Here is a 57,671-nt window from a genome sequence, read left to right as displayed (position 1 = left end):
ATTAGCAAAAAAACAGTATAATAAGGCGTGATGGAAATCTCAAAAAAAGGAATGAGCCCATGGATACACAGTTGATAAATGAATTGAAAGAAAACTATGGCATCGTCTTTCACGATGTGAACTTATTGGAGCAAGCTTTTACCCACTCATCTTATGTGAATGAACACCGTAACATGAATATTTCAGATAATGAACGGTTAGAATTTTTAGGGGATGCTGTCTTAGAAATTCAAGTATCGGACTACTTGTATCATCATTATCCAACGTTGCCAGAAGGTCGATTGACCCGTTTACGTTCGGCGATCGTAAGAGAAGAAAGTTTATCTAAATTTGCTAAAGAATGTCATTTTGACCAATATATCATGTTAGGTAAAGGAGAAGAAAATTCAGGCGGACGTCATCGCGCAGCGTTATTATGCGATTTGTTTGAATCTTTCTTAGGTGCTCTGTATTTAGATCAAGGATATGAAGCGGCATTAAACTTTATCAAGACCGTTGTTTTCCCTAAAATCGAAGCCGGCGACTTTACCCGTGAGATGGATCATAAGACACGCTTACAAGAAGTGTTACAAAAGAGCGGCGATGTTACGATCGAATACCGTCTAGTTAACGAAGAAGGTCCAGCCCATGAACGTATTTTTACGATCGATGTTTATTCAGACGACCAATTGATCGGTACGGGACAAGGAAAATCTAAAAAATTAGCTGAGCAAGATGCAGCAGAAAAAGCATTACGCAAACTTGCTGCCAAATAGTATGAATTTCCTAGTGGAATTTTAGGAGGAACATTTTGCATTTAAAACGAATTGAGATCGCTGGTTTTAAATCTTTTGCGGATCGAACGAAAATCGAATTCGAAAAAGGTGTTACAGCGGTCATCGGACCAAATGGTAGTGGGAAAAGTAATATTACTGAAGCGATTCGCTGGGTTTTAGGTGAGCAATCAGCTAAAAGTTTGCGTGGCGGTAAGATGCCAGACATTATCTTTGCTGGTTCTGACTCACGCAAACAGTTGAATCTGGCAGAAGTAACGGTTGTTTTAGACAATACCGACCACTACTTACCTTTAGCATTTAGTGAAATCAGTGTTACTCGTCGCTACCGTCGGACGGGTGAGAGTGATTTCTTTATCAATAAAAAAGCTTGCCGTTTAAAAGATATCCAAGATCTTTTTATGGATTCAGGCTTAGGTAAAGAGTCGTTTTCGATTATTTCGCAAGGGAAAGTCGAAGCGATTTTTGCAAGCAAACCAGAAGATCGCCGTGGAATTTTCGAGGAAGCAGCGGGTGTTCTCAAGTACAAGCAACGTAAGCGTAAAGCTGAACAAAAATTATTTGAAACAGAAGATAATTTAAGTCGAGTTCAAGACATTATTTACGAATTGGAAGATCAGCTGACTCCTTTAGCGGCTCAGAGTGAAGCGGCGAAGGAGTTTTTGAAACTTAAAGAAGAATTGACAGCTACCGATATTAGTTTGACAGTCGCTAAGGTCAATGAAACACGTGAAAAATGGGCAACTTCAAAAACTGATTTTGAATCATTATCTAAAACGATCGAAGAAAAAAGTCGTTTTATACAACGAACTGAAAATCAGTTAGGACGTTTGCGTGAACAGCGTGGTGACTTGGATGAGCAATTAGAAACGGGTCAACAACAACTATTACATTTGTCAGAAGCATTGAAACAAGCTGAAGGCCGGATAGAGTTATTGAGTGAGCGTTCTAAAAATACCCAAAAAACGAGTGCTGAATATCGAGAAAATTTAGTTGATCAACAAAATAAACGGACAGAATTAGAAAAAAATCTAAAAGCAGTCCAAGAACAGCAAGTCGAAAAAGAAGCTGAAAAAGTCGCATTGAATGAACGAATCCAACAATTAACACTTGAGGTGAAGAAATACAAAAAATCGCCTAAAGAGTTATTGGAAGATTTACGCGGAACTTATGTTGAGTTGATGCAAGAGTCAGCTAATGTCAGTAATGAATTGAAATATTTGGAGCGTCAGTACACGCAAGAAACAGCGAAAAACCAACAAAGTGTCACTCGTTTTGAAGCACTGCAGACACAGCTAGATGCTTTACTGACTCAAAAAGCCGATGCTGAGATCAAAGCTCAGACATTGGAAGCCCAATTAACAACTGAACAAACACAGTACCGTCAATCAGTAGAAGCTAAAAATAAGACGCAACAGCAATTGCAGAAAGAGCAACAGCTGATGTACGACTTGATGAGTCAGGTACAACAGGCACGTGCGCGCCAAAAAAGTTTGCAAGAAATCCAGGAAAATTATAGTGGATTTTATCAAGGTGTTCGCAGTGTCTTGCAGCATAAAAATCAGTTGAACGGGATCGTTGGTGCTGTAGCAGAGCTGTTGGAAGTACCAGCAGAATATACTTTAGCAATCGAAACTGCTTTGGGGGCTTCGGCGCAACATATTATTGTAGAAAATGAAAAAGATGCCCGCCAAGGGATTACTTTTTTAAAACAACAACGCAGTGGTCGTGGAACTTTTCTACCTTTGACAACGATCAAACCACGTAGTGTAGCTGCCCATCAATACCAAGCAATCAAAGAGATCGAAGGTTTTGTTGGTGTCGCTAGTGAGTTGGTTCAGTTTCCAGAAACCGTTGCACCGGTAATGCAAAACTTATTGGGTGCAATCGTTATTGCCAAAGATTTGAATAGTGCCAACCAACTAGCGCGTCAATTGCGTTACCAAGTTCGGGTCGTTTCCTTAGACGGCGATGTCATGAACGCTGGTGGATCAATGACTGGTGGCGCTACTAAGCAAGGAAATCGTGGCAATTTATTCAATCAAAGCCATGAATTGGCTGAGTGGACTAAGCGTTATGAAGAAATCAATCAAGCATTGCAAACTAAAGAAAAATTAGTACGTGAACTTCAAGCGCAAAATACTGAGCAAAATGAAACGATTGAAAACTTGCGAACACAAGGAGAGCAGACCCGTTTAGCTTATCAAGAAGCAAAAAGCAGTGAGGAACGGATTAGCTCAGAACACGTTCGTTTACAAAAAGAGCAATCATTGTTCTCTTATGAAGCAAAAGAGCTGAAAAGTTTCTTAACGGATTATCAAGTTCAAAAAGAAGCTTTAGAATTTCAGCAAGTTGAGTTGAAAACGCAGCAAGATCAAATCAATCAAGAGATTCGTCAATTGAATGAAGAAAGTGATCAGCTGGAAGCAAAACGCGTAGAAATCGCGACGGCATTAAGTCGTTTGCAAGCAGACGCCGCCGTACTTGAAGAACGTTTAATGTATTTAGCAAGACAAGTGATAACGTTCAATGATCAAATCGATGAAAGCTCGGTTCAAATCACAAGTTTGGAAAATCAGTTGTTAGCTCTTTCTAGTGATTCATCTGATCACGAGGAAACCGAAGAAAGTTTGAACCAGCGAGTAGCAGAATTGGCGACTGCTCGAGAGCACTTGCAAGACCAGTTAGTTATCTGGAAAGAACAACGTCAAGCATTACAGCAAGAAGTCGATCAATCTGATCTGGCATTGACCGAAGCCAATCGAGAACAAAAACAATTACTCTCACAGCAGTCACAAGCGGATGTGCAAAAAAACCGCTATGAGTTGAAATTAGATACTGCCTTGTCCTATTTGCAAGAAGAATACAATGTTACTTTTGAAGGGGCAGAGGCACAAGCAGATCCAGCAATTGATTTGGCAGAAGCAGAACGAGAAGTTGGCCGTCTGAAGCAAGCAATTGAAAAATTAGGCCCTGTTAATCTGAATGCGATCGAGCAGTACCAACAAGTTGAAGAGCGTTACGATTTTCTGACTGCTCAAAGAGATGATCTCGTTTCAGCGAAAGAACAACTATTTGAAACGATGGATGAAATGGATGATGAAGTGAAGACCCGTTTCCATACGACCTTCAAAGCGATTCGAGAACAATTCAATGTTGTTTTCCCGAATATGTTTGGCGGTGGACGCGCAGAACTTGTATTAACGAATCCTGAAGATTTATTGAATACAGGTATTGAGATCGAAGCACAACCACCTGGGAAGAAATTACAAAACTTGTCATTACTTTCAGGTGGAGAACGAGCATTGACTGCTATTGCTTTGCTGTTCTCAATTATCCAAGTTCGTCCAGTACCATTTTGTGTCTTAGATGAAGTGGAAGCTGCGCTAGATGAAGCGAATGTCACGCGTTTTGGTCGCTACTTAAGCTCGTTCCAAAACGGTACCCAGTTTATTGTAGTGACTCACCGTAAAGGAACGATGGAAGCCGCCGACGTTTTATATGGGGTGACCATGCAAGAATCCGGTGTGTCAAAAATCATTTCTGTTCGTCTTGAAGAAGTAAAAGAAGATGGGAAGTTTAAAGTCAAGGAAGGGGAACCTTTATAAATGATCAAATTAGTCGCAATTGATTTAGATGGTACATTGTTAACCGATGCTAAAACAATATCTGATACCAATAAAAAAATCTTAGCCGAAGCCAAAGCGCGTGGAGTCAAAATCGTTATCTGTACAGGACGCCCACTGATCGCGATCAAGAATTATTTGACCGAGTTGAATTTATTAGATGCGAACGATTATTCTATCACGTTTAACGGTGGATTGATCCAAACAAATACTGGAGAAATCTTAGGTAAAACAGCGATGTCTTTAGAAGATGTCCAACACTTACGCCAATTATTAACCAAAATCGATTTACCGATGGATGTGCTTTCAGATGCATTATGTTATCAAATCGCTACGGCACCTGAGCATCCTTCGATCTATCCAACATTGAATAAAGCACTGACTTATGTAGATAAAGATGCTGCTGAACTAGGAGAAACAACTTTGTATAATAAAGTTGTCTCCGCAACCGATGTGGATTACTTGGATCAACAAATCGCGAAGATCCCTGCGGAAGATTATGACCGATTTGAAATTTTCAAAACTCGTGCGAACCTACTAGAATTTATGCCAAAAGGTGTGACAAAAGCATTTGGTTTATCTGTTTTAGGTGAACACCTAGGAATCTTGCCAAATGAAATGATGGCATTAGGCGACGAAGCCAATGATCTTTCAATGATCTCTTATGCAGGCATGGGCGTCGCAATGGAAAATGCTACGGATGGTGTAAAATCAGCTGCTAATTTCGTTACGCGTACGAACCAAGCAGATGGTGTCGCGCATGCGATTCAAAAATTCGTTTTTAATGAAGACAAAGGAGGAATTTAGATGGGATTATTTGACCGCATAAAAAAAGCTTTTACTGGCGAACAAGCAGAAGAACCTGAAAAGAAAAACGATGTGGTAGAAGATACAGATGCCCCCTCAGAACCGGATGTCGAAAGTACGCAAGAAGAAGCTGCTGATTCTGTTGAAAGCTCTGTTGAAGAATCTGTTCCAACAGCTGCTGAATCCGAAGACCTTCCTGCAGTAGATGAAATCGAAGAAAAACATGAAGACATAGAAACAATTGAAGAACCTATTACGGTGGAAGAACCGGTTACTGAAGTAGAAACGAATGAGTTAAGCACACCTGAAGTTCCGGTAACGATTGACGAAACGTTGGAAGAGACAACAGAAGTTGCACAATCAATCGAAACAGATTCCGAAGCGCCCGTGGTCAATCCAATCGAAGCTGCTCCGACTCCAGTTGTAGAAGAAGAGTCAGTACAAGAAAAGTACGATAAAGGATTAGAGAAAACACGTAAATCCTTTGGTGATCGAATGAATGAATTATTTGCTCGTTTCCGTCGTGTGGATGAGGATTTCTTTGAAGAATTGGAAGAAACATTGATTGGTGCAGATGTTGGTTTTGATACAGCTATCAAATTGACTGATTCATTACGACAAGAAGTTAAATTGAAAAATGCTAAAAAACCTGCTCAAATCCAAAATGTCATCATTGAAAAATTAGTTGATATTTATGAAGCCGAAGGTGTAGATGAAAAGAATGAAATCAATTTACAGCCTGATGGATTGAGTGTCATTTTATTTGTAGGAGTCAATGGGACTGGAAAAACAACCAGTATCGGTAAATTAGCCAATCAATATAAAAATGAAGGTAAAAAAGTTTTATTAGCTGCAGCGGATACTTTCCGTGCGGGTGCGATCGATCAATTAGTCGTTTGGGGAGAACGCTCTGGCGTCGAAGTAGTACGCGGAAATGCTGGCGGCGATCCAGCAGCTGTTGTATTTGATGCGGTTGACAAGGCAAAAAATGGGAACTATGACATCTTGTTGATCGATACAGCGGGTCGCTTGCAAAACAAAGTGAACTTGATGAACGAATTGGAAAAAATCAAGCGGGTAATTCAACGCGAGTTTCCAAGCGCCCCGCATGAAGTCTTGTTAGTTGTGGATGCAACAACAGGTCAAAATGCGTTAGTTCAAGCTCGTCAATTTAAAGAAACTACTGATGTGACTGGATTGGTTTTAACGAAATTAGACGGTACAGCGAAGGGCGGAATCGTCTTAGCAATTCGAAATGAATTGCATCTACCGGTAAAATTAGTTGGATTAGGTGAAGGGATCAATGATTTGGAAGCCTTCGATTCAAATGATTTTGCAGTGGGTTTATTCAAAGGTCTGTTAAAAGAAGAATAACCAGCTCAAAAAAACTTATAGCGATGTGTTTACTGTATTTTACAGTGAGCGCATCGCTTTTTTGTATGCTAAAAAATTAGAAATATATTTTTGACGTTTTTTAAGACAATATACAAACGAAACAACTCAAATTCCCATGCTACTATACAAATATACCAATGAGGAAGAGGTGAAGGAGGAATCAAAGGAAGGAAATAAATGAGTTAATTAAAAGGTACATAGCTAGATTATCTAGCCTTGGCATTTTAGTAATACGAACATAAGATGAATCATTACTTTGAGCAATAAAACGCTGATTGAATAAAAATTATAAGAAAAGAAAGAGGATGTGTATAACATGTGTACAAGTATTTTTACAGAAACAAAAGATCGGAAACACGTATTAGCGAGAACAATGGATTATTCTTTCCCACTAGATTTTGATGTCGTTTATTTACCAAGAGCGTATTCTTGGAAGTCATCAGCTGACAATGCTAGCCATGAATCAAACTATGGTTTTTTAGGTGCTGGTCGTTCATTGGGAACTTCTTATTTCGTAGCAGATGGGGTAAACGAACATGGATTGGCGATCGCAGAATTATATTTGCCGCAAAAAGCCGTTTATCAAAAACAAGCTGATGAAAATAAAATCAACTTAGCTCCTCATGAATTTATTACTTGGGCACTAGGTGAGTTCAAATCAATCGCAGATTTGAAAAAGAAATTATCAAAAGTAAATCTAATGGATGTTGCAGCACCGTTGATCGATACGATCACTCCTTTGCATTGGATCATTACAGACACAACAGGGAATTGCATGGTGATTGAACCAACCCAAAAAGTTTTACATTTGAAGGAAAACCCAGTGGGCGTAATGACGAATACGCCGCTTTTAGAATGGCATATCGAAAATTTACGGAACTATTTGAACGTGCGACCAAAACAATATGAACCGCAACAATTTGGAAACTATACCGCAAATCCATTTTCACAAGGAACAGGAACGATGGGCTTGCCGGGCGGATATACGCCACCAGAACGTTTTGTACGAGCTGCATTTTTTAAAGAACACATCGACCAAGCAAAAATCGAAACAGAAGCTGTGACAAATTCAATGAAAATCTTATCAACTGTACAGATTCCTAAAGGTATCGTAGTCACGAGCGACGATCATGAAGATTACTCTCAATATACAGGTATGATGTGTAATGAAAGTAAGACATATTATTATGCGGACTACAATAATACACGAATTTCTAAGGTTGAAATGACAAAAGAACTCTTGGCAAGAACGACTCCTAAAATTTTTGTAGTCAAAAAGGTTGAAGATATGGCAATCTTAAGTGCCGAAAAAGTATCACCTAAAGAAGTAGCAGCCGATTTATCTGACAAAGCCGAAACTGGTTCAACTTTATTAGATATGGTTGGTCAAGAAGTATTAGGTGGGCTGAAGTCAGCAAAACAAGGAACCTTGGATGAAGACACTCAGCAAACTGCAGATCAATTACTAGCAGAACTAGGTCAATTAAAAGACAAATTAGGTAAATAAGGCCTAACTATCCCTAAAACATATCTTTTGTATAGGTTTTTAGGGATAGTTTTTTTTATTTATTCCGAAAATCATTAATCAAAATAGGCGGATTATCAGACAAACTTTAAAATTTTTATCACGGCTATTTTGCTAAAGTTAAAGCATAAAGAAGAGAAGAGGAATCTACAATGAAAAAAATTATTTTAGTAACATTTGATGAAGAAGCAAAAACATATGAAGGATTTTCACAACTCCAAAAAATCTCAAAAAGTAATACTTTCGATCTGAAGCAAGCCATGATTTTACAAAAACATGCGGATAAATCAAAATTTGTTGTTAAAGACAGCGTTGATTATGAAAGCAACTCACGAGTGGCAAAAGGGGGATTCATCGGGATCATCGTAGGAATTCTAGGTGGACCGTTAGGAGTTTTGTGCGGCTGGGTAATTGGAGATGCAGTTGGAGCAAGTGCTAATTATATCAAGAACAAACGGACGCATACTATTTTTGATTCGATCGCTAATAAATTAGACAATGATGAACTAGGTTTATTACTTTATGCTGATGAATCAGATGAAACGTTATTGAATACGATGATTGCAGAAAAATTAAACGGTACGATCGAACGCTTTGACTATGAAGCAGCAAAAGAAGATGTGGAAACAGCAAAAAAACATTTAAAACACAACCAAGACTAAAACAAAGAAAAAGGAGCAGAAACAATGTATAGAAGTAACGGAAATTATGAAGCTTTTGCACGGGCGGCAAAACCGGCAAAAACAGAAGATATCTCAGCAGTTTATTTAATCGGATCAGGCCTGGCTTCTCTTTCAGCCGCAGCATTTTTAATCAGAGATGGTCGTATGGATGGCAGTAAAATTCATATTTTAGAAGAATTACCCCTGGCAGGTGGTTCATTGGATGGACGATACAGAGAAGAATATGGTTTTGTGATTCGCGGCGGGCGTGAAATGGAAAGTCATTTTGAATGTCTGTGGGACCTTTTCCGCTCGATTCCATCACTAGAAGTTGAAGATGCCTCTGTTTTAGATGAATTTTATTGGTTGAATAAGAAAGACCCAAATTCTTCAAAATGTCGTTTAATCCATAACCAAGGTGAACAAGTACCCACAGATGGTCAATTGACGTTGAGCGAGAAAGCAATCAAAGAAATTTTAGCTTTATGTTTGATGAAAGAAGACCAGCTAGATGATAAAAAAATTACGGATGTCTTTACGGACGAATTTTTCAACTCAAATTTTTGGACGTACTGGTGTACGATGTTTGCTTTTGAAAAATGGCATTCAGCGATGGAAATGAGACGCTACTTGATGCGCTTTATTCACCATATTGATGCCTTAGCTGATTTTTCTTCCCTTAAATTTACTAAGTATAATCAGTATGAGTCATTGGTATTACCACTATTAGCATATTTAAAAGATAACGGCGTTCATTTCCAATACGATACTAAGGTTAAAAATGTGATCGTAGCTAATAAAAATGGCAAGAAACTAGCAGATAAATTGATTTTAACGGTCGAAAAACAGGAAACGATCGTGCAATTAGCTGAGAATGATTTAGTCTTTGTTACGAATGGATCGATCACGGAAAGATCAACTTATGGAAATAGTGAAACACCCGCTCCAGTTTCAAAAGAATTGGGCGGTAGTTGGAATTTATGGAAGAGCATGGCTGAACAAGATGCTAGCTTCGGTAAACCAGAGAAATTCTGTGAAAATCTACCTGACTCAAGCTGGTTTGTTTCAGCAACAGTAACGACTTTGGATGAAAAAATTGCACCTTACATCGAAAAAATCAGCCATCGAGATCCTTATGCTGGAAAAGTAGTTACTGGCGGGATCGTTCACGCAACAGATTCCAATTGGAAAATGAGTTATACTCTTAATCGTCAGCCTCATTTCAAAAAACAACCAAAAGATCAATTAGTTGTTTGGGTCTATGCCTTACTTTCAGATACAAAAGGAAATTACATTAAAAAACCGATTACTGAATGTACGGGAAATGAGATTGCTGCTGAATGGTTGTATCAAATGGGCGTACCAGAACATTTGATTGATGGTTTAGCCAAAGAATCATGTAATACGATCCCTTGTTACATGCCTTATATTACGTCTTACTTTATGCCTCGTGCGAAAGGTGATCGTCCAGCGGTGATCCCAGAAGGATATAGTAATTTAGCCTTTATGGGGAATTTTGCAGAAACCGAACGAGATACTGTGTTTACAACAGAATATTCTGTTCGTACGGCAATGGAAGCTGTTTATACCTTGCTAGAAATCGATCGAGGGGTACCAGAAGTTTTTGCTTCTTCTTATGATATTCGAATGTTACTAAATGCTTCATATTATTTGAATGATCAAAAAGGAATCAAAGAAGTGAAAGTTCCCTTATTAGAAGGTTTGATCGAGCGCAAAGGACTGAAAAAAATCAAAGGGACATTTATTGAAGAATTATTAGAGGATGCCAATCTATTATAGAATAAGATAAATAAGCGAAAAATATTTCAATAAAATATTTTTCGCTTATTTTTATAAAAAGGATTGACATAAATAATAAAAGGATTACAATATCATTAAATTATATCTAAACAATGAAGAGAAGAGTAATTGATGCTTCTAGTTACAGCGACCTCGGATGGTGAGAATGAGGACCAAGAAAATTCAATGAAGATGAACTCGGAGTATCTGACAGGTTAACGCTTGTTAGACGGTCGTGACCGTTATATCACCGAGTTTCAATAGGAACTGTTGAGGTATCTTTTGTGAGAAAGATATAAATTTGGGTGGTAACACGAATGATTTCGTCCCTTTGTCTAGTGAAGACAAAGGGACTTTTTTTGTTTTTAAGATTAAAGGAGTGAGTCGAGTGGATATAGAGACATTTATTCAAGCACATTATCAATCACGTAAGCAAACCAATTCGCTAAAGTGGGATGCGTTAAAGGAAAGGTATCAAGACGATACCTTACTGCCATTGTGGGTAGCAGACACAGAATTTTCAGTACCGCAAACTGTTCAGCAAGCATTAAGTGAACGGATTGCTCATGGAATATTCGGGTATTCGATTGTTCCGGAAACCTATTTTTCAGCTTATGCTGGCTGGCAAGCACGCCATGAACAAACGGCTTTTCAAGCAGAATGGCTAGAGTTTACGACAGGTGTTGTTCAAGCGTTGTATGATTTGATTGCTTGTTTTACCCAAGAAAAGGATCAGATATTGATTCAAACGCCGGTCTACTATCCTTTTTTTAATGCAATCAAAGATCAAAATCGAGAATTAATATGTTCTCCATTGAAAGCAACTGCCGAGGGGTATCAGATGGATCTGGAAAACTTTGAACAGCTATTGAAAGCTAATGAAGTGAAATTGTTCATTTTATGTTCTCCTCATAATCCAGTGGGGCGTGTTTGGACCAAAGAGGAATTGACGGCAGTCTTGAAATTATGTCATCAGTATCACGTACGTGTGATTGCTGACGAGATTCATTCGGATTTGATTTTGTCAGATCATCACTTTGTATCCGCAGTTACGGTAGCACAAGAGTTAGATATTTTAGAAGAAGTTATTGTCTGCAATGCGCCTTCAAAAACGTTCAATCTAGCGACTTTATTGAACGCACATATCTGGCTACCTGGAGAACGCACACATCAACACTATCGATGTTGGTGCCAAGCCCATCGACAAACCGAATATAGTTCATTAGGACAATTAGCTGCATTGACAGCTTATCAAACAGGAGATGAATGGCTCGAAGGCTTTTTGCAAGTAGTCGAGACGAATTACCAAACCGTTAAGCAACGATTGGCAGAAGCAATACCTGAAATCGGTGTGGCAGATTTACAAGGAAGTTACCTATTATGGCTGGATTTGCGTGGATGGATTTCAGAAGATCAGGTCAAAGAATATATTCAAGAAAAAGCCGGTCTGGCAATTGATTTTGGAGAATGGTTTTCACCAGAAACGAAAGGATTTATTCGTATCAATTTAGGGACGCATCCAGCAACAATTGATTTAGCAATCGACAGATTAATCGCAGTGAATCAACAAGCATTCAAGGAGGAAACAATAAATGTCTTATAAAACAGCCACTAAATTAGCTCAAATCGGCAATCGTTCAGATAAACAAACTGGAGCCGTTGCAGCGCCAATCTATTTATCCACAACTTATTCACATCCTGAATTAGGCGAAAGTACAGGGTATGATTATACGCGAACTAAAAATCCAACTCGGGATATTTTGGAGCAAGCATTGGCGGAACTCGAATCCGGTAGTCGTGGGATTGTGACGAGTTCAGGGATGAGTGCGATTCAATTAGTATTTAGTTTTTTTCCTTCAGGCAGTGAATTTTTAGTTTCTCGTGATCTGTATGGCGGCAGTTACCGTTATTTTGAAGAATTACAAAAATTAGCTATCGCAACATTTCATTATTTTGATGATTTTGAAAGTTTAATAGCCCAATTGACACCGGAAATTACAGCAGTCTTCTTAGAAACACCTACTAATCCATTAATGCAAGAGGTATCAATCAAAAAAGTCGCTCAGTTGACCCAAGCACAAGAAACATTGTTGATTGTGGATAATACTTTTTCGACACCGCTACGTCAACAACCGCTAGTTTTAGGAGCAGACATTGTTGTACATTCAGGGACCAAATTTTTGACTGGTCACAATGATATTTTAGCCGGTGTTGTTGTAGCAAAAGATCCTGAGATCGGTGAACGGCTTGCTTGGTTGGCAAATACAACAGGACCAACCTTAGGCAGTCTCGACTGTTGGCTGTTTATTAGAAGTTTAAAAACATTCAAATTGCGTTTTGAACAGCAAGAACGGAACGCACAAAGAATTGCTAAAATTTTAAATGATCAACCCCAGTTGAAAAAAGTTCTTTATCCAGGAATCGGAGGGATGATCAGTTTTTATGTAAAAGACGCCGCTAAAATCAAAGAATTTTTAGCAGAATTGAAATTGATTACTTTTGCTGAAAGCTTAGGTGGGGTGGAAAGTTTGATCACTTATCCAACAACACAAACCCATGCAGATATCCCTCAAGAGTTGCGAGAATCGTATGGCTTAAAACCAGACTTATTACGCTTATCTGTCGGAATCGAAGACAGTGAAGATTTAGCCAATGACTTGATCCGCGCTTTGAGAGTCTTTGATTGATACTAGAAGATTGATCAGTTAAGCTAGGTTGTTTGAAACAAGTTAAAAATAGGAAATAAAAAGGGATTTGAGTTGATCAAATCCCTTTTTAGAAAGAAGCGAGGGAAGCAAATGAATCTGCAACAATATCGGTATGTCGTAACGATCGCTGAGATCGGGAGTTTTAGTCAAGCTGCTAAAGAGCTGTTCGTTACCCAGTCAAGCTTATCCATATCTGTCAAAGAAATTGAAAAAGAATTAAATGTCTGCTTATTTGAACGTTCAAAAGCAGGAGCAAAATTAACGGAAGCAGGTAGTGATTTTGTTTTTTATGCGCGACGTATCTTAGCTCAAGTCCATGAATTAGAACAGCATTACCAAGAATCGGGTAAAAAAAGTTTTACAGTCACAGCTCAGCATTATGATTTTTTGTATCAGCCCTTTCTCAAGATAATGGAAGATTATGATGATCAATACCAGCAGTTTCATTTGATTGAAACAACCACTCAGCGCATTTTAGAAAGTGTCCGAAATTTTGAAAGTGAAGTAGGTATTCTGTATCTAAGTCCAGCTAGTCGTAAAATATTCCAACGGTATTTTGCGCAAGAAAATCTATCTTGGGAAGTTTTAGGTCATTTTCCAACGCAAATATTTTTAGGCAAACATCATCCCTTAACGAAAAAAAAACGATCACTATCCAAGAATTACAGTCGTATCCACAAGTTCGATTTTCCCAAGAAAATCATGGTTTGGCTCATTTAGATGAAGACCCGTTAACGATCCCCAGTCAACAAACCGTCTTGCATACTAACGATCGCGGGACATTACTTAATTTATTGAGTGCTTCGAATGCCTATGCTTCAGGTCTGGGTATCGTGACAAGTTTTGCCAAAGAACAAATCGAATTACGGCCATTAGCCCACTCGGCGCAACATGAGTTGATCGCTATTTTTAACAAATCACGAGCGAAAAGTCAGATCCAGCTGGCTTTCGTCAATGAAATCAAATGTTTTTTAGCAGACTATGAGACTTCAAACAGAGCCTGTTCTTTAGGATCTACAATCACGTATCCATAAAAAAAATCAATCGCTACCAATCAAATTTTTTAATTACCTAACTCGCAAAAAACTAATATGGTTTTTTAACACAATGAGGCCAAAAAATATGATGTGTATATGCTCATCACGTTCTTTGGCATATCCTTAAATAGTTTATTTTGAGGCTGATCTAAAGGACTTGAAAATTCTTCAAGTCTTTTTTATGTTTAAATAAAACTACCGTTGTTATCTCATTTGTATTTTATATTGTGAACAATCTTTTTTTTAAGCATTTCCGTTCTGTTTATGTGTAATATTCTATATAATGTAGCTGGGAAGGGGGATACAAACAAATGAACATAAAAAATATGATGGAGCAAGAAACAGTTAGACCATTCTTGCTGCAAGCAAGATACGGGATCGAAAAAGAAAGCCAACGTGTCACTCTGGATGGTGAATTGGCGAAATCGAACCACCCTTCAACGGTAGGTAATCGTAATTTTCATCCATATATCCAAACAGATTTTTCTGAAACACAATTAGAGTTGATCACGCCCGTTACTGAATCAGTGGAGGAAGTACTGGCTTATCTAGAAGCTATCCATGATGTAGCGCAACGTAGCTTACCTAAAGATGAAATGATGTGGCCCTTTTCAATGCCGCCAGCACTGCCAGAAAAAGAAGAAGACATCCACATCGCAAAATTAGAGCACCACGCCGATGTTTTATATCGTCGTTATTTGGCACGTGAATATGGCAAAAGAAAACAAATGGTCAGTGGGATCCATTTCAACTTTGAATATGGGTTGGATCTAGTTGAACAGCTATTTTTAGTTCAAACACAAGAAACGTCTTTAGAGGACTTCAAGACGCATTTATATATGAAAATCGCTCGCAACTTTTTACGTTATCGTTGGTTGATCACGTATTTATTTGGTGCGAGTCCACTAAGCGAGGCCCGTTATTTTGATAGCGAAGATCGTCCGAACGAACCTGTTCGCAGTATCCGTACTAGCCAGTATGGTTATGTCAATAAACCGGATGTCCAAGTTTCTTACGAATCATTGACTCGTTATAGCCAAGATTTGGCTGAAAATGTAGCTCGAGGACGTTTGTCAGAAGAAAAAGAATTCTATGTACCGATTCGAATGCGCGGTGGGAAAAAAGTTGCCGATCTTTTCCACACGGGTATCCGTTATGTTGAATTAAGAAATATCGATTTGAATCCTTTTGATCGAGTGGGTATCGATGCCGATGAAATCAAATTCATTCATTTATTCATGCTGTATCTACTTTGGACAGATGAAAAATTATCAGCAGATGATTGGGTAGCCGAGGGTAATCGGATCAGTGATGCAGTATCATTAGAACATCCAACGAAACCAACAGCATTTTATGAAGAAGGCCAACAAATTTTTGCAGAAATGTTGCAAATGATCAAAGAATTATCATTAGAAGGCTCTGAATTGGTACGTACGTATCAAAACTGGTTGGATCATCCAGCAGAAACCTTAGCTGCTCGAATTTTTGTCTTAGATGAAAAGGAAGGTCAAGCAGTGGTTGCTACTGAATGGGGTCGCAAATTTTATGACCAAGCTTGGGCACATCCATACCAATTAGCAGGTTTCCAAGAAATGGAATTATCGACACAAAATCTTTTATTCGACGCGATCCAAATGGGAATCGAAGCGGAAGTATTGGATCGTCAAGATCAATTTGTAAAATTACAACATGGTACTCATCAAGAATTAGTGAAAAATGCTAATATGACGAGTAAAGATACCTACATCGCACCGTTATTGATGGCGAACAAAACAGTGACTAAAACAATTTTAGCTCGTGCTGGTTTCCGTGTCCCAGCCGGAGAGACTTTTGGCTCGATCGAAGAAGCGAAAAAAGCTTATTTACGGTTTGCTAAGAAAGCTTTTGTGATAAAACCAAAATCAACCAATTATGGTCTCGGAATCACGATTTTTAAAAATGAAACATCGATCGAAGATTTCAATGCTGGTCTAGCGATTGCATTTGCAGAAGATGACGCAGTGATCATTGAAGAATTCATGCCAGGAACAGAATACCGTTTCTTCGTGATCGATAGTCAGGTCAAGGCTGTTTTGTTACGAATCCCAGCCAATGTTGTAGGAGATGGCGAACGAACGATCAGCCAACTGGTAGCTGAAAAAAATGCAGACCCATTACGGGGCACACATCATCGTTCGCCGTTGGAAGTGATCCAACTGGGTGCACTAGAACAATTGATGTTAAAAGAACAAGGACTTCAAATCGATAGTATTCCTGAACAAGGTCGTCAAGTTTTCTTACGTGAAAATTCGAATGTTTCTACCGGCGGTGATTCCATCGATATTACTGATGAAGTAGATGAAAGTTATAAAAAAATTGCCATCGATGCTGTTGCGGCACTGGGTGCTAATATCAGTGGGATTGATTTGATTATTCCAGATAAAGACAAACCTTATGAAAATCATGAAGATTACGGCATCATTGAAGCTAACTTCAATCCAGCGATGCATATGCATATCTATCCATATGCTGGCAAGAGCCGACGCTTGACGATGGACGTCCTTCATTTCTTATATCCCGAACTAACATATTAAAAAAGAGGTTGAACCAAAAGTTTTAAACTTTTGGTCCAACCTCTTTTTGTGTTCTAGAAGATTAGATTTCTTCGAGTTGGATCGTTTGTTTGGTTTCTTCGACTACTAAACCAGTCCGCGCCTCCCACCAATGTTTCATTTCTTTCTCATAGGTAGTGGGAAAGCGATTGACCGTCTCGATCAAAGGCGCTCCTTGCAAGGTAGCGTAAGAAAAGTTCATGGCTAGATTTAGTTTTAACTCATTCAACAACAGATAGTATTCAAACATCATGTAATACATCTCATCATCATCTTTACTGGCTAAGACTAATGCTGCTCGGTCCAACATAAATCCTAAACTGCGCATCATAAATAAAAAACCGGGTAATTCTGCTGACTCAATATCTTCGACTTCTTTTAAAATATCGACATGCTGATCAAGCGCTTGCAATAGATCGGTTTGCAAATTGCGATACGTAACCATAGGTATCCTCCTTAAGATACTACTTTTAGTTAAGTATAGCACAAGCTAAAAAAAGTACCGTCGTTTTCTTTGCATTTGATTCGCAATATCTGTTCGTTTTGTGTAAAGTAAACAAAGAAGAAGGAGGCATTAAAATGGGGACATTAGCCATCATTACAGACCTACATGCAGATATCAATCATTTTGGTGATGAAGAGCTGGCATTATTGTTTGATTTATTACAAGAAAACAAGGTGACACGGTTGCATTTTGCTGGTGATACCGCAAATAAAATCGCTCATACTTTGGCAGTGAACCATTTTTTTCGTCATCAAGGCCTTCCGACGACTTTTAATTTAGGCAATCATGAGATGGGGAATATTCAAGGTGAACAGATGATCGAACATTATCCCGATAGTCATTTTCTCAACTTACGCTATCTGCCATTGACCGATCAGACGGTCTTATTAGGTTTCAATGGTTGGTACGATTATGGTTTTTCTGAATTAACTGATCCTAAAAAAATTCGTTCGACTAAAAATATTTATTGGTTTGATCGGATCATTGATCGTTTTTCAGATGATCAAACCGTTGATCAAGCAATTCTGAAGGAATTAAAATTAGTATTGGATGATTTGGCTCAAAAAAATTATCAAGTGATTCTAGCCACTCATTTTGTTCCTAAAGCAGAATTTATCGTTCATTTAAGCGGGAAATATCAAATTTGGAATAAATTGAATGCCTTTCTAGGTTCCAAAGCATTAGGTGAATTATTGGATCGTTATGATAATATCCAACAAGTGGTTTTTGGTCATACGCATCGACGCTTTTCTGATCAAGTCATCAATCAGACGATCTATAGTTGTCGTCCATTAGGTTATTACTACGAGTGGCGGATCACTCGCGATTTCATTTTAAAAAATCAATTGGCAGAGGTATTTATTCCAACTAAAATGCGGAGTATACTGAATAAAAACCAAACAGCTTTTGCTGCCTATAAAAAAGAGCATTTAATAGAAGAGTTTCGCCAAGCGATAACTTTAATCTCTTACTGACGAAAGGATCGTTTCAATGGAAACTATCAAGAATTTTTTTCGGCGTTTTACTCAGACTACACCCTTTGTTTTAGCGAATACCTTAGTGATCGTTCCTTATTTACTATTTATCCATTTGATTCATTCTAGTATTGCTATGACAGCGATGCCTTTTGTTTTATTCTATACTTTTCGTGTAACAGGAATCTTTTTGATTCGTGGGTTGCATCGTTCTATCGATCAGTATACGCTATTAATGGTGGCGCTTTTAATCGGAGGATTTGGCGCATTTTTGACATTACTAGGAACGATTTATTTTTCTAGTTATTTGTTTGGCAGCATATTATTAGGGCTGAGCGCGGCCTGGTTGCCAGCTGCAAATACTAGTGTCAATTTTTATGAGCAGACTCAGGGATTTCGCTCGATGACTAGTAAAGGATATCTTTATGCTTTGGTCGTTTTAGCCCCTTTAGGTTTTGGATTGACTGCAAGCTTACCGGTTCAAATGGTCGTCGTACCAAGTATGATTACTTTGTATTACATATGTGCCTATCATACTGTAAAGCATTACCCACATTATGAAATGGATTTTAAAGAATTACCTAAACATGTTTTTTCGATCCCAGAATTGATTTGGTTCGTTTTATTTTTCAGTGCTTTATTTTTATTACGTAGTGGGCGTTTGCTATTCAACGAAAAATTATTAGATGGTTCAATCATTTTGTTTGCAAGTATCTTTATTTTAGCCATCGTAGTGATTCATCAGGTTAAAGACCGCTGGAAATTACCGTTATGGCAAAATGCTCTGACATTTTTAAATGGAATGATCGGAAATTTTATTTTTCTTTTCGGGGCATTTTATATCGCAGTTTATAAAGGAAGTGCTGCTCAAGGTTTATACTTGTTTTTACCGTATGTTCTAGCGACAATCAGCGCCTTATTGGTTGCAGGCAAATTAAGAAAAAAAGCGAAAAATCCACTTGTTTTTCAGTTGTTTGGGTTGATGGTTGGTCTATTGCTGTTAAGTATTCGAAGTATCTTTCCACTTGCTATTTTTGTTTTGACATTTTTCCAAAAAAGTACCAGTTCTTGGTTGAATCGCCTATATTATCAAACCGATAGTATTCCTGAACAGCAACGGATTACGGCAAAATATTCTACTTCAAATAAGGGCAGCATCACCCATCAGTTTATTTTGATGTTTTTATTAGGCGCGACATTATGGGAGAAGGAATTGCCGATACGAGATCTTTTTCTACTAAAAAACCTGCATACTCAAGCAATTTTTGGGACGATGGATCTTGTTAAATTTGCAACGATCGTCCTATTATTAGCAGGAATTTATATTGTAGGAAGGATGGGCAAAGATGCGTTTAATCATTGATGGCGATGGTTCACCAGTAAAAGAAACGACAATCGAGGTTGCTAAGAAATTTTCATTACCTGTAGTGATCGTAACAAGTATTGATCATTATTCGACAAAAGAGTACCCTGAATTCGTAGATTTTATCTATGTTGATCGCGGAGCTGATTCTGCCGATTTTAAAATCGTTTCGGTGATCAAACCAGAAGACATATTAGTTACACAAGATTATGGGTTAGCTTCTTTGACATTAGTGAAAGCAGCACACGTCATGCATCAATCAGGTATGGAATATACAGCGATGAACATTGATTCTTTATTGACCCAACGATTTATTGGTAGTAAAATGCGGCAAGCGAAACAACGTACAAAAGGACCAAGACCTTTTACAAATGAAGATCGTACTCATTTTAAGAAAGTCCTAGAAGACTTGATTTCAAGCGATTTGTTGTAACATAAATGATAAGCTTCGTAATACTTGTAAAACTTTTTTTTGGAGATTCTAGTTTTTATGCTAAAATATGAAAGATCAGAAAGTAATGGAGGACATTCAGTTGAAAATTATTTTACTTTATGGTGGAAAGAGTCCAGAGCATGATGTAGCGATTCTATCGGCTTTTTCAGTAATTTCTGCGGTTTATTTTGATTATTATCAAGTCCAACTTGTTTATATTGATAAGACCGGTCAATGGGTCAAAGGCCCATTATTAACGGAAGCACCAGAGACAGATGAAGTGTTGCGCTTAACATGGGATCCAACGGGCAATGTTGTAGAAGGATTCAGCGGTCGAGTCATCGGAGCTGGCGAAATCAAAGAAGACAACGCGATCGTCTTCCCAGTTTTACACGGACCGAATGGTGAAGATGGAACGATCCAAGGTTTCTTAGAAACATTGGATATGCCGTATGTAGGTACTGGTGTAATGACTAGTGCATGTGCAATGGATAAAATCATGACAAAGTATATTTTACAAGCAGGCGGTATTCCCCAAGTACCCTATGTGCCTGTCTTAAAGAATCAATGGAAAGAAAATCCAAAACAAGTCTTTGATAAATGCGAAGGTATGTTGTTGTATCCAATGTTCATCAAGCCTGCTAACATGGGTTCAAGTGTAGGGATCTCGCGTGCCGAAAATCGCGAAGAATTACAAAAAGCCCTGCAAGAAGCCTATCTTTATGATTCTCGAGCTTTGGTTGAACAAGGAATCGATGCTCGCGAAATCGAAGTCGCTGTTTTAGGTAACGATGATGTACGTACGACATTACCAGGTGAAGTGGTAAAAGAAGTCGCTTTTTATGATTACAATGCAAAATATATCGACAATAAAATTCAAATGGCAATTCCAGCGGATGTTCCGGAAGAAGTGATGGATAAAGCACGTGAATATGCTAAGTTAGCCTACACGATGTTAGGCGGTTCTGGACTTAGCCGTTGCGATTTCTTCTTAACGAATAAGAATGAATTATTCTTAAATGAGCTAAATACAATGCCCGGTTTTACTGAGTTCAGTATGTATCCATTATTATGGGAAAACATGGGATTGAAATATGGTGATTTGATTGAAGAATTGATTCAATTAGGAAAGAAACGTTTCGAAATGAAAGCTGCATTGCATTTGAATAAGTAAGCCACGTTATATCACAAGCAGGATTTGAAATGTGAGTGTGACAAAAAATGTCACACTCCTTTTTTCCTAATAGAAGATTTTTAACACAATCGACTAGTCCTGTAGCTAGAGACAATTAATATGGGAGGAACACCATGAATTTTACAACGACAATCATCAGCAAAGCCGTTCAAGGTGAAGTATTGACGGAAAATGAGGTGACCGTTACTGGTGTCGAATTCGATACACGCAAAATTTCAAACGGCGATTTATTTGTTCCGTTAAAAGGAAAAAATGATGGTCATGATTTTGTGTCAAAAGCAATTGAAAACGGAGCGGCTGCAACATTATGGAGCAGCGATCCAGCGACTGCGCCAGAAGGGATTGCGGTTATTTTAGTGAATGATACACTTGCAGCTTTCCAAGCATTAGCAAGTTATTATTTATTAGAAGAACATCCAGATGTGATCGCTATTACTGGTTCTAATGGGAAGACGACGACAAAAGACATGACAGAATCTGTTCTTAGCCAGAAGTATCGGACGTATAAAACGCAAGGAAATTATAATAATGATATCGGGTTGCCTTATACGATTCTACACATGCCAGAAGGAACCGAAAAATTGATCCTTGAAATGGGTATGGATCACGCAAATGAAATCAGTGTATTATCTGAATTAGCAGAACCAGATGTTGCAGCTATCACGATCATTGGTGAAGCACATATTGAAAATCTAGGATCGCGAGAAAAAATTGCCGACGCTAAAATGGAAATTACTACCGGTTTAGCACCAGATGGTTTATTGGTCATTCCTGCAGATGAACCTCTTTTAGCAGATCGTATCCGTTCATTGTCACAAACGATTGAAACTTTTGGTATCCAACAAGGGGATATCTCAGCTACGATCTTAAATGAAAATAAAGGAGCAACTGTTTTTTCTGTAGATGATAGCGGCTATCAAATCCCATTACCAGGAAGCTACAATGTTCAAAATGCTTTGATCGCATTAGCAATCGGACGTTGGTATGGTCTAGATAATGAAGAAATTTTCCAAGGATTAGCGTATGTTCAAGTTACTCAAAATCGTACACAGTGGTTAAAAGCTAAAAATGGCGCGGATATCTTAAGTGATGTGTACAATGCGAATCCAACAGCGATGGCATTAGTTTTAGATACTTTTGCCAAACTTCCTACAGAGGGACGCCGAATTGCTGTTTTAGCAGATATGTTAGAATTAGGTGAAGAGTCATCGGCACTACATGCCAACATGATCAATCATATTAGTGAACAAGATTTTCAAGAAATATTCTTGTATGGAGAAGAAATGAAAGCTTTAAAAATTGCATTAGCTGATCGTTATCAAAATCTTAAGGTTCATTATTTTGCTAAAGATGAAAAGGCGCAATTGGTTGAAGCTGTAAAGGAAAGCCTACAAGCTGAAGATAGTATTGTATTAAAAGGTAGTAATGGAATGGGCTTGTTTACACTAGTGGAAGCTTTACAACAATAGTGAAAACTTGCAGAAAATAAAATGGTGTGCTAGAATGAGCCATTGCCGAGAAATGAAGTAATGATTGATGAGTCATCCAATAAATTAAAGATTCGCTAGTGGATAAGTCTACTGGCTTACCAATTATTTCTAAGGAGCGGTTGGGACATTATTCAAATGAACGATGTCGCAGCCACTTTTTGTGAGAGATGATCCTTCCGCCTGACTTCGCGGAGCGGTTTTTCGGTACCTATCGCCAAAGGTGGCAACTAAAGGGACGTTGCAGCCCAAACGCAGATAACTAACCATACGCTCTAAATGATAAGGTCAACATACATTAGGAGGATATCATTTGAAATTCAATGAATTAAAATTATCACCAGAACTATTGATCGCGGTTGAACGCGCAGGTTTTGAAGAAGCAACACCGATCCAAGGACAAACTATTCCTTTAGCATTAGCAGGAAAAGACGTTATTGGACAAGCACAAACAGGTACTGGTAAAACAGCAGCCTTTGGACTACCAATGTTAGACAAAATTGATACATCTAAAAATACTTTACAAGGTTTGGTTATTTCACCAACACGTGAACTTGCAATCCAAACACAAGAAGAATTGTATCGTTTAGGTCGAGATAAAAAAGTTCGTGTTCAAGCTGTTTACGGTGGGGCTGATATCGGTCGCCAAATTCGTGGCTTGAAAGATCGTCCACATATCGTTGTTGGTACACCAGGACGTATGTTGGATCATATCAACCGTCACACATTAAAACTAGAAACAGTTGAAACATTAGTTTTAGATGAAGCAGACGAAATGCTAAACATGGGCTTCTTAGAAGATATCGAAAAAATCATCAGTAAAGTCCCTGCAGAACGCCAAACATTGTTGTTCTCAGCAACAATGCCAGATGCAATCAAAAAAATCGGCGTTAAATTTATGAACCAACCTGAACACGTGAAAATCAAAGCGAAAGAAATGACTGCTGATTTGATCGATCAATACTATGTTCGGGCAAAAGATTTTGAAAAATTCGATATCATGACACGTTTATTCGATGTTCAAACACCAGATTTAGCGATCGTATTTGGACGTACAAAACGTCGTGTGGATGAATTAGCTCGTGGATTAGAAGCTCGTGGCTACAAAGCTGAAGGAATCCATGGTGATTTATCACAACAAAAACGGATGAGTGTTTTACGCTCATTTAAAGCTGGTAATCTTGATATTTTAGTTGCGACTGACGTTGCTGCCCGTGGTTTAGATATCTCAGGCGTAACGCATGTATACAACTATGATATTCCACAAGATCCAGAAAGCTATGTTCACCGTATCGGTCGTACAGGCCGTGCAGGTAAAGGCGGTATGTCTGTAACTTTCGTGACACCAAACGAAATGGGTTACTTACATGTAATCGAAAACTTAACTAAAAAACGTATGACTACATTACGTCCACCGACTGAAATAGAAGCATTCAAAGGTCAATTAGGTGCAGCGATGGAGCAAATCCAAAGCCAAATGGAAGAAAATTCTGCTAGCCTAGAAAAATATAGTGAAACTGCTCAAGAATTAACCGCTACTTATTCTGCTGAAGAATTAGCAGCATTGTTATTGAAGACAGTTGCTAAAGACCCAGCGGATTCAGTTCCAGTTAAAATCACTCCAGAACGTCCATTGCCTTCAAATAAAAAAGGCGGATTCAACCGCGGTGGAAATCGTGGCGGAAACAAACGTAATGGTGGTGGCAACAATCGCGGCGGCCGTGGTAAAGATAACTACCGCAAAGACCGTGATCGTAACAGTGATAACAATAAAAACAAAAATTACGGTGGCAACAAATCACGTAGTAACGGCAACAACAAAAATACAAACACAAATCGTAACAACGATAAAAAACGTGGATTTGTCATTCGTTCAAATTCAAACGACTAAAAATTTAAAAAGCTGGAACAAAAGTAGAAAAAACTTTTGTTCCAGCTTTTTCGTATTTTATATCACCAAAAATACAAAAAAATTTAATTTGAAATAGCTATTTTGAAAAAATAGTAATGTTTCTTTAGAGAAAAACGTGGTATTTGAAAAAGTCTTTGGTAAAATAAAGAAGATATATGAAAGGGTTGGAGTAATGATCAAAGGAATCGGAATCGATGCAACAGAACTTGAAAGAGTGGCAAAAATTATTGAGCGTCGCCCGCATTTTGTTGAAAGAATCTTAACTCCGGCAGAACAGACCCTTTTTGCTAGCCATTCTTCCCATCGTCAGGTAGAATTTTTAGCAGGGCGATACGCATGCAAAGAAGCATTTTCTAAAGCTTGGGGTACGGGGATCGGAAAAGTTAGTTTTCAAGATCTAGAAATTTTACGTGATAAGAGCGGTGCGCCGACCTTTACAAAATCACCACATCAAGGGAATGTATTTGTTAGTTTGACGCATACAGATGAACTGGCAATTGCCCAAGTAGTTTTGGAAGAATAGAAAGAAGGATACTTAGTTTATGGTTGTAACTTATCATCGACCAACGAGAGCCATTATACATAGGAAAGCATTAAGAGAAAATATCAAAAATGAAGTCGATCGTTTACCAAAAGATGTAGAATTATTTGCAGTCGTAAAAGCGGATGGTTATGGGCACGGAGCTGTTGCTACTGCGCAAACAGCATTGACAGCTGGCGCAACTGGTTTTTGCGTGGCGACTTTAGACGAAGCGATTGAATTAAGAGAAGCTGGAATTATCGAACCGATTTTAGTCTTGAGTGTGGTATTTCCAAGCTATCTCTCTTTGGTAGTGGATTATGATTTGTCGATCACTGTGGCGACAAAAGATTGGCTGATCGAAGCACAAGAGGTTTTAAAGGATTTAACCGAAATGACTGAACCAATCAAAATCCATATCAAAGCAGATACTGGAATGGGTCGTATCGGATTTGTGACCCCTGAAGAAGTGAAGGAAGCAGCAGAAATCGTGGAAGCTTCTCCTAATATGGTTTGGGAGGGACTATTTACCCACTTTTCTACAGCAGATGAAGTAGATTCTTCTTATTGGAAAAAACAAGCTTCACGATTTCAAGCAGTTCTTGCGGTTTTAGATCATTTGCCTCGTTATGTACACTCAAGTAATAGCGCTACGGCATTATGGCATGATCAAGAAATGCCTGGAAATATGATTCGGTACGGTATTGGAATGTATGGATTGAATCCATCGGGGCATGAGTTGCCTGAACCTTATAACTTACAGCCTGCAATGGAATTAGTTTCTGAATTGATCCAAGTAAAGAAATTAGCAGCTAATGAAAGTGTCGGCTACGGAAAAACCTACGATACGTCGGAAGCAGAGTGGGTCGGTACAGTACCTATCGGCTACGCTGATGGCTGGATTCGCAAGATGCAAGGTTTTTCGTTACTAGTAGATGGCGAATTTTGTGAAATTATTGGGCGAGTATGTATGGACCAATTAATGATTCGTTTGCCTAAAGAAGTCAAAGTTGGTACCAAAGTAACCTTGATTGGGAAAAATAGAGACAAAGAAATCACGATGCAAGACGTTGCTGATCATTTAGGAACGATCCATTATGAGATTTGTTGTATTCTTTCTGAACGTGTTCCAAGAATTTATCAAGAATAGATCGGATGATCTTAAAATTTTGGGAGGAGAATTATGGTAAAACGTGGTGATATCTATTTTGCAGATTTATCGCCCGTGATCGGCTCCGAACAAGGCGGCATACGCCCAGTGTTGGTTATCCAAAATAATTTAGGCAATCATTTTAGTCCGACGATCATTGTTGCTGCGATCACGGCAAAAATGGCAAAGCCTAAATTACCAACACATATTGGGATCCCATCGAACGGAACAGGAATCGAGCGAGATTCAGTCATTTTATTAGAGCAAATCCGCACGATTGATAAATCCCGTTTGAAGGAAAAAGTTTGTCATTTAGAGCCTTGTTTGATGGCGGAAGTCGATGCGGCATTGCGTATCAGTGTTGGGATCGAAACGGTATCGGAAGTCACACCTAGTCTTACATAAAATCAAAAAAATTGATTTATCATTATAAAAAATATTTGAGATATCATAATAGATTATTGTAATTGAAGCTTAGGATGATTTATTCATCTTAGGCTTTTTTTGTTATGCCCATCATATTTTGAATACATAAATAACCGATTAAAATAATTAAAAATGTTACTACGATATCAATTGCAAAAAATATTAAATAAAATGTGATATTTTTACATTTAGGTATGGTTATTTCGGGATATAATGATAAAATATTATTATAATCAAAAAACTAATTAATGATATTAAAGGATTAATTGTTGCGTTAGGAGGTTTTTTTGTGCGGCGATTGCTTAAGAATACGACCCAAAGGCATCTAGCGATTATTGGCGTATTACGGGATTTATTGGGGTGGCAAAACCCTGAAATGATTGCAGAATTATTAGATTGTTCAACTAAGACAGTCTTATCTGATGTAGAAGCGATCAATGATTATTGGGGAGAACATGTCGGCGTAGAATATTCCCGAATGAACGGGTTACGTTTGAATGAGGCACTGCATAATAAGACGCGACAACTGGCTAGAAATTTAATGGAAGAATCCGAAGCCTTCCTATTTTTAGAACGACTTTTTTTTCAGCCGAATGAAGAGATTGAGTACTGGTTGAACGAATTATATATCAGTGAAGCAACTTTTTATCGGATGATAAAGCAGATAGATACCGTTTTAGCAGAAAAAGGTTTGATTTTAAATCGACGTCCATTTTATATTACTGCAGAAAATGAATGTTGGGTTAGAGATTTTTATGTCCAACTGTTTTTAGAAAAATATGGAATCAATGAATGGCCCTTCGACGTAGAACGAGAAAATGTTATCGCATTCATTAGAAAAATGAATCTATCTTTTGAGTTAGCTTGCAACGATCGTGAGTTATTGGAAAATAGCTACTTGTTGGCAGTAACGATCGTTCGCACATCTCAAGGTTTTTATTCTAAAGCTACTGATAATCTATCGGCTAATCAGAGAACGATGGAAAAAATTTTGAGGTTACGTCCATTTGCAGATCGCATCGTCCATGCGACAAATTATTGTGTGACGGAGCATTGGCAAGATGAAGTAGCGAATAGTCTATTATGCAGTTGTGTGAATGGGGTCTTAGATAAAGATTGTCTGGAGACAGCCGCAGCTTTAGAAAGATTTATCGACGAACTAGAGCATATTTACGATGTTTCGCTGACTCCAGAAAAAAAACAGTACATGGTTAAACGGCTATTAAGGATCAAAACCAAATATCAGTCGTATCCCTACTCGCGAACGATCCTTTTTGATTCTGCAGCCTATTTTTCTAGGAATGCACAATCGCAATTTCCACATTTTACAAAATACGTCCATCAATTGTTATTGCAGTTAGAACGAACGACCGGCGATCCTTGGTTCAGTCAATTTCACTTTGCTGTATTGGCTATCTTATTCAAAGAATGGGAAGGCTTGGCACTATCGTTAGATATTCGTTCATCTAAAGTCAAAATTTTAGTTGTTAGTGATTCAGGCAAGAGCCATGCTAAAATGATTGCTGAGTTGATTCAAAGCCGTTTCTATTATCGTGTAATGATCAAAATCTACGAAGGTTCCACTTTAGAATTCCATTATGATGAAAGTTTTAAAAAATATGACTTAGTGGTAACAAATTTTCCAATTAAAAAATATCCATACAGCAATTTAAAAATCATTGATGATTTCATAACAGAAGTGGATCTTTCCGCCATCGGTGCAGTTGTCAAAGAAATTCATTAGAAGGCTATTTGGCCTTCTTTTTTGTGGAAAATAATAAAAAAATGAAGTAATAAAGTCGGGATTTTTAATAAAAAAAGGGTAAATATATTAGAATTTTAGACTAAAAATCTCTATACTGAATAGGTAGCAATTATTTTTACTTGTTTAAAGTATTGTATTTTTTTCAAAGTTATTTTAGGCGTGGAAGGACGTGAACGAATGTTAAAAAAATTGTTGGCAAATGTTGGCGAATACAAAAAACAAAGCCTTCAAACTCCATTGTATACGATGGGGGAAGTACTGATGGATGTGATCATGCCATTGATCATGGCTGGATTGATTGATCAAGGAATTGAAAAAAGCGATAGTGATACGATTTTACGTTACGGTGGCTTGCTTTTCTTATGTGCTATTTTTGCTTTAGCAATGGGAACGTTAGGCGGACGGACAGCCGCAGTGGCCTCAGCTGGTTTTGCAAAAAATTTGCGGCATAAATTATTTACCCAGATTCAAGGCTTCTCGTTTTCAAATATTGATCGTTTTTCAAGTGCCAGTTTGATCACACGTTTGACAACGGATGTGACCAATGTTCAAAATGCTTATCAAATGGTGATCCGTATTTTAGTTAGATCGCCATTGATTTTGATTTTTTCTTTGATTATGACGTTTAATATCAGCCGTGAGCTTTCTATGATCTACTTGGTGATCGTTCCGATCATGATCATCGGATTGGGAACGATTATCCGTTTTGCTTTTCCACTATTTGAAAAAGTCTTTCGTACCTACGACCGTTTGAACAATGTTGTCCAAGAAAATTTACAAGGGATTCGAGTGGTAAAATCGTATGTCCGTGAAGAGCATGAAGAAGAAAAATTCAGACAAGTATCACAAAGAGTTTTTGATAACTTTACGAAAGCACAAAGAATTGTTGCCTTTAATATGCCACTATTACAGATAGCCGTCTATGTTTGTATGCTTTTGTTGTCGTGGTTAGGTGCAAAACTGATCGTGACAGAAAGTGCTTTATCAACAGGTGAATTAGTCAGTATGTTTAATTATACGATGCAGATTTTAATGAGTTTGATGATGCTATCGATGACGTTTGTCCAACTGATGATCGCGCGCACATCTGCTCGGCGAATCTCTGAAGTGTTAAATGAAGAAAGTGATCTAAAAGATGGCGAAGACCCATTGACTGAAGTTCCAAATGGAGCGGTTGAATTTAAAAATGTATGTTTCAGTTACAAAGACGATATGGATAAATTGGTTTTAGAAAATGTTGATTTATCCATCAAATCTGGTGAAGTGATCGGAATCGTTGGCGGTACAGGCAGTTCGAAATCTAGTCTGGTCCAGCTGATTCCACGTTTATATGATGTGACGCATGGTGAAATCAAAGTTGGGGGACATGATGTTCGACGCTATTCTTTAGAAGCGCTACGCGATCAAGTGGGGATGGTTTTACAAAATAATGTCTTGTTTAGTGGGACGATCGCGGAAAATTTACGCTGGGGCGATGCCGATGCAACGAACGAAGAAGTGATCCATGCTGCGAAAATCGCACAAGCAGATCCTTTTATCCAAGAGTTTCCTGCTAAATACGAAACAATGATCTCAGAAGGAGGCAATAATGTTTCAGGGGGCCAGAAGCAGCGTTTAACGATTGCCCGAGCATTATTGAAAAAACCAAAGATTTTAATCCTAGATGATTCTACAAGTGCTGTTGATACTAAAACGGATCAGGCGATACGTTCAGGTTTGGCGAAAGAGATTCCGGGAACGACGACCTTCATCATTTCTCAGCGAATCAGTTCGATCCAAGATTCTGATCGAATCATCGTATTGGATGATGGAAAAATCAACGGTATCGGGACTCACGATGAATTGCTGAAGAATAATGTGATTTATCAAGAAGTTTTTGATTCTCAACAGAAAGGATTCGGTGATCACCATGATGAATAAAAATGAATCAACCAAAGCCAATCCTATCCAAACGATGAAACGCTTATTAGTCATCATGGCGAAAGAGAATAAGTTGCAATTACTTATTGTATGTATCATGATTTTACTAAGTGCATTTGCTAACGTTCGCGGGTCATTATTCTTGCAAGTAGTTATCGATGACTATATCACTCCATTGATCGGGCAAAGCAATCCTAATTTTTCAGGCTTACTGAAGGCTATTTTAACGATGGCATTGATTTATCTTGTCGGTATCATAGGGACCCTTTCTTATAATTTGATCATGGTCAAAGTTTCTGAAGGGACTCAGAAAAAAATCCGCGACCAAATGTTTGAACACTTAGAGACATTACCGTTGCGTTATTTTGATTCACGCTCTGCCGGAGACATCATGAGCCATTTTACAAATGATACAGATACATTGAGACAAATGATTTCTCAAAGTATCCCAAATTTGATGATGGCCTTTGTTACGTTCATCTCAGTTTTTATTGCGATGTTTTCTTTGAGTATTCCTTTGGCGTGTTTTGTGATTGTATCGATTTCATTGATGTTTGTCATTTTACGAGTGATCACAAATCGAAGCGGGAAATATTTTGGTGCGCAACAGCGTTCATTAGGTAAAGTAAATGGTTATGTTGAAGAAATGATGCATGGACAAAAAGTTGTGAAAATTTTTAACCATGAAGAAACAGCCATGAAAGAATTCGATGTAATCAATGAACAGCTGCAAGAAAGTGCCACGAAGGCCAATGCGACAGCCAATATGTTGATGCCGATCATGATGAATTTATTGAATATACAATATGTTCTAGTGGCAATCGTCGGCGGGTTATTTGCGGTATATGGTGTGTCTGCTTTGACTGTCGGGATGATCGCTTCATTTTTACAGTTGAGCCGCTCATTGAATGGTCCAATTAGTCAGATTTCGCAACAAATCAATTTTGTGATCATGGCTTTAGCTGGAGCAGAACGAATTTTTCAATTATTAGATGAAGAACCAGAAGTAGACGACGGCTATGTGACGTTAGTCAACGTTACTGAAAAAAATGGGGAATTAGCAGAATCTACAGAACGCACAGGTATTTGGGCATGGAAACATCCTCATGATGATGGAAGTATTTCTTATGTTCGTTTAACTGGAGATGTTCGGTTTGAAGATGTGAACTTTGGTTATAACGATGACCATGTAGTCCTACATGATATCAATCTTTACGCAGAACCTGGTCAAAAAGTCGCATTTGTAGGAGCGACTGGTGCTGGTAAAACGACGATCACTAATTTGATCAATCGATTTTATGACATCCAAGAAGGTAAAATCCGTTATGACGGCGTCAATGTAAAGAAAATAAAAAAGAGTTCTTTACGTTCTTCGCTAGGTATCGTTTTACAAGATACTCATCTATTTACTGGGACGATCAAAGAAAATATCCGTTATGGAAAATTAGATGCTTCTGATGAAGAAGTTTATCAAGCGGCGCAGTTGTCAAATGCTGAAACGTTTATCAATCATTTACCTGAAAAATACGAGACGGTCATTACAGGTGATGGCGATGGTTTATCGCAAGGTCAGCGGCAATTATTGGCGATCGCGCGAGCAGCGATTGCCGATCCTCCAGTAATGATCTTAGATGAAGCGACATCAAGTATCGATACCCGAACAGAAAGTATCGTTCAATCAGGAATGGATCGTTTGATGGAAGGTCGGACAGTCTTCGTGATCGCTCATCGCTTATCTACGATCCAAAATTCAGATGTGATCATGGTGATGGATCATGGCCGAATCATTGAGCGCGGCGATCATGGTAGTCTATTAGCGGAACGTGGAATGTATTATCAATTGTATACAGGAAAAGTAGAATTAGATTAATATTAATAGTAGTAGAAAAAGATGTGCGAAAAATTTCGTACATCTTTTTAGTATTATTGGAATTCACTAGATATTACTACTACAATGGAGCTAATGAAATGAATTCAAGTAGCTGAATCAAAGAAAGGGTGGTAGAAAATGAAACGTTTTGCGATGAAAGATTACGGAAGAGCTGAGGATGTTTTGATCGAGATCGAGGCTCAACCAAGAGTAATCGATGAGACACATATCAGAGTTGCAATCAAAGCTTTTGCGATCAATCCGTATGATATTGCTTTGCGAAAAGGTGATATGCAAGCCTTTCGGAAATTAAAATTTCCTTATGTCTTAGGCAATGATGCTGCCGGGATCGTTACTGAAATAAAAGGTGATGACTCTTCTTTTGCAATTGGTGATGAAGTCCTGCTGCACGCTGTTGGCGGTGCTTATGGTGAAGAAATCGTTGTACCGACAAAAAAGGTAGTAAAGAAACCTGTCACGATGTCTTGGGAAGCCGCCGCAGGGTCAGTTACACCGTGGCTGACTGCTTATAATTTAGTCACACATGTTTTAGCTGATAAAATCGGAAATACTGTGCTGGTCCAAGGCGCATCTGGGGCAGTCGGTTCTTTGCTTGTTCAGTTACTAAAAAAAAGAGGTAAAACAGTCTTGGCCTCTGCCTCAATGCGAAATAAAGAACTAGTGTTAAAACTTGGCGCAGATGCATTCGGTGCGTATGATCAAGAGGACATTGGGAAATTATTTGCTGATCGCGCAGATACCGTGATCGATGCAACCAGAGGCGGCCATGGAAATCAAAGCGACATGCATGCCATGAAAAAAGGCGGAAATTTCATCGCTCTGAATGAATTACCAGAAGAGAAAACCAAAGAAGGGCAGTATATAGCCTATAGTCCATCAAAAGAGTATTCAGACCAAGAAGCTTTGCTTTCATTTACTCAAATCGCTGATCAAATTCAAATAGCAATCGCTGAAGTACTTCCCTTTAAATTAAGCAGTGTGATCAAAGGACATAATAATTTAGCTGAACATGGTACAGTTGGAAAAATTATTATCAAGAAAGGAATCGCTGAATGAACCAACAAAAATGGTATGAAGTCAAAATTAGCTTTGATGGCTTAGAAGAATTATCCGATGGGTATTACCGGATTCGCAAAATTGAAACGGGCTACCAGTTGGCGTATCTAATCGCAGGACCTTGTGGAGACAAAGTCATCCATCCAGAAATTACTTTAAAGTATCAAGATGATCAACTCCAACCAGTCAGCTTGCTTGATCTTGATAGTACGCCCATTCGTCGTTTGTCCAAAGAAAATGGTGATTATGAAGCGTTAGAACAAGCAACAGATCAATTATTGGATCGATTTCTTGCTATAAAAAAACTTAGGATTTAAGCATTTATTTAGGAGTCGAAGATGAAAAGGGATACAATTATGACAAATTAATCGGAATGTCCAAAAAGGTGATTTCAGCCACGTATTACAATTGAAATTTACCGAAATTCCATGCTACATTAAAACAGCAAAAAAAATAGTAGGTGAAATCAATGAAAGTTATTCAATCACTCAAAAATACGTGGCGTCTTTTCATATTAGACTGGCGTCGTATTATAAAAAATCCAATCGCAATATTCTTAATGGTCGCTTTATTTGTGATTCCTTCGCTATATGCATGGTTCAATATCAAAGCACTTTGGGATCCCTATGGAAATACAGGAGAATTACCGATCGCAGTTTACAGTGCGGATGCAGGAGCTAAATTTCAAGATAAAGATGTAGAAATAGGAAAAGAAGTTGTTAAGAACCTGCATGAAAATAAACAGTTAGGTTGGAAATTCGTTGACTCGAAAAAGCAAGTCGTCGACGGAGTAAAATCTGGGAAGTATTATGCAGGTATTTATTTACCTAAAGAATTCTCAGAAGATTTATTAAGTTTTACATCAGGGGATATCAAAAAACCCAAAATCGAATATTACTCAAATCAAAAGATTAATGCGATTGCTCCTAAAATAACTGAAAAAGGAGCTAATTCGATTCAACAAGAAATCAGTCAAGAATTTATTAAAACGGCTAGTTCTACAATGTTGAAAGTTTTTAATGAAATAGGCTACGATATTGATGCAAACTTGTTGAGTATTAATAAAGTGAAAAATTTAATTTTAACGACGAATGATAACCTAGACGAAATCGATAAATATACACAAGAAGTACTAGAAGTTCAAGGCAAACTGCCAGAACTAAAAGAAAAACTAGCAAAAGCCAATGAGCTACAAACGTATTTACCGCAAATCGATGAAATGGGTCAAAAATTGGTCACATTGAATCAGAAAATGCCTGAAATCAAGAAGCAGGCCAGTGTCATTTTGACCTTACAACAAAAAATTCCAGAGATCCAACAGGCAGGTACTCAAATCGCTCAAGTCGACAGCGACTTTGCAGAAATCGAAAAAACGATGAATGATGGTATTAATGAAGCCAAACAAGGTTTGACTATTATTCATCAAGTTCAAACGATCTTGCCAGATATTCAAAAGTTAGGCAATCAAGCAGATGACTTAGCTTCAACAACTAAAGATGGCGCAGAAAAATTAAAAGAAGCTGTGCCTAATATTTCAAGTAGTGTTCAAATTACATTACAATCGATTGGACAAGTAGCAACATCAACTCAATCGTTAACAAGTGATATTTCTACGCTATTAGATAAAGAAGAGCTGACTGCAGATGAAAAAGCGCATATCGCGTCACTTATTAGTGATTTTCAAAATAACTTAGCAGCCCAACAAGATGCAATTGATAAATTGACTCAATTTTTAAATGACTTAAAACAGACTGCAGAGGATAATGGCAATACCGATGCTAGCCAAACATTGACGAATATGATCAACCAATTGAGTAATGTCAAAAATTCATTGAGTGATCTAAGTAATCGTTTTGGTCATTTGAATGATTTAGTTCAAAATGGTAGTACAGCTGAGGCCAAGGAATATTTAAGTGAAATTAATAGTGCTGCTGGTAATATAGCAACATTAGTAAATAGCATTGATGCAGAGCAAGCTGGAAAAACAATTGAAACAGTCCTTGATAAATTAATTTCAACGATTGCTACAGCTCAAGGTGTATTGAATCAAGCGCAACAAATTGATTTTGCTTCATTGTTGAATTCGACAGAAGGGACGGTAAGTACAGCCATTACCTTCTTAGAAAAATATCAAAAACAAATGCCGGCCATTCGTCAAGAAGTCCACGATGCCAATACCTTATTGAATGGACATATGAATGATATCGTTAATGGTATCAATACTGGCGCGGATCTTTATAACAATGAATTGCCAACAGTAGAACAAAAATTATCTTTAGCAGCTAATTTTATGCAAAATGATTGGCCAGGTGTAAAAACTGATTTGACTAATGGGCTAAACGTAGCAAATGAAAAAATGCCTGAAGTAGAAAAAGCTTTAGACATGGCTTCTGATTTAATCAAAAACGATTGGCCATCACTACGTAGTGGTATTCAAAAAGCAGCCAATGCTATTGATAAAGGTGATCAAACAATTGATTTTGGTGAAGTACTAAAATTATTGAAATTGGATGCGCAAAAAGAGAGTGACTTCTTTACTACACCAGTTGAGTTAAAAGCAAACACCTTATATCCAATTGAAAATAATGGTTCTGCCAGCACACCGTTCTATACGGCGTTGTGTCTATGGGTAGGAGCAGTATTGTTTTCTAGTGTAACTACGACCGAGTTTGTTTTAGACAAAAAAGATCGTGGCAAATATACAAAACGTGAACGCTACGGTGCACGGATGTTGACGTACTTAGTCGTCAGCGTTGGCCAAGCATTGATTGTAACTTTAGGTAATATTTTCTTATTAGGTGTCGATGTTAAAAATCCGGTCTATAGTGTACTATTCGCTGTTCTTGTTGCTTTAGCCTTCATGATGTTGGTCTACACCCTTGTAGCGCTATTCGGAACGGTCGGAAAAGGAATCGCGATTATCATTCTTGTACTATCGATATCTGGTGGGGGCGGGAATTATCCGATCCAAGTATCTGGTAAATTCTTCCAAGCAGTCAATCCGTGGTTGCCATTTACTCATGCGGTTAATCTTTTACGTGAAAGTGCTGGTGGTATTTACTGGCCAAATGCTACACAAGATATCATCATTATGATCGGTATTTTTATCGTTTTTGGTATTGTAGGATTATGGGCATATCCGCTCGTACAACCACATTTAGAGAAGCTTACGAAAGTCTCTCATGAAAGTAAAATCTTCCATTAAAATATGACAGGCAGAGCAACAGCTTATTACTGTTGTTTTGCCTGTTTTCATGTTTTACTTAGAGTGTGTAAAGACGTTGAAAAAAACATTGACAATTAGGGTGAGTGCGAGTAATATTTCGCTTGTTTATATTTTTTAAAAGGAGTGAGTTTAGTGGATTATCTTAAGCGTTTGCTGGTTGGCCGACCATTGAAGTCTTCTGAAAATGATGACCAGAATTTATCTCGTTTTGCGGCTTTAGCAATGCTTTCATCAGATGCGTTATCTTCTGTTGCATACGGTACAGAACAAATTGTGGTCGTGTTGGTGACTTTATCCGCCGCAGCGATTTGGTATTCATTGCCAATTGCAATTGTTGTTTTGATTTTATTAGCATCATTGATTTTATCTTATCGTCAAATTATTCATGCTTATCCTCATGGAGGAGGCGCCTACGTTGTTAGTAGTGAAAATTTAGGTAAGAATGCTGGCTTGATTGCTGGTGGTTCGCTCCTAGTCGATTATATGTTGACCGTAGCGGTATCTGTTTCCGCGGGTGCAGAAGCGATAGCCTCTGCGATACCAGCGTTGTATCATCATCGTGTGTTAATTTCTATTATTATTGTTTTATTATTGATGTTGATGAATCTACGCGGCTTGCGTGAAAGTGCCGGCTTATTGATGACCCCGGTGTACAGTTTTATCGCAGTTATTACGATTTTGATCGTTGTCGGTTTATTCAAGATTATTACTGGTGCCGAACCAATGCATGCGACAGCTCAAGTTGGCGCTGTCGTTCCAGGTATTTCAATGGCGCTGTTATTACGAGCTTTTTCTTCTGGTTCTTCTTCGTTGACCGGGGTTGAAGCCATTAGTAACGCCGTACCGTTCTTTAAAAAACCGCGGGCTAAAAATGCCGCCGGTACCTTAGCAATGATGGGTTTGATTTTAGGATTCTTCTTTACTGGAATTACTTTCTTGAACTATTGGTTCGGAATCGTGCCGACAACTCAAGTAACAGTTTTATCTCAAGTTGGAGAAGCTGTTTTTGGTAAAGGAATGATGTTCTATATCTTACAATTCGTAACAGCGTTGATTTTAGCAGTGGCTGCCAATACAGGATTTTCTGCTTTCCCCGTTTTAGCTTATAATTTAGCGAAAGATAAATTTTTACCGCATCGCTACCAAGACCGTGGTGATCGTCTAGGTTATTCTAATGGGATCATTACGTTAGCTTTAGGTTCAATCATTCTATTATTGATTTTCCAAGGCTCAACCGAACGTTTGATTCCTTTGTACTCAGTTGGAGTGTTCATTCCATTTACATTGTCGCAAACAGGAATGGTCTTGAAATGGCGTAAAGAAGGCAAACATTGGTTAAGAAAATCAATCGCTAATATCATTGGAGCATTGATTTCATTTGCAATCGTCATTATCTTGTTTGCATATCGTTTAGTTGATATTTGGCCGTTCTTTATCATCATGCCGATCTTGATTTTTGCTTTTTATAAAGTACACACACATTATAAAAATGTGGCCGAACAATTGAGATTATCAGATGATGTCAAATTACATGAATATGAAGGCAATACAGTAATCGTGTTAGTCGGTAACGTCACTCAAGTGAATATCGGGGCAATCAATTATGCACGTTCGATCGGTGACTATGTAATCGCGATGCACGTATCTTTAGAAGAAAATGAAGAAAAAGAACGAGAGATTCGCCATGATTTCCGTGAGAAATTCCCAGATGTTCGTTTTTCAGTTGTACGCTCGCCGTATCGTTCGATTATTAATCCAGTTAGCCGTTATGTTGATCGTGTCAGCAAAAATGCGAAAGAACATAACTATACAACGACTGTCTTGATTCCAGAGTTTGTTCCAAATAAAACATGGAAACGTTCGTTACACAACCAAACAGCTTTACGCTTGCGTTACCGGTTATCGTATCGAGATGATATCATCATCAGTACGTATAACTATCATTTGAAAAAATAAATATATGGAGTTTGTCCGAATCTGGGCAAGCTCTTTTTTTATTTAAATAAAATATTAAGAGAAAAAATAAAAACGTATTCATTTTTATTTTTAAAGTAAAAGACTTGATTTTAATGTCGAATAGCATTAATATCAAATAGCATTAATTACTAACATTATTAGGTATTAATGAAAAATAAAAAAAGGAGGAGTCTTATGACATTCGCAGAAGAAGCAGAACGCGAGCTCATGCAGATGATGTTAAAGAATCGCCATGGTGCTTTTAGTAAAATCGAGAAAAGCAGCAAAGGCGCTAGTATTGTCATCAAAGTTTTAGATCGTTTAGGTGAACCAACAAATCCTAAGTATTTAGCGGACACCTCAAACTTATCAACTGCTCGAATCGCTGCTGTTTTAAACAATCTGGAAAAACGTGGTTTAGTGATTCGAACGATGGATCCTGACGATCGTCGAAGGATCAATGTGAGTTTGACAGAAGCAGGTAAAAAAGTAGCTAAATCTGAAAAGCAAGAGATGCGTGCAAAAATTATTCAAGTGTTTGAGCTTATGGGAGAAGAAGACACCAAAAAGTATCTTGAATTAACTGCTAAGTTTGTCGGCTACTCTCAAAAATTGTCCGCGGAAGGGGAAAGTGATCAATAGTGAAGATTTTTAAATACCTTAGCAAATACTGGTATGCGATTCTTGCCGTATTAATGTTATTAATCGTTCAAGCATACAGTGATTTGAGCTTACCGAGTTTGACGTCGGACATCGTTGACGTCGGTATCCAACAAGGAGGGCTAGAACAGTCGACTCCAGATAAAATCAGAAAATCAACGCTTCAAGGAATCGAGATCTTTATGACCGATAAAGAGAAGCAAACAATTGAAGACAATTATAAAGCAACTACTCAAACCGTTGATGGTAAAAAAGTTGATATTTATAAATTGGATCTTCAAGATGGTATGACAAAAGAAAAACTAGCCGATATCTTTAATCTACCAATGATGATGATCGCTTCCGCTCAATCAAAAGATTCTAGCAATGCAAAAGAAGCAAAAGCAGTCATCGATGATTACAAAACTATTTCTACTGATGCTGCGAAAGCTCAAGCATTAGGAACAGAAGCAAAAACATTAGGTGAACAAGCACAAGCCGCTGGGAAAGAAGCTGCCGCAGCGACAGATGCTGCTCAAGCCCAAGCCAAAGGAGCAGAAGCTCAAAAACTTGCTGCCCAAGCGCAAGCAAAAGGAACAGAAGCGCAAGCGTTAGGTGCTTCAATCAAAGCTAAAAATGATGCGATGCCAGAAAAAGTCAACGCGGCTCGTAAAGCAACAAAAGAAAGTTTAGGCGACATGGGTGAAGATTCACTGAAAACAGTGGGTATCCAATTAACATTAGCTGAATACAAAGCATTAGATGTGAATACTGGAAAAATCCAAAATGATTACATGATCCAAACTGGTATGAAGATGGTTGGCTTGACGTTAGTGTCCGCAGTGGCTGCCATCATCGTCGGTCTGATTGCTTCATTAGTTGCCGCAACAGTAGGTAAAAATTTGCGTGTTGGTCAATACAAACGAACACTTTCTTTTTCAAATAATGAAATGGAAAAATTCTCGCCTGCTTCATTGATCACCCGTAATACTAATGATATCCAACAAATCCAAATGGGGATTGTTATGATCATGCGTATGGTTTTATACGCACCGATCTTAGGTATTGGTGGGATTTATCGTGTCTATCAAACAGGAACAGGTATGGGCTGGATCGTCGGAGTAGCGGTCGGTGCTGTATTGGTTTTAGTGATTTCATTATTAGGAACGACAATGCCAAAATTCAAAGCGTTACAAAACTTGGTCGACCGTGTGAACTTGGTTTCACGGGAAATCATTACTGGGTTACCAGTTATTCGAGCATTCTCTCGTGAACGTTTTGAAGAAAAACGTTTTGATGTTGCGAATACAAATTTGATGAAAACACAAATGTTTGTTAACCGTGCAATGTCATTGATGATGCCGCTTATGATGTTATTGATGAATGGTATTTCAGTCTTGATCGTTTGGGTTGGCGGTCACAATATGGACAATGGTCAATTACAAGTTGGGGATATGATGGCCTTTATCACTTACACAATGCAAATCGTTATGGCATTTATGATGCTATCAATGGTTTCAATCATTTTGCCGCGTTCAAACGTAGCAGCTGGTCGTGTCGATGAAGTCTTGAATACCGAACCTACCATCAAAGATCCAGAAAATCCAAAAGATGATCATGACTTTAAAGGTGAAGTGAAATTTGAAGGTGTTCAATTCCGCTATGGTGATGCTGATGCTGATGTTCTTCATCATATTAATTTCACTGCCAAACCAGGACAGACTACGGCCTTGATTGGATCAACCGGTTCAGGTAAATCAACGATCGTGAATTTGATTCCGCGATTATTTGATGTAACTGGCGGTCGCATTACGATCGATGGTATCGATATCCGTGAAATGAGCATGCACAAATTGCATGAATTAATGGGCTTCGTACCGCAAAAAGGTGTATTGTTCTCTGGGGATATTGCTTCAAATATTAAATTTGGTGATGCTGATATCTCAGATGAACAAATGAAAAAAGCTGCAGAAATTGCTCAAGCAAATGAATTTATCAACGCTAATGAAAAAGGATTTGAACGGGAAATCTCACAAGGTGGGACAAATGTTTCTGGTGGACAAAAACAACGTCTGTCAATCGCACGTGCTTTAGCTAAAAATCCTAAGATCTTGATCTTTGATGACTCTTTCTCAGCACTTGATAACAAGACCGATGTTACTTTGCGTAAAGCACTTGCTGAAAATGTTAAAGGCGTTACACAAATCATCGTTGCTCAAAAAATCTCAACGATTCTACATGCGGACAATATCATCGTATTAGATGAAGGTCGCGTCGTTGCTCAAGGAAACCATGAAGAGTTGATGGCATCATCTACTGTTTATCAAGAAATTGCACAGTCACAATTAAGTAATGCTGAATTAGGCATTGAAGAAGCGGATTAGGAGGAGCGAAAAGAATGGCAGAACAAAAACAAAATCGCCCTCGTGGTGGCGGACCTGGACGAATGGGCGCACCAGTAGAAAAAGCTAAAGATTTCAAAGGAACAATCAAAAAATTAGTTTCTTATCTAGGCGCTTATAAAATCGGTGTATTCTTTGTAATGATCTTTGCAATGGCTTCAACCATATTCAATATTTGGGGGCCAAAAATCTTATCTAAAGCAATCACTGAATTGTTCAACGGGTTAATCAAAAAGTATCAAGGAACTGGCGATATCAATTTTGAAAAAATCGGCGGGATCCTATTATTCATGTTAGGACTCTATGTAGTCGCTTCTTTATTCGGAATCGTTCAAGGCTGGATCATGTCGACGATTTCGCAAAAGATCACTTATCGGATGCGTAAAGAGATTTCTGAAAAAATCAATCGCATGCCAATGAATTATTTTGAAAGTCGGACGACTGGTGAAGTCTTATCTCGTATCACGAATGACGTTGATACTTTGGGTCAATCATTGAATCAAAGTTTGACTCAGTTGATCACATCGACCTTTACGATCATCGGAGTTATCGTTATGATGCTTTCGATTTCTGTAAAAATGACAGGTGTGGCGATCTTGATCTTACCGATCTCATTAGTCTTGATTTTGATCGTTGTCAAAAATTCACAAAAATACTTTAAAACACAACAAGAATATCTTGGTGTGATCAACGGGAAAGTTGAAGAAACAATCGGTGGCTATACGATCGTTCGTTTATTCAATGAAGAAGAGAACTCGTTGAAAGAATTTGAAGAACAAAACAATGTTTTATTCAAATCTGCTTGGAAATCACAATTTCTTTCTGGTTTGATGCAACCAATCATGAACTTTGTCGGTAACTTAGGTTATGTTGGTGTGGCAATCGTCGGTGGGATCATGGCTTATAATGGAACAATCACTGTTGGTGATATCCAAGCCTTCATCCAATATGTCCGTAATTTGACTCAACCAATCGCGCAATTAGCACAAGTTTCAAATATGTTGCAATCAATGGCTGCCGCGGCTGAACGTGTTTTTGAATTCTTAGCAGAAGATGAAGAAGACCAAACAGTTGAAAATCCTGTAATGATTGATAAAGCAGAAGGCATGGTTGATTTTGATCACGTTCAATTCGGATATACGTCTGATAAAATCGTCATCCAAGATTTTACTTCCCATGTAGATCCAGGCCAAACAGTAGCCATCGTTGGACCAACTGGTGCAGGTAAAACAACTATGGTTAAATTATTGATGCGCTTCTACGATGTAAACTCTGGTGCCATTAAAATCGATGGACATGATATCCGTGATTTCAATCGCGCAGACTTACGTAAAAATATCGGGATGGTGCTTCAAGATACTTGGTTGTTCAAAGGTACGATCATGGACAACTTACGTTATGGCCGTTTAGATGCTACGGATGAAGAAGTTTACGCAGCAGCGAAAGCCGCTCACGTGGATCACTTCATCAAGACGTTACCTGGCGGTTATGACATGGAATTGAATGAAGAATCTTCTAATATTTCTCAAGGTCAAAAACAATTATTGACGATTGCTCGTGCAATCTTAGCAGATAAACCAATTTTGATTTTGGATGAAGCAACTTCATCTGTTGATACTCGGACAGAAGGTTTGATTCAAGAAGCAATGAATAACTTGATGAAAGGCCGGACATCTTTCGTTATCGCTCACCGTCTTTCAACTATCAAAGATGCAGATAAAATCCTTTATATGCAAGATGGCGATATCAAAGAACAAGGGAATCATGAAGAATTATTAGCACAAAACGGATTGTATGCAGCTTTATACAATTCACAATTTGAAGAATTAGCAGACTAGTGTATTAACTAAAAGAAGCTGAGATAAACGTAGAAAATACGTTTGTCTCAGCTTCTTTTTTGATATCTGTTAAGTAAAAGATCAGCGTTTCGGTAATAGTAAGAACTTTTTATCTGCTAGTTTTACTTGCTGGATCTAACCGTTTTTCGGCGATACTCAAAATCCAGTCCGTAATGATAGCCATCAATGCAGTTGGCAATGCACCAGCTAAGATGATAGCTGTCCCGTCAGTCACGTTTGTACCACGCAAGATGATGTCTCCTAAACCACCGGCTCCAACGAATACACCGATTGCAGTAATTCCGATAGCCACGACAAGGGCATTTCGGATACCCGCCATAATAACAGAAATCGATAATGGCAGCTCAATCATATATAATCGTTGCCAATTGGTCATTCCCATTCCGGTACCAACATCTAAAGCATTCTTATCGACTTGGCGCATCCCAGTATAAGTATTTTTGATGATTGGTAATAATGAGTATAAGAAGACTGTTAGGATCACGACATTCACACCTAAACCCATTCCAATCATTAGTACAGAGATCATTGCCAATGAAGGAATCGTTTGGATCACATTAGCTAAACGAATGACCCAGTTCGCTAATTTTCGGTGTCGGGCGATAAAAATCCCGATAGGAATACCTACGATTGCTGCAAAAATGACTCCGTAAATCGATATCAAGAAGTGGCGTATAAATTGTGCGAAAATGATACTGCCATTCGTTTGATAATATTGAATGAATTGTTGAAAAGTATTAAGATTTTCCACTACGCTCACTTCCCTTCGAAATAGTTATGTTCTTTTAGAAAATCTTCCGCCACGATTTGTGGTTCCACTAAATCATTGTCGGCCCGATAATTAAGTTTTTGCATTTCTTTCGTTGAGATCGTCCCTGCTAAACGATCCAAAGCATCTTTTACTTTAGGATCAGATTTTAGCAACTTGTTAGATACGATGGGCGCCGCATCATAAGGCGGGAAGAAATTGAGATCGTCTTCTAACATAACTAGATCATAGCTGGCGATTCGTCCATCAGTTGAATAACCTAAAACGATATCCATTTTCCCAGCAGAGAGTGCATCATAAACTAAGCTGACTTGCATTGGAAGAATTGAAGAAAATTCAAATCCATAAGCTTGTTTGAAGCCTTCGTAGCCATCACCTTCACGAGAAATCCAAGAAGTATCAACACCAGCTTTTAATTCTCCAGATACACGTTTCAAATCACTCACTTTTTTTAAATTGTATTTTTCTGCCGTATCTTTTCGAACTAAAAAGACATACGTATTATCGAACCCATAAGAAGGGAACCAAGTTTGATCGAATTGCTTTTCAAATTGGTCATGAACGATATTAAAAGCTTTTGTAGGATCTTTTTCAGCGGGCAATTGCAGGATCGAAGATAAGTCAGTACCCGTATAACGAGCTGCTGAAATCGAAGCATCACCTTTGATCATCGCTTGATGATTGATCATATTGGTCGCTAAATTATTGATCACCGTCGTATCTTTATCCGTGTAATGCTCAACCATTCCAGCAACGATACTCCCTAAAATCTGCATTTCTGAAGTGATCCCGCCAGTAATAGCAATCGTATCATCATTGTCATTTGTAGCAAGCCCAGGGAACGAACAGCTGCTCAAAAGAAGTAAAGAAAGTCCTAACAAGGCAACCATTTTAAGTTTTTTCATTCATTACTCCTCCTTCCTTAAAGCAATCGGGGTCATACGATCTTCAAGTAATCCTAAGATGAAATCGACAATCAATGCCATTAAGATTACTGGGATCGTTCCGGCAATGATCAATGGTGGTTGGAAGTTGTTTAAACCACTAAAGATCAAATCACCTAAACCGCCTGCACCGATGTAAGAAGCGAGTGTTGCCCACGCAATAACATACACAGCGGCTAAACGAATACCAGCCATGATCGTTGGAATCGCAATAGGAAGCTCAACTGAAACAATCGATTGCAGATTGGTCATGCCCATACCTTTTGCAACGTCGCGATAATTTCGATCGACATTTTTCATTCCGATAAAGGTATTGCGTAAAATCGGTAATAATGAATAAATAAATAGTGCGATGATGGCAGGAAGTTTTCCTACACCGAATATCGGGATCATCAAAGCCAGTAGTGCTAATGAAGGAACTGTTTGTAAGACACTGGCAATTCCAATGACAACGTTTGAAATTTTAGGCAAGCGTGTTAAAAGAATACCTAAAGGGACTGCTACTAAAATCCCAAGGCCTAGTGCAATTGCAGAAATATACAAATGTTCAGCGCTTTTCGTCAGCATTTGACCTCCATATTGATTGAAGAATGCTTGCATGTTTACGCCTCCTCACTTGTAATATTTTCAGCGGCATCACCAAACGTTTCTTCTTCACCCCAAAGCACGTCGTAAATGATATCCACTAAGGAAACTCTGGTTAAGATTCCAACGAGGTGATTTTGATCATCAACTACAGGTACATATTTTACTCCGCGTTTTAAGATTCGCTGTAAGCTGTCTCGCACTAATGCGGATTCTTTTACATAGAAGACATTCGGATTGATGATATCCCCAACGCTGGTAGCTTTACCGCGGCGGCGTTCTTTATCGATCGTTTCAACATCCACAAAACCTTTTAAGACGTTGTCTTCATCAACGATCAACAACGTGTCTACGCGTTTTTCACGCATTAAGCGAATCGCATTTTGTAGACTTTTTTCTGGGGTAATCGAAACGGCAGAATTTAGCATGATCTCTCCAACAGTTGTGGTGTCTGGTTTTGCTTGCAATAGACGATCTTCACCCAATAATTCTTCAACGAATTCATTGGCAGGTTGCTGCAAGATATTTTCAGGTGTGTCAAATTGAATCACTTTCCCATCATCCATGATGGCGATTCGATTTGCTAGCTTTAAGGCTTCATCCATATCATGAGTTACAAAGACGATCGTTTTTCCTAAACGATCTTGTAAATCTTTAACCAGATCTTGTAACGAGTCGCGAGTGATCGGGTCCAATGCACCAAAAGGCTCATCCATCAAAATAATGTCTTGATCCGCTGCTAGCGCTCGAACGACTCCGATCCGTTGTTGTTGTCCACCAGATAATTCATGAGGATAACGATCCAGCATATCACGAGGTAATTCCACTAGATCAATCATTTTTTCCGCCGTTTTGTTTTGTTCTTCTTTGTCTACTTTTAATAGACGCTGAACGAGCGTGATATTTTCGCGAATCGTCATATGCGGCATCAAACCAATATTTTGGATGACATAACCGATTTGCCGGCGTAGTTCGACCGGATTTTTCTCTTGGATATCTTCGCCATCGATTTTGATGGTCCCTTTTGTAGGATCAATCATGCGATTGATCATCCGCATCGTCGTCGTTTTTCCGCTCCCACTAGTACCAATTAAACAAATAAATTCTCCCTTTTCAAAAGAAAGATTGACGTCTTCGACAGCTACTTTGTTTCCATTATAAATTTTAGAAACGTGGTCAAATTCAATCATTTTTTCACTCCTTTTTTATCTTCGGAAAAGCTATTCTTATCAAGAAAAATAGTTCCCAGATTCCTTCATAGTTATTTCTATTCCTTTATTTTTTAAATAATTTCATCGCTTGAATTATCCATTTTTTTTAAGATAGAATAAAATAAACAAATGACTAAATGTAATAAAGTGAACAGACTTATGATTTTAGTATGCAACAAGGGGAGATTAAAAACAAATAAATGGCATTTTTTAGTTACAATGACCTAGAGAAAAAAGTATTTTTTGGATAGGAAATAACACTTTCATAAATTTTTATTACGGATAAACTGTTTTTTATAGATGAAATAGATAAGAATAAAAAACGAAATTGTCTAATTTTAGAAACTCTTCAATGAAAATTACTGAAAGAATAAGTGGTCACTTGTATAAGTAAAACAGCGGGATGCTTTTCAAGGACAATACTCCATGATAGAATAGCGAAGGAAAAGAGGAGAAGCTATGTTAACGACAGAAGATTTTGATTTTGATTTACCCGAAGAATTAATTGCTCAAACCCCTCTAGAAAAACGAGATAGCTCTCGTTTATTGGTGTTGGACCATCAATCAGGAAAAATAGAGGATAAACATTTTGATGCAATCATTGACGAATTGAACGCAGGCGATGCGTTAGTCATGAATGACACTCGTGTATTACCAGCACGTTTGTATGGTGAAAAACCAGAAACCGGCGGACACTTAGAAGTCTTACTTTTGAACAACACCCAAGGCGACGAGTGGGAAACGCTAATCAAGCCTGCCCGACGAGCAAAAGTCGGCACACAAATTATTTTTGGCGATGGCCGATTAAAAGCAGAAGTAAAAGAAGAACTAGAACACGGCGGACGAATCGTTGAATTTTCTTATGAAGGAATCTTTTTAGAAAATCTAGAATCACTTGGTGAAATGCCGTTACCGCCATATATCAAAGAACGTTTGAATGACCCAGAACGTTATCAAACTGTTTATGCGAAAGAAAATGGTTCGGCAGCAGCACCGACAGCGGGGTTACACTTTACGCCAGAACTACTAGAAAAAATTGCTGCCAAAGGTGTTCAATTAGTTTATTTAACGCTACATGTAGGGTTAGGAACATTCCGCCCAGTCAGTGTGGATAATATTGCAGAACACCAAATACATAGTGAGTTTTATCGTTTAACAGAAGATGCCGCAGCTCAATTAAATACGGTTCGTGCAAACGGCGGAAAAATCGTAGCTGTCGGAACAACTTCGATCCGGACATTAGAGACGATTGGAACAAAATTTGATGGTGAAATCAAAGCTGATAGCGGCTGGACGGATATTTTTATTACTCCAGGTTATGAATTCAAAGTGGTCCAAGCATTTTCAACTAATTTCCACTTACCGAAATCAACATTAGTGATGTTGGTCAGTGCCTTTGCCGGACGTGAAAAAACCTTAGCTGCTTATCATCATGCCATAGAAGAACGCTATCGCTTCTTTAGCTTTGGCGATGCGATGTTTGTAAAATAAGAAAATTTTTTGCTATCTTTATAAAGAAAGACACCTTGGCGAGGGTCTTTCTTTTTATATGCAAAAATAAAAAGCCAGGCTCTCGATAAGCCTGACTCTAAGTATCTCGGAAGGATTAAACCATTCGAATTTATATACTACTTTTATTTAATGGTACATGCAAAGTATTACATGAATTTCTTGACTATAAACATAAATCTTGTTCTTACTACATTTTCACGATATTCAGTTTTAAGAAACTTTTCTTAATTACGTATCTTTTTACTTGTGTGTTTGATCATACTACTCAACCTTTGATACGCATTCACTATTTATAAGGGAATACCTCACACATACACAATGAACAACTTTCAGGTGAATCTGGTATTACTAACAACTTTATTGTTTACTTTCTTTCTACTACCTTTATCGAGAAATCCTTCGAATGATTTAAGTTCCTCCTTCCTTGTATCTATAATATAGCATGTTTTTCTATTTATTGAAAGCGTTTAGCATCGATTGTTTGATAAAAAAAATTTGTTTTACTTAATGTTAAATACAAGTGGATACTTTGAACTACTTATATTTTGTGTGTTATAGTAATAACACAAGGAATTTTTATAATCTAAAGGAGGAATGGGATGAAACCCTATAAAGAAACAGAAGATACTGTAATAAGTGAATTTAATGCTGATTTAGAGAACGGATTATCACAATCACAAGTTGATGAAAAAATAAAAAATAACGGTAAAAACAAATTTGAAGAACCACCTAAAGAATCATTGGTGAAAAAGTTTTTTCATAGCTTAACTGATTTTACAACGATTATTTTATTGGTGGCCGCAGTCATTTCATTATATACCGCGGTTGCAACTGACCATGGTGATTATTTTGAGAGTTTCTTGATTATTGCAATTGTCGTTATCAATTCTGTTTTAGCAATTGTACAAGAAGGTAATGCAGAAAAAGCATTATCGGCTTTACAAGATATGAATAAGCAGACGGCCAGCGTGTTGCGAGAAGGTAAACAACAAGAAATCGATGCCGAAGATTTAGTGCCTGGAGATACTTTATTACTAGAATCTGGTTCAATGATTACTGCAGATGCACGAATCATTGAAGCTTCTCAATTGCGAGTAGAGGAATCCGCATTGACTGGTGAAAGTGAACCTGTAATGAAAGATCCCGAATTTGTTGGGGAAGAAGACGCGGCGTTAGGCGATCGGATAAATATGCTTTATAAGGGTTCAACAGTCGTTAACGGACGTGGAAAAGCAATCGTTACTGCAACAGGTATGCAGACTGAGATGGGCAAAATTGCAGGCTTGTTAAATGATGATGAAAATCAAAAAACACCTCTGCAAATACGATTAAATCAATTAGGAAAGCGAATTAGTTTGATCGCTTTAGCAGCTGCGGCTTTTGTCTTTTTCATTGGTGAGATGCAAGGCGAACCAATGTTGGATATGTTTATTACCTCTATTTCTTTAGCAGTAGCAGCAGTACCGGAAACGCTGACGGTCATCGTAACATTGACTTTGGCTTTTGGTGTTCAAAAAATGGCAAAGAAAAATGCGATTATCCGTAAGTTGCCGGCAGTTGAAACATTAGGGTCAGCAAATGTAATTTGTTCTGATAAAACAGGTACTTTGACTCAAAACAAAATGCGTGTTCGACGTGTTTGGATACACGGTGATTCTGTTGTAGATACGGAAGAAGGAATGACCGATGAAGCAATGGAAGTATTGACTACTGCCGCTTTGTGTACTGATGTAATCGTTGAAAATGATGATAATGAATTGGAGATCAAAGGAAATCCAACTGAAGCAGCTATTGTTCGGGCTGTAGAAGAAAATTATCATACAAAAAGTGAGTTAGAAGAGAAGTATCCACGTATCGGAGAAATTCCCTTTGATTCAGAGCGTAAGATGATGACGACCGTGCATAAGCGAGGAAAAAAATATATTTCGATAACAAAAGGTGCTTTCGATGTTTTGCTTCCTAAATTTCATTACGGAGATGTCGATCAAGCAGCGATCGTAAATGATCGTTTTGGGAAAAAAGCATTGCGTGTAATTGCTGTAGGCTATGCAATCCATGATGAAGAGCCGCAAGAAATCACTTCAGAAGCATTAGAGAAAAACTTACGATTAATGGGATTGATCGGGATGATCGATCCACCAAGACCAGAATCAAAAGATGCGATTGCTAGGGCTAAAAAAGCTGGAATCAAAACAGTAATGATCACCGGTGATCACGTTGTAACTGCAGGTGCAATTGCTAAAGAATTGGGAATTATGAATAGTCGAAAAGAGGCTATCTCAGGTGCCCAATTACAAAAAATGACTGATGATGAATTAGATAGTAAAGTCAAAGAATTATCCGTTTACGCACGGGTAACACCGGAAGATAAAATACGAATCGTTAAATCATGGCAGCGGACAGGTGCGGTAGTGGCCATGACGGGTGACGGGGTCAATGATGCTCCAGCCTTAAAAGCAAGTGACGTTGGCTGTGCAATGGGAATTACAGGAACGGATGTTGCTAAAGGTGCCGCTGATATGGTTTTAACAGACGATAACTTTGCAACGATCGTCGATGCGGTTGCACGAGGACGTTCGGTTTACCAAGGGATTCGAAAAGCTATCAATTTCTTGTTGAGTTGTAATATTTCGGAAATTTTTATCGTAGTTATCGCTATGCTATTAGGTTGGGGAGCGCCATTTACGGCAGTACAATTACTATTTGTTAACGTAGTAGCAGATGGACTACCAGGTTTTGCGCTAGGTCGTGAACCGGCAGAAGCAGGGATCATGGATGAAAAACCAATTCCAAGAGATGAAGGGATTTTCGCACGAGGATTGTGGCAAAAAATCGGCTTAAATGCGGGTGTCTTCACAATCGTTACATTGATTGGTTTTTATATTGGGGCTTTCGTAAATAATGTCAGCTACTTTACACCGGCAAGTTTTGAAGTGGGTCAAACAGTGGCCTTCTTAGTTTTAGCCTATTCTTCGATCTTACATGTCTTCAACGTTCGCAGTAGTAAATCGATTTTTAGAGTAGATTTAGCTACCAACAAATCGTTAGCCGAAATGGCTTGGCTGGCAATCGGTATTACGACGCTGATTGCTTTGATTCCGAAAACACAAGAATTATTCTATCTTGTACCAATCAGCATGAATCATTGGGTGATTGCGATTCTACTTTCAATCGTGCCGATCATCGTGAATGAATTGATCAAATTCCACAAAGCACCAGAAGTAGATACGGAAAGTATTTAAGTGTTTAGTCAAAATAAAAAACCTTCGATGGATATTCTTCATCGAAGGTTTTTTTGTAGTTTATGTGCTACTAAATCAATTATGCTTTGTAATCGTAGCAAGTCACGATGATTTCTTTTAATTCGCTGATCAATGGTTCTTTAGGATTGGCGGTTGTACATTGATCCTCGTAGGCTAACTCTGCTAAATGATCTACGGTCGCTTCTAATGTTTCTTTGGTCACACCTTGAGCTTTTAGATTCATCTCAATTCCCACGCTTACACCTAAGTCATAGACAGCTGTAATAAGGGCTTCAACTAATTCTGCGGTTGTATTTCCTTCCAAACCAAGGAATTTTGCAATGTCAGCATAATCAGAGTCTGCACGGAAATAATCATATTTAGGGAACATCGCATGTTTTTGCGGATCTTTGGCATTGTAACGGATGATGTGTGGCAATAAGATTGCGTTTGTACGACCGTGAGGAATACCATATTCACCGCCAATTTTATGAGCGACAGAATGACAAATCCCTAAGAAAGCATTGGCAAAAGCCATACCAGCCATGGCTGAAGCATTATGCATTTTTTCTCGTGAGGTTTCATCGCCGATCTTCACTGATTTTTCAAGATAATCAAAGACGATTTTGATTGCTTGTAAACTCAAACCGCGAGTATAGTCTGAAGCCATGACTGAAACATAAGATTCAATTGCATGGGTTAATACATCCATTCCTGTGTCTGCGGCAATCGAAGCAGGTAGAGTCAGGACAAACTGTGGATCGATGATTGCTACGTTTGGCGTCAATGCGTAATCAGCTAATGGATATTTTACATGTGTTTCGCTGTCAGTAATTACGGCAAATGGTGTGACTTCTGCACCGGTACCAGAAGTAGTCGGAATACAAACTAATTGTGTTTTCTCAGGCGGTTTAATTCCATACGTGCGCTTACGGATATCTAAGAATTTTTGTTTGGCACCAAAAAATGAAGTATCAGGGTGTTCAAAGAACATCCACATGCCTTTTGCTGCATCCATTGCAGAACCGCCACCAAGAGCGATGATCGTATCTGGTTGGAAATTAAGGATCATTTCGAGCCCTTTATAAACCGTGTTCGTGGATGGATTCGGTTCAACATCTGAAAAAATCTCCACTTTGACATCATTTTGGCGTCTACCCAATGCCTCTCTAACGGTGTCGGCATAACCAAATTGCACCATTCCTGGATCACAAACGATCATCACACGTTCAACATTTTCCATTTGGGTCAAGTACAATAAAGAATTTTTTTCAAAATAAATTTTTGGGGGAAGTTTAAACCATTGCATGTTTTTTCTCCGTTTCGCTACCGTTTTGATATTGATCAAGTCTAGTGCAGATACATTATGCGAGACTGAATTTTTTCCATATGATCCACAACCCAATGTTAAAGAAGGAATCAATTCATTATAGATGTCACCGATATCACCTTCAGAAGAGGGTGAATTTACTAAAATTCGGCAAGCTTTCATTCGCAAGCCGAAAGCTAATTCAACCGATTCGTCTTCAGTATGGATGACTGCCGTATGTCCAAGCCCGCCTAGAGCTAACATCTCTTCACATAATTCAAAACCATGTTCAATATTTGATGATTGCACCATTGCTAAGACAGGTGATAGTTTTTCTCGTGAAAGATGATACTCTGCACCAACACCTGCTAATTCTGCAATCAGCAGTTTAGTCCCTTCAGGAACAGCGATTCCTGCCAAATCAGCAATAGCTTTTGCTGAATAACCTACGATTCTTGGATTGACAGCATATTTTTCTTCATTCATTACGACATCTTCTAATTGACGAAGTTCATTTTTCTTAACAAAATATACTTGATGTGCTTGGAATTCTTTTTTGACGTCTGCATAGATTTCTTTATCAACGATCACTGCTTGCTCAGAAGCACAGATCATTCCACTATCAAATGTTTTTGAAACAAGTAAGTCGTTGACAGCGCGTTTGATATTTGCTGTTTTTTCAATATAAGAAGGAACATTACCCGGACCAACACCTAGAGCTGGTTTACCTGTAGAGTAAGCAGCTTTCACCATAGCACCGCCGCCAGTAGCCAAAACGACTGCGATACCAGGATGGTTCATCAATCCTTGAGTGGCTTCAAGTGATGGAGTTTCAATCCATTGGATACAATTTTCGGGAGCTCCGGCAGCAATGGCTGCATCACGTATGATTCGTGCAGCTTCTGCTGAACATTTTTGTGCACTAGGGTGGAAGGCAAAGACAATCGGGTTACGTGTTTTCAAAGCAATCAATGACTTAAAGACAGTTGTCGAGGTCGGGTTGGTCGTTGGAGTGACGCCGCAAATGACACCAACTGGTTCAGCAATTTGAATTAGATGTTTTTGCTTATCCTCAAAAATCACACCAGCTGTTTTGTCATTTTTGATGTTGTTCCAGATATATTCAGATGCATACATATTTTTGATTGCTTTGTCTTCAATGACTCCTCGACCAGTTTCTTCTACCGCCATTTTCGCAAGCAGCATATGCTTGTCTAAGGCTGCCATAGCACCTTCATGAACGATATGGTCTACTTTTTCTTGTGTGAAAGTAGAGAAAATTTTCAATGCTTCATTTCCGTTTTTCGCTAATTCATTGACTACGGTGTCAACAGTAATAACTTCCCTTTGTTCCTGTTCAGCTGTTTTAACCATGTTGTTCCTCCTAGTATTTTTTTAACGACTTAATCATAATTGGTACATCTGCAAATGTAAACGCTTTCTATAATAAATATTTATTTCACAATAGTTGTTTGCTGTTAGTATAAAATGAGAAGAATTAAAAAATAAATCAGTTCTTTAATTTTTTCTTGAAATACATTACCAGTATCCTAGTTTAATTTTATAAAATAAAAATTTGCTTGTTTAGATAGGAACAATTATTTAACTATTTTGAAAAAAAAAATAAAAATGAATAAGCTTGTATATTTATGATCAAGAAAGTACAACTTCTTTTAATAAGCATTAAGGTGTTGAAGGAAAGTTGCAAAAGCTACTTAAAACCAGTATCATGGTACTCGTTGCAAACTAATACATAACATATGAAAGAAAGTAGGAAATTAAATGACTGAACCTGCCATTTCTTATCGCTTAATAAAGAAAGAAAAACATACGGGTGCTCGTTTGGGCGAAATCATCACACCGCACGGAACATTTCCAACACCGATGTTTATGCCAGTAGGAACATTAGCGACGGTCAAAACGATGTCGCCAGAAGAATTGAAAGCTATGGGTGCTGGAATTATCTTGAGCAACACGTATCATCTGTGGTTACGACCTGGTGAAGATCTTGTTGCAGAAGCTGGAGGATTACATAAGTTCATGAATTGGGATCAACCGATTTTAACCGATTCTGGTGGTTTCCAAGTTTTCTCATTAGCAGATATGCGTAATATTGTTGAAGAGGGTGTGCATTTCAAAAATCATTTAAATGGTTCAAAAATGTTCTTATCACCTGAAAAAGCAATTGATATCCAAAATAAATTAGGTTCCGATATCATGATGAGCTTTGACGAATGCCCGCCATTTGATGAAAGCTATGATTACGTGAAAAAATCAGTGGAGCGTACATCTCGTTGGGCAGAACGCGGATTAAAAGCACATGCAAATCCATCTACCCAAGGTCTGTTTGGTATTATCCAAGGTGCCGGTTTTGAAGACTTACGTCGCCAAAGCGCGAAAGACTTAGTCAGCATGGATTTCCCTGGCTATTCGATCGGCGGCTTATCTGTTGGTGAACCAAAAGAAGAAATGAATCGTGTCTTAGAATTTACGACACCATTAATTCCTGAAAATAAACCACGCTATCTAATGGGTGTTGGGGCAGCCGACTCATTGATCGATGGTGTCATTCGTGGAGTTGATATGTTTGACTGTGTCTTGCCAACACGAATTGCTCGGAATGGGACATGTATGACTTCAGCAGGACGCTTAGTTGTTAAAAATGCTAAGTATGCACATGATTTCCGTCCGTTAGATGAGAAATGCGATTGCTATACGTGTAAAAATTATACACGTGCATATATTCGTCACTTGATCCATTGTGATGAAACATTTGGTATTCGTCTGACGTCTTATCACAACTTACACTTCTTGATCAATTTAATGAAACAAGTTCGTCAAGCGATCATGGATGATAATTTATTAGAATTCCGTCAAGCCTTTTTTGAAGAGTATGGTTTTAATAAACAAAACGCAAAAAGTTTTTAAAGGATAACCAAAAATGCTAGTGTAACATTAAAAATTTTGTTACAGTTAACAATGGAATTACTATGAATGCGAGGGGAAATTTAAAATGGGTAACTATTCAATGATCATCTTACTTGTTTTGATGTTGGGAATGTTCTTTATGATGAATCGTTCTCAAAAGAAACAACAACAAAATCGTCAGAATGTATTAGATTCAATGAAAGCTGGAGACAACGTTGTAACGATCGGTGGATTACACGGAGTCGTTCACGAAATGAATCCAGAAGATAAGACAGTTACTTTGGACTGTGAAGGAATCTATTTAGTATTTGATCGTGCATCAATTAAAAATGTACAATCAGGCACAACAACAACTGCTGCACCGGTTGAAACACCAAGTGTTGAACCGAAAACAGAAGAACCAACTGAAACAATCATCGAAGAAAAACCTGAAGAAAAATAAAAGTGAATTTTTCTAATTTTGAAAGATCCGGAAATTTCCGGGTCTTTTTTTATATACTTTTTACTAATAGTATAATTGTGAATTTAATATCATTTATATATTATCTAAACAACAGAGCTATCGGATACTGTTTTTCCTTTATTTCAAAGGTTTTAAACATATACAACTTGGTGTGAAAAGAATCACAAAAAAGTTCTTTACAAAATGGAAACGTTGTTGTACGATATATATGTGAAAAGGAACACAATAATTTTTCTAGGAGGATCCACATGGCTAAAGCGGTAGAAAAAGAAAAAACTCAGACAATCAGTGTTGAACAAACAATAGATGAATTGGCAACTAAAGCAAATGTTGCATTAAAAGAAATGGCAGATTTTGATCAAGAAAAAGTTGACCATATCGTTCACGAAATGGCGATGGCAGCTTTAGATAAACATATGATGCTTGCAAAAATGGCGGTAGAAGAAACAGGACGCGGAATTTACGAAGATAAAGCAATCAAAAATATGTATGCATCTGAATATATTTGGAACAGCATCAAAAATGACAAAACTGTTGGCGTTATCAATGAAGATAAACAAAAAGGCTTGATTCAAATCGCTGAACCAGTCGGTGTTGTTTGTGGCGTTACTCCAACAACAAATCCAACATCTACTACGATTTTTAAAGCAATGGTCGCTTTAAAAACACGTAATCCGATTGTTTTTGCTTTTCATCCAAGTGCACAAAAATGTTCATCTGAAGCGGCTCGTATCATTCGTGATGCAGCTATCGCAGCCGGAGCCCCTGAAAATTGTATCCAATGGATCGAAAAACCATCATTAGAAGGAACAACTGGTTTGATGAATCATCCAGGTATCGCGATCGTTTTAGCGACTGGCGGAGCAGGCATGGTCAAATCAGCGTACTCTACAGGTAAACCAGCTTTAGGCGTGGGTCCTGGTAATGCACCTTCTTACATTGAAAAAACAGCAAAAATCAAACGTGCTGTCAATGACTTGATCGTTTCTAAAACATTTGATAATGGAATGATCTGTGCTTCTGAACAAGCGGTGATCGTTGATAAAGAAGTTTATGCAGAAGTAAAAGCAGAATTTGAAAGTCATCAAGTATACTTTGTTAAAAA

At 38.1% G+C, this 57,671-nt stretch carries 40 protein-coding genes, 1 pseudogene and 1 other annotated feature (1 of these 42 cut by a window edge); of the genes and pseudogenes, 35 read left to right on the top strand and 6 right to left on the bottom strand.

Features of this window, described 5'->3' with window-relative positions:
- Nucleotides 1–59 precede the first annotated feature (59 nt).
- The 11 genes and pseudogenes from rnc to gshAB all read left to right on the top strand — a co-directional run bounded on the left by rnc (nucleotide 60) and on the right by gshAB (nucleotide 16,906).
- The gene (rnc, locus tag ACQKTA_RS07700) at nucleotides 60–755 is read left to right on the top strand and encodes a ribonuclease III (RefSeq protein ID WP_427813358.1); all 696 of its coding nucleotides are present in this window, start codon (nucleotides 60–62) and stop codon (nucleotides 753–755) included.
- Between the two features lie 35 nt (nucleotides 756–790).
- Nucleotides 791–4,381, top strand: coding sequence for a chromosome segregation protein SMC (gene smc / locus ACQKTA_RS07695; protein ID WP_427813357.1), 3,591 nt, complete (start codon nucleotides 791–793; stop codon nucleotides 4,379–4,381).
- A complete protein-coding gene (locus tag ACQKTA_RS07690; RefSeq protein ID WP_407855067.1) occupies nucleotides 4,382–5,206 on the top strand; it encodes a Cof-type HAD-IIB family hydrolase in 825 nt (274 codons plus the stop codon).
- Nucleotides 5,207–6,580 (top strand): signal recognition particle-docking protein FtsY, encoded by a 1,374-nt coding sequence (gene ftsY, locus ACQKTA_RS07685; protein WP_427813356.1) that lies wholly within the window; start codon nucleotides 5,207–5,209, stop codon nucleotides 6,578–6,580.
- A gap of 337 nt (nucleotides 6,581–6,917) precedes the next feature.
- Nucleotides 6,918–8,108 carry a choloylglycine hydrolase family protein gene (locus tag ACQKTA_RS07680; protein ID WP_427813355.1) on the top strand — a complete coding sequence of 397 codons (1,191 nt, stop codon included), beginning with the start codon at nucleotides 6,918–6,920 and terminating at the stop codon, nucleotides 8,106–8,108.
- A 170-nt stretch (nucleotides 8,109–8,278) separates the two neighbouring features.
- Entirely contained in the window at nucleotides 8,279–8,788 is a 510-nt protein-coding gene (locus ACQKTA_RS07675; protein ID WP_427813354.1) for a hypothetical protein, read from the top strand.
- Between the two features lie 24 nt (nucleotides 8,789–8,812).
- The gene (locus ACQKTA_RS07670) at nucleotides 8,813–10,588 is read left to right on the top strand and encodes an oleate hydratase (protein WP_427813353.1); all 1,776 of its coding nucleotides are present in this window, start codon (nucleotides 8,813–8,815) and stop codon (nucleotides 10,586–10,588) included.
- A 104-nt stretch (nucleotides 10,589–10,692) separates the two neighbouring features.
- Nucleotides 10,693–10,922: a binding site (T-box leader), on the top strand.
- Nucleotides 10,923–10,976: 54 nt separating this feature from the next.
- On the top strand, nucleotides 10,977–12,191 hold the full coding sequence (locus tag ACQKTA_RS07665; RefSeq protein WP_427813352.1) for a MalY/PatB family protein: 1,215 nt from the start codon (nucleotides 10,977–10,979) through the stop codon (nucleotides 12,189–12,191).
- Nucleotides 12,181–13,275: an aminotransferase class I/II-fold pyridoxal phosphate-dependent enzyme gene (locus tag ACQKTA_RS07660; protein WP_427813351.1), complete on the top strand. Its 1,095-nt coding sequence runs from the start codon at nucleotides 12,181–12,183 to the stop codon at nucleotides 13,273–13,275. The genes ACQKTA_RS07665 and ACQKTA_RS07660 overlap by 11 nt, the downstream gene beginning before the upstream one ends.
- Before the next feature lie 111 nt (nucleotides 13,276–13,386).
- Nucleotides 13,387–14,330: pseudogene (locus ACQKTA_RS07655) on the top strand (LysR family transcriptional regulator).
- Nucleotides 14,331–14,644: 314 nt separating this feature from the next.
- Complete coding sequence (gene gshAB, locus ACQKTA_RS07650) at nucleotides 14,645–16,906, top strand: bifunctional glutamate--cysteine ligase GshA/glutathione synthetase GshB (RefSeq protein WP_427813350.1); 2,262 nt, start codon at nucleotides 14,645–14,647, stop codon at nucleotides 16,904–16,906.
- Between the two features lie 61 nt (nucleotides 16,907–16,967).
- On the opposite strand, the gene ACQKTA_RS07645 is transcribed toward gshAB, so the two are convergent.
- Nucleotides 16,968–17,369, bottom strand: a complete 402-nt coding sequence (locus ACQKTA_RS07645) for a hypothetical protein (protein WP_427813349.1) — start codon at nucleotides 17,367–17,369, stop codon at nucleotides 16,968–16,970.
- 134 nt (nucleotides 17,370–17,503) lie between these two features.
- On the opposite strand from ACQKTA_RS07645, the gene ACQKTA_RS07640 reads away from it, so the two are divergent.
- The 19 genes from ACQKTA_RS07640 to ACQKTA_RS07550 all read left to right on the top strand — a co-directional run bounded on the left by ACQKTA_RS07640 (nucleotide 17,504) and on the right by ACQKTA_RS07550 (nucleotide 43,582).
- The gene (locus ACQKTA_RS07640; protein WP_427813348.1) at nucleotides 17,504–18,403 is read left to right on the top strand and encodes a metallophosphoesterase; all 900 of its coding nucleotides are present in this window, start codon (nucleotides 17,504–17,506) and stop codon (nucleotides 18,401–18,403) included.
- A 16-nt stretch (nucleotides 18,404–18,419) separates the two neighbouring features.
- Nucleotides 18,420–19,766 (top strand): hypothetical protein, encoded by a 1,347-nt coding sequence (locus ACQKTA_RS07635; protein ID WP_427813347.1) that lies wholly within the window; start codon nucleotides 18,420–18,422, stop codon nucleotides 19,764–19,766.
- Nucleotides 19,750–20,199, top strand: a complete 450-nt coding sequence (locus ACQKTA_RS07630; RefSeq protein WP_332580424.1) for a YaiI/YqxD family protein — start codon at nucleotides 19,750–19,752, stop codon at nucleotides 20,197–20,199. The genes ACQKTA_RS07635 and ACQKTA_RS07630 overlap by 17 nt, the downstream gene beginning before the upstream one ends.
- Nucleotides 20,200–20,299: 100 nt before the next feature.
- Nucleotides 20,300–21,373 (top strand): D-alanine--D-alanine ligase, encoded by a 1,074-nt coding sequence (locus tag ACQKTA_RS07625; RefSeq protein WP_332580423.1) that lies wholly within the window; start codon nucleotides 20,300–20,302, stop codon nucleotides 21,371–21,373.
- Nucleotides 21,374–21,507: 134 nt separating this feature from the next.
- On the top strand, nucleotides 21,508–22,863 hold the full coding sequence (locus ACQKTA_RS07620; protein ID WP_427813346.1) for a UDP-N-acetylmuramoyl-tripeptide--D-alanyl-D-alanine ligase: 1,356 nt from the start codon (nucleotides 21,508–21,510) through the stop codon (nucleotides 22,861–22,863).
- Between the two features lie 331 nt (nucleotides 22,864–23,194).
- On the top strand, nucleotides 23,195–24,772 hold the full coding sequence (cshA, locus tag ACQKTA_RS07615) for a degradosome RNA helicase CshA (RefSeq protein WP_427813345.1): 1,578 nt from the start codon (nucleotides 23,195–23,197) through the stop codon (nucleotides 24,770–24,772).
- Nucleotides 24,773–24,965: 193 nt separating this feature from the next.
- On the top strand, nucleotides 24,966–25,316 hold the full coding sequence (gene acpS / locus ACQKTA_RS07610) for a holo-ACP synthase (protein WP_332580420.1): 351 nt from the start codon (nucleotides 24,966–24,968) through the stop codon (nucleotides 25,314–25,316).
- A gap of 19 nt (nucleotides 25,317–25,335) precedes the next feature.
- Entirely contained in the window at nucleotides 25,336–26,463 is a 1,128-nt protein-coding gene (gene alr, locus ACQKTA_RS07605) for an alanine racemase (RefSeq protein WP_427813344.1), read from the top strand.
- A gap of 33 nt (nucleotides 26,464–26,496) precedes the next feature.
- A complete protein-coding gene (locus ACQKTA_RS07600; protein ID WP_332580418.1) occupies nucleotides 26,497–26,868 on the top strand; it encodes a type II toxin-antitoxin system PemK/MazF family toxin in 372 nt (123 codons plus the stop codon).
- A 310-nt stretch (nucleotides 26,869–27,178) separates the two neighbouring features.
- Nucleotides 27,179–28,633 carry a helix-turn-helix domain-containing protein gene (locus ACQKTA_RS07595; protein ID WP_427813343.1) on the top strand — a complete coding sequence of 485 codons (1,455 nt, stop codon included), beginning with the start codon at nucleotides 27,179–27,181 and terminating at the stop codon, nucleotides 28,631–28,633.
- Between the two features lie 198 nt (nucleotides 28,634–28,831).
- Entirely contained in the window at nucleotides 28,832–30,574 is a 1,743-nt protein-coding gene (locus ACQKTA_RS07590; RefSeq protein ID WP_427813342.1) for an ABC transporter ATP-binding protein, read from the top strand.
- Nucleotides 30,567–32,444, top strand: a complete 1,878-nt coding sequence (locus ACQKTA_RS07585) for an ABC transporter ATP-binding protein (RefSeq protein ID WP_427813341.1) — start codon at nucleotides 30,567–30,569, stop codon at nucleotides 32,442–32,444. The genes ACQKTA_RS07590 and ACQKTA_RS07585 overlap by 8 nt, the downstream gene beginning before the upstream one ends.
- Before the next feature lie 138 nt (nucleotides 32,445–32,582).
- Nucleotides 32,583–33,521 (top strand): NADP-dependent oxidoreductase, encoded by a 939-nt coding sequence (locus tag ACQKTA_RS07580; RefSeq protein ID WP_427813340.1) that lies wholly within the window; start codon nucleotides 32,583–32,585, stop codon nucleotides 33,519–33,521.
- Complete coding sequence (locus ACQKTA_RS07575; protein WP_427813339.1) at nucleotides 33,518–33,838, top strand: hypothetical protein; 321 nt, start codon at nucleotides 33,518–33,520, stop codon at nucleotides 33,836–33,838. Before ACQKTA_RS07580 ends, ACQKTA_RS07575 begins: the two co-directional genes overlap by 4 nt.
- Nucleotides 33,839–33,999: 161 nt before the next feature.
- Complete coding sequence (locus ACQKTA_RS07570) at nucleotides 34,000–36,726, top strand: YhgE/Pip family protein (RefSeq protein WP_427814524.1); 2,727 nt, start codon at nucleotides 34,000–34,002, stop codon at nucleotides 36,724–36,726.
- Nucleotides 36,727–36,879: 153 nt separating this feature from the next.
- Nucleotides 36,880–38,703 (top strand): APC family permease, encoded by a 1,824-nt coding sequence (locus tag ACQKTA_RS07565; RefSeq protein ID WP_427813338.1) that lies wholly within the window; start codon nucleotides 36,880–36,882, stop codon nucleotides 38,701–38,703.
- A 195-nt stretch (nucleotides 38,704–38,898) separates the two neighbouring features.
- Nucleotides 38,899–39,345: a MarR family winged helix-turn-helix transcriptional regulator gene (locus tag ACQKTA_RS07560; protein ID WP_427813337.1), complete on the top strand. Its 447-nt coding sequence runs from the start codon at nucleotides 38,899–38,901 to the stop codon at nucleotides 39,343–39,345.
- On the top strand, nucleotides 39,345–41,726 hold the full coding sequence (locus tag ACQKTA_RS07555; protein ID WP_427813336.1) for an ABC transporter ATP-binding protein: 2,382 nt from the start codon (nucleotides 39,345–39,347) through the stop codon (nucleotides 41,724–41,726). The genes ACQKTA_RS07560 and ACQKTA_RS07555 overlap by 1 nt, the downstream gene beginning before the upstream one ends.
- A gap of 14 nt (nucleotides 41,727–41,740) precedes the next feature.
- Nucleotides 41,741–43,582, top strand: a complete 1,842-nt coding sequence (locus ACQKTA_RS07550; RefSeq protein WP_332653639.1) for an ABC transporter ATP-binding protein — start codon at nucleotides 41,741–41,743, stop codon at nucleotides 43,580–43,582.
- Nucleotides 43,583–43,691: 109 nt separating this feature from the next.
- Here the strand turns inward: ACQKTA_RS07550 and ACQKTA_RS07545 are convergent, their stop codons facing one another.
- The 4 genes from ACQKTA_RS07545 to ACQKTA_RS07530 are packed head-to-tail and all read right to left on the bottom strand — an operon-like array spanning nucleotide 43,692 to nucleotide 47,091.
- Nucleotides 43,692–44,354, bottom strand: coding sequence for an ABC transporter permease (locus tag ACQKTA_RS07545; RefSeq protein WP_407855046.1), 663 nt, complete (start codon nucleotides 44,352–44,354; stop codon nucleotides 43,692–43,694).
- A 5-nt stretch (nucleotides 44,355–44,359) separates the two neighbouring features.
- Complete coding sequence (locus tag ACQKTA_RS07540; protein ID WP_332653637.1) at nucleotides 44,360–45,277, bottom strand: osmoprotectant ABC transporter substrate-binding protein; 918 nt, start codon at nucleotides 45,275–45,277, stop codon at nucleotides 44,360–44,362.
- Nucleotides 45,278–45,280: 3 nt separating this feature from the next.
- Nucleotides 45,281–45,916 carry an ABC transporter permease gene (locus ACQKTA_RS07535; RefSeq protein ID WP_332580406.1) on the bottom strand — a complete coding sequence of 212 codons (636 nt, stop codon included), beginning with the start codon at nucleotides 45,914–45,916 and terminating at the stop codon, nucleotides 45,281–45,283.
- A gap of 2 nt (nucleotides 45,917–45,918) precedes the next feature.
- Nucleotides 45,919–47,091, bottom strand: coding sequence for a betaine/proline/choline family ABC transporter ATP-binding protein (locus tag ACQKTA_RS07530; protein WP_427813335.1), 1,173 nt, complete (start codon nucleotides 47,089–47,091; stop codon nucleotides 45,919–45,921).
- 480 nt (nucleotides 47,092–47,571) lie between these two features.
- On the opposite strand from ACQKTA_RS07530, the gene queA reads away from it, so the two are divergent.
- Nucleotides 47,572–48,603 carry a tRNA preQ1(34) S-adenosylmethionine ribosyltransferase-isomerase QueA gene (gene queA, locus ACQKTA_RS07525; protein WP_427813334.1) on the top strand — a complete coding sequence of 344 codons (1,032 nt, stop codon included), beginning with the start codon at nucleotides 47,572–47,574 and terminating at the stop codon, nucleotides 48,601–48,603.
- Nucleotides 48,604–49,223: 620 nt separating this feature from the next.
- Nucleotides 49,224–51,866, top strand: coding sequence for a calcium-translocating P-type ATPase, PMCA-type (locus tag ACQKTA_RS07520; protein WP_427813333.1), 2,643 nt, complete (start codon nucleotides 49,224–49,226; stop codon nucleotides 51,864–51,866).
- 79 nt (nucleotides 51,867–51,945) lie between these two features.
- Here ACQKTA_RS07520 and adhE (ACQKTA_RS07515) read toward each other — a convergent pair whose 3' ends face one another.
- Nucleotides 51,946–54,549, bottom strand: a complete 2,604-nt coding sequence (adhE, locus tag ACQKTA_RS07515; protein ID WP_427813332.1) for a bifunctional acetaldehyde-CoA/alcohol dehydrogenase — start codon at nucleotides 54,547–54,549, stop codon at nucleotides 51,946–51,948.
- 408 nt (nucleotides 54,550–54,957) lie between these two features.
- Between adhE (ACQKTA_RS07515) and tgt the strand changes: the two genes are divergently transcribed.
- The 3 genes from tgt to adhE (ACQKTA_RS07500) form a co-directional block, all read left to right on the top strand.
- Entirely contained in the window at nucleotides 54,958–56,103 is a 1,146-nt protein-coding gene (gene tgt, locus ACQKTA_RS07510; protein WP_332581646.1) for a tRNA guanosine(34) transglycosylase Tgt, read from the top strand.
- An 85-nt stretch (nucleotides 56,104–56,188) separates the two neighbouring features.
- Nucleotides 56,189–56,545 carry a preprotein translocase subunit YajC gene (gene yajC, locus ACQKTA_RS07505; protein ID WP_407855043.1) on the top strand — a complete coding sequence of 119 codons (357 nt, stop codon included), beginning with the start codon at nucleotides 56,189–56,191 and terminating at the stop codon, nucleotides 56,543–56,545.
- A gap of 269 nt (nucleotides 56,546–56,814) precedes the next feature.
- A protein-coding gene (gene adhE / locus ACQKTA_RS07500) for a bifunctional acetaldehyde-CoA/alcohol dehydrogenase (RefSeq protein ID WP_427813331.1) crosses the window boundary here: on the top strand, nucleotides 56,815–57,671 show its beginning. The gene runs 1,747 nt beyond the window's last position; only the first 857 of its 2,604 coding nucleotides appear in the window; it begins with the start codon at nucleotides 56,815–56,817; the stop codon falls past the right edge of the window.

This window comes from Enterococcus sp. 22-H-5-01, from assembly GCF_050310005.1.
GTDB lineage: Bacteria > Bacillota > Bacilli > Lactobacillales > Enterococcaceae > Enterococcus_A > Enterococcus_A hailinensis.
The sequence above is the reverse complement of the archived record's forward strand: the minus strand, read 5'-3'. Positions and strand labels throughout refer to the sequence as shown.

Coding starts and splice junctions, on each gene's coding strand:
- ACQKTA_RS07600 (WP_332580418.1), top strand. CDS start 26,497: ATGGTAAAACGTGGTGATATCTATTTTGCAGATTTATCGCCCGTGATC.
- yajC (WP_407855043.1), top strand. CDS start 56,189: ATGGGTAACTATTCAATGATCATCTTACTTGTTTTGATGTTGGGAATG.
- ftsY (WP_427813356.1), top strand. CDS start 5,207: ATGGGATTATTTGACCGCATAAAAAAAGCTTTTACTGGCGAACAAGCA.
- ACQKTA_RS07680 (WP_427813355.1), top strand. CDS start 6,918: ATGTGTACAAGTATTTTTACAGAAACAAAAGATCGGAAACACGTATTA.
- ACQKTA_RS07585 (WP_427813341.1), top strand. CDS start 30,567: ATGAATAAAAATGAATCAACCAAAGCCAATCCTATCCAAACGATGAAA.
- queA (WP_427813334.1), top strand. CDS start 47,572: ATGTTAACGACAGAAGATTTTGATTTTGATTTACCCGAAGAATTAATT.
- rnc (WP_427813358.1), top strand. CDS start 60: ATGGATACACAGTTGATAAATGAATTGAAAGAAAACTATGGCATCGTC.
- alr (WP_427813344.1), top strand. CDS start 25,336: ATGGTTGTAACTTATCATCGACCAACGAGAGCCATTATACATAGGAAA.
- ACQKTA_RS07560 (WP_427813337.1), top strand. CDS start 38,899: ATGACATTCGCAGAAGAAGCAGAACGCGAGCTCATGCAGATGATGTTA.
- ACQKTA_RS07630 (WP_332580424.1), top strand. CDS start 19,750: ATGCGTTTAATCATTGATGGCGATGGTTCACCAGTAAAAGAAACGACA.
- acpS (WP_332580420.1), top strand. CDS start 24,966: ATGATCAAAGGAATCGGAATCGATGCAACAGAACTTGAAAGAGTGGCA.
- ACQKTA_RS07575 (WP_427813339.1), top strand. CDS start 33,518: ATGAACCAACAAAAATGGTATGAAGTCAAAATTAGCTTTGATGGCTTA.
- ACQKTA_RS07520 (WP_427813333.1), top strand. CDS start 49,224: ATGAAACCCTATAAAGAAACAGAAGATACTGTAATAAGTGAATTTAAT.
- ACQKTA_RS07670 (WP_427813353.1), top strand. CDS start 8,813: ATGTATAGAAGTAACGGAAATTATGAAGCTTTTGCACGGGCGGCAAAA.
- ACQKTA_RS07690 (WP_407855067.1), top strand. CDS start 4,382: ATGATCAAATTAGTCGCAATTGATTTAGATGGTACATTGTTAACCGAT.
- ACQKTA_RS07590 (WP_427813342.1), top strand. CDS start 28,832: ATGTTAAAAAAATTGTTGGCAAATGTTGGCGAATACAAAAAACAAAGC.
- ACQKTA_RS07535 (WP_332580406.1), bottom strand. CDS start 45,916: ATGCAAGCATTCTTCAATCAATATGGAGGTCAAATGCTGACGAAAAGC.
- tgt (WP_332581646.1), top strand. CDS start 54,958: ATGACTGAACCTGCCATTTCTTATCGCTTAATAAAGAAAGAAAAACAT.
- ACQKTA_RS07675 (WP_427813354.1), top strand. CDS start 8,279: ATGAAAAAAATTATTTTAGTAACATTTGATGAAGAAGCAAAAACATAT.
- ACQKTA_RS07660 (WP_427813351.1), top strand. CDS start 12,181: ATGTCTTATAAAACAGCCACTAAATTAGCTCAAATCGGCAATCGTTCA.
- gshAB (WP_427813350.1), top strand. CDS start 14,645: ATGAACATAAAAAATATGATGGAGCAAGAAACAGTTAGACCATTCTTG.
- ACQKTA_RS07530 (WP_427813335.1), bottom strand. CDS start 47,091: ATGATTGAATTTGACCACGTTTCTAAAATTTATAATGGAAACAAAGTA.
- ACQKTA_RS07620 (WP_427813346.1), top strand. CDS start 21,508: ATGAATTTTACAACGACAATCATCAGCAAAGCCGTTCAAGGTGAAGTA.
- ACQKTA_RS07540 (WP_332653637.1), bottom strand. CDS start 45,277: ATGAAAAAACTTAAAATGGTTGCCTTGTTAGGACTTTCTTTACTTCTT.
- ACQKTA_RS07550 (WP_332653639.1), top strand. CDS start 41,741: ATGGCAGAACAAAAACAAAATCGCCCTCGTGGTGGCGGACCTGGACGA.
- ACQKTA_RS07580 (WP_427813340.1), top strand. CDS start 32,583: ATGAAACGTTTTGCGATGAAAGATTACGGAAGAGCTGAGGATGTTTTG.
- ACQKTA_RS07645 (WP_427813349.1), bottom strand. CDS start 17,369: ATGGTTACGTATCGCAATTTGCAAACCGATCTATTGCAAGCGCTTGAT.
- ACQKTA_RS07635 (WP_427813347.1), top strand. CDS start 18,420: ATGGAAACTATCAAGAATTTTTTTCGGCGTTTTACTCAGACTACACCC.
- adhE (WP_427813332.1), bottom strand. CDS start 54,549: ATGGTTAAAACAGCTGAACAGGAACAAAGGGAAGTTATTACTGTTGAC.
- ACQKTA_RS07640 (WP_427813348.1), top strand. CDS start 17,504: ATGGGGACATTAGCCATCATTACAGACCTACATGCAGATATCAATCAT.